General features: G+C 42.3%; 56 protein-coding genes (1 of these 56 running past the window's edge). 27 read left to right on the forward strand and 29 right to left on the reverse strand.

Annotated elements, in window-relative coordinates:
* Positions 1-111: 111 nt before the first annotated feature.
* From D6D85_RS11710 to atwA, 5 genes are all read right to left on the reverse strand, one after another.
* Complete coding sequence (locus tag D6D85_RS11710) at positions 112-516, reverse strand: metal-dependent transcriptional regulator (RefSeq protein ID WP_125672223.1); 405 nt, start codon at positions 514-516, stop codon at positions 112-114.
* Positions 517-653: 137 nt separating this feature from the next.
* Positions 654-1,406 carry an ABC transporter ATP-binding protein gene (locus D6D85_RS11715; RefSeq protein WP_237558844.1) on the reverse strand — a complete coding sequence of 251 codons (753 nt, stop codon included), beginning with the start codon at positions 1,404-1,406 and terminating at the stop codon, positions 654-656.
* A complete protein-coding gene (locus D6D85_RS11720) occupies positions 1,388-2,179 on the reverse strand; it encodes an ABC transporter permease (protein ID WP_125672225.1) in 792 nt (263 codons plus the stop codon). The genes D6D85_RS11715 and D6D85_RS11720 overlap by 19 nt, the downstream gene beginning before the upstream one ends.
* Positions 2,176-3,237: an ABC transporter substrate-binding protein gene (locus D6D85_RS11725; protein WP_161969848.1), complete on the reverse strand. Its 1,062-nt coding sequence runs from the start codon at positions 3,235-3,237 to the stop codon at positions 2,176-2,178. The genes D6D85_RS11720 and D6D85_RS11725 overlap by 4 nt, the downstream gene beginning before the upstream one ends.
* Positions 3,238-3,354: 117 nt before the next feature.
* Entirely contained in the window at positions 3,355-5,037 is a 1,683-nt protein-coding gene (gene atwA / locus D6D85_RS11730; RefSeq protein ID WP_125672227.1) for a methyl coenzyme M reductase system, component A2, read from the reverse strand.
* Positions 5,038-5,111: 74 nt separating this feature from the next.
* On the opposite strand from atwA, the gene mmp3 reads away from it, so the two are divergent.
* Genes mmp3 through D6D85_RS11755 form a run of 5 tightly spaced genes read left to right on the forward strand, consistent with a single transcriptional unit; the run spans position 5,112 to position 10,072 of the window.
* Positions 5,112-6,623, forward strand: coding sequence for a methyl-coenzyme M reductase-associated protein Mmp3 (gene mmp3, locus D6D85_RS11735; protein ID WP_125672228.1), 1,512 nt, complete (start codon positions 5,112-5,114; stop codon positions 6,621-6,623).
* The gene (locus D6D85_RS17145; RefSeq protein WP_161969849.1) at positions 6,613-7,413 is read left to right on the forward strand and encodes a methanogenesis marker 5 protein; all 801 of its coding nucleotides are present in this window, start codon (positions 6,613-6,615) and stop codon (positions 7,411-7,413) included. Before mmp3 ends, D6D85_RS17145 begins: the two co-directional genes overlap by 11 nt.
* Positions 7,407-8,663: a methanogenesis marker 15 protein gene (locus D6D85_RS11745; protein ID WP_125672230.1), complete on the forward strand. Its 1,257-nt coding sequence runs from the start codon at positions 7,407-7,409 to the stop codon at positions 8,661-8,663. Before D6D85_RS17145 ends, D6D85_RS11745 begins: the two co-directional genes overlap by 7 nt.
* A complete protein-coding gene (locus tag D6D85_RS11750) occupies positions 8,635-9,231 on the forward strand; it encodes a methanogenesis marker 17 protein (RefSeq protein WP_125672231.1) in 597 nt (198 codons plus the stop codon). Before D6D85_RS11745 ends, D6D85_RS11750 begins: the two co-directional genes overlap by 29 nt.
* The gene (locus D6D85_RS11755) at positions 9,188-10,072 is read left to right on the forward strand and encodes a methanogenesis marker 7 protein (RefSeq protein WP_125672232.1); all 885 of its coding nucleotides are present in this window, start codon (positions 9,188-9,190) and stop codon (positions 10,070-10,072) included. The genes D6D85_RS11750 and D6D85_RS11755 overlap by 44 nt, the downstream gene beginning before the upstream one ends.
* A gap of 24 nt (positions 10,073-10,096) precedes the next feature.
* Here the strand turns inward: D6D85_RS11755 and D6D85_RS11760 are convergent, their stop codons facing one another.
* The 3 genes from D6D85_RS11760 to D6D85_RS11770 all read right to left on the reverse strand — a co-directional run bounded on the left by D6D85_RS11760 (position 10,097) and on the right by D6D85_RS11770 (position 12,830).
* Complete coding sequence (locus D6D85_RS11760) at positions 10,097-10,888, reverse strand: P-loop NTPase (protein ID WP_125672233.1); 792 nt, start codon at positions 10,886-10,888, stop codon at positions 10,097-10,099.
* Positions 10,889-10,950: 62 nt separating this feature from the next.
* Positions 10,951-11,616 (reverse strand): TfuA-related McrA-glycine thioamidation protein, encoded by a 666-nt coding sequence (locus D6D85_RS11765; protein WP_125672234.1) that lies wholly within the window; start codon positions 11,614-11,616, stop codon positions 10,951-10,953.
* On the reverse strand, positions 11,613-12,830 hold the full coding sequence (locus D6D85_RS11770; protein WP_125672235.1) for a YcaO-related McrA-glycine thioamidation protein: 1,218 nt from the start codon (positions 12,828-12,830) through the stop codon (positions 11,613-11,615). Before D6D85_RS11770 ends, D6D85_RS11765 begins: the two co-directional genes overlap by 4 nt.
* A 269-nt stretch (positions 12,831-13,099) precedes the next feature.
* On the opposite strand from D6D85_RS11770, the gene D6D85_RS11775 reads away from it, so the two are divergent.
* Positions 13,100-14,104 (forward strand): uroporphyrinogen decarboxylase family protein, encoded by a 1,005-nt coding sequence (locus D6D85_RS11775; RefSeq protein WP_125672236.1) that lies wholly within the window; start codon positions 13,100-13,102, stop codon positions 14,102-14,104.
* Positions 14,105-14,109: 5 nt separating this feature from the next.
* Here D6D85_RS11775 and D6D85_RS11780 read toward each other — a convergent pair whose 3' ends face one another.
* Entirely contained in the window at positions 14,110-15,150 is a 1,041-nt protein-coding gene (locus tag D6D85_RS11780; RefSeq protein WP_125672237.1) for a radical SAM protein, read from the reverse strand.
* Positions 15,143-16,087 (reverse strand): methanogenesis marker protein 11, encoded by a 945-nt coding sequence (gene mmp11, locus D6D85_RS11785; protein WP_125672238.1) that lies wholly within the window; start codon positions 16,085-16,087, stop codon positions 15,143-15,145. Before mmp11 ends, D6D85_RS11780 begins: the two co-directional genes overlap by 8 nt.
* A gap of 234 nt (positions 16,088-16,321) precedes the next feature.
* On the opposite strand from mmp11, the gene D6D85_RS11790 reads away from it, so the two are divergent.
* From D6D85_RS11790 to D6D85_RS11800, 3 genes are all read left to right on the forward strand, one after another.
* Positions 16,322-17,407, forward strand: a complete 1,086-nt coding sequence (locus D6D85_RS11790) for a DUF2117 domain-containing protein (protein ID WP_125672239.1) — start codon at positions 16,322-16,324, stop codon at positions 17,405-17,407.
* 369 nt (positions 17,408-17,776) lie between these two features.
* Positions 17,777-18,880 carry a (Fe-S)-binding protein gene (locus D6D85_RS11795; RefSeq protein ID WP_125672240.1) on the forward strand — a complete coding sequence of 368 codons (1,104 nt, stop codon included), beginning with the start codon at positions 17,777-17,779 and terminating at the stop codon, positions 18,878-18,880.
* A gap of 317 nt (positions 18,881-19,197) precedes the next feature.
* Positions 19,198-19,440, forward strand: a complete 243-nt coding sequence (locus D6D85_RS11800) for an ADP-ribosylglycohydrolase family protein (protein WP_125672241.1) — start codon at positions 19,198-19,200, stop codon at positions 19,438-19,440.
* 286 nt (positions 19,441-19,726) lie between these two features.
* Here the strand turns inward: D6D85_RS11800 and D6D85_RS11805 are convergent, their stop codons facing one another.
* A complete protein-coding gene (locus tag D6D85_RS11805; RefSeq protein WP_125672242.1) occupies positions 19,727-21,094 on the reverse strand; it encodes a methyl-coenzyme M reductase glutamine C-methyltransferase in 1,368 nt (455 codons plus the stop codon).
* A gap of 141 nt (positions 21,095-21,235) precedes the next feature.
* On the opposite strand from D6D85_RS11805, the gene D6D85_RS11810 reads away from it, so the two are divergent.
* The 7 genes from D6D85_RS11810 (at position 21,236) to D6D85_RS11840 (ending at position 27,761) form a co-directional block, all read left to right on the forward strand.
* Entirely contained in the window at positions 21,236-22,240 is a 1,005-nt protein-coding gene (locus D6D85_RS11810) for a tRNA(Ile2) 2-agmatinylcytidine synthetase (RefSeq protein WP_125672243.1), read from the forward strand.
* Complete coding sequence (locus D6D85_RS11815; RefSeq protein ID WP_125672244.1) at positions 22,237-22,989, forward strand: phosphotransacetylase; 753 nt, start codon at positions 22,237-22,239, stop codon at positions 22,987-22,989. The genes D6D85_RS11810 and D6D85_RS11815 overlap by 4 nt, the downstream gene beginning before the upstream one ends.
* Positions 22,990-23,044: 55 nt before the next feature.
* Complete coding sequence (locus D6D85_RS11820) at positions 23,045-23,608, forward strand: hypothetical protein (RefSeq protein ID WP_125672245.1); 564 nt, start codon at positions 23,045-23,047, stop codon at positions 23,606-23,608.
* 68 nt (positions 23,609-23,676) lie between these two features.
* Complete coding sequence (locus D6D85_RS11825; protein WP_125672246.1) at positions 23,677-24,393, forward strand: hypothetical protein; 717 nt, start codon at positions 23,677-23,679, stop codon at positions 24,391-24,393.
* 279 nt (positions 24,394-24,672) lie between these two features.
* Positions 24,673-25,749 carry an adenosylcobinamide amidohydrolase gene (locus D6D85_RS11830; RefSeq protein WP_125672247.1) on the forward strand — a complete coding sequence of 359 codons (1,077 nt, stop codon included), beginning with the start codon at positions 24,673-24,675 and terminating at the stop codon, positions 25,747-25,749.
* Between the two features lie 9 nt (positions 25,750-25,758).
* Positions 25,759-26,817: a pyridoxal phosphate-dependent aminotransferase gene (locus tag D6D85_RS11835; RefSeq protein WP_125672248.1), complete on the forward strand. Its 1,059-nt coding sequence runs from the start codon at positions 25,759-25,761 to the stop codon at positions 26,815-26,817.
* Positions 26,817-27,761 carry a cobalamin biosynthesis protein gene (locus tag D6D85_RS11840; RefSeq protein WP_125672249.1) on the forward strand — a complete coding sequence of 315 codons (945 nt, stop codon included), beginning with the start codon at positions 26,817-26,819 and terminating at the stop codon, positions 27,759-27,761. Before D6D85_RS11835 ends, D6D85_RS11840 begins: the two co-directional genes overlap by 1 nt.
* Before the next feature lie 78 nt (positions 27,762-27,839).
* Here D6D85_RS11840 and D6D85_RS11845 read toward each other — a convergent pair whose 3' ends face one another.
* The gene (locus tag D6D85_RS11845; RefSeq protein ID WP_125672250.1) at positions 27,840-28,325 is read right to left on the reverse strand and encodes an alpha-ribazole phosphatase CobZ; all 486 of its coding nucleotides are present in this window, start codon (positions 28,323-28,325) and stop codon (positions 27,840-27,842) included.
* Positions 28,326-28,649: 324 nt separating this feature from the next.
* Here D6D85_RS11845 and D6D85_RS11850 point away from each other — a divergent pair, with 324 nt between their 5' ends.
* The 11 genes from D6D85_RS11850 (at position 28,650) to D6D85_RS11900 (ending at position 40,830) form a co-directional block, all read left to right on the forward strand.
* On the forward strand, positions 28,650-30,107 hold the full coding sequence (locus D6D85_RS11850; protein ID WP_125672251.1) for an ABC transporter substrate-binding protein: 1,458 nt from the start codon (positions 28,650-28,652) through the stop codon (positions 30,105-30,107).
* A gap of 33 nt (positions 30,108-30,140) precedes the next feature.
* Positions 30,141-31,136 carry a FecCD family ABC transporter permease gene (locus D6D85_RS11855; RefSeq protein ID WP_125672252.1) on the forward strand — a complete coding sequence of 332 codons (996 nt, stop codon included), beginning with the start codon at positions 30,141-30,143 and terminating at the stop codon, positions 31,134-31,136.
* Complete coding sequence (locus D6D85_RS11860; protein ID WP_237558845.1) at positions 31,136-32,428, forward strand: ATP-binding cassette domain-containing protein; 1,293 nt, start codon at positions 31,136-31,138, stop codon at positions 32,426-32,428. The genes D6D85_RS11855 and D6D85_RS11860 overlap by 1 nt, the downstream gene beginning before the upstream one ends.
* Entirely contained in the window at positions 32,425-33,516 is a 1,092-nt protein-coding gene (locus D6D85_RS11865; protein WP_125672253.1) for an asparagine synthase C-terminal domain-containing protein, read from the forward strand. The genes D6D85_RS11860 and D6D85_RS11865 overlap by 4 nt, the downstream gene beginning before the upstream one ends.
* Entirely contained in the window at positions 33,513-34,193 is a 681-nt protein-coding gene (locus D6D85_RS11870) for a diphthine--ammonia ligase (RefSeq protein WP_125672254.1), read from the forward strand. The genes D6D85_RS11865 and D6D85_RS11870 overlap by 4 nt, the downstream gene beginning before the upstream one ends.
* A 60-nt stretch (positions 34,194-34,253) precedes the next feature.
* Positions 34,254-35,360, forward strand: a complete 1,107-nt coding sequence (cobT, locus tag D6D85_RS11875) for a nicotinate mononucleotide-dependent phosphoribosyltransferase CobT (RefSeq protein WP_125672255.1) — start codon at positions 34,254-34,256, stop codon at positions 35,358-35,360.
* Complete coding sequence (cobS, locus tag D6D85_RS11880) at positions 35,357-36,109, forward strand: adenosylcobinamide-GDP ribazoletransferase (RefSeq protein ID WP_125672256.1); 753 nt, start codon at positions 35,357-35,359, stop codon at positions 36,107-36,109. The genes cobT and cobS overlap by 4 nt, the downstream gene beginning before the upstream one ends.
* Positions 36,106-36,720: an NTP transferase domain-containing protein gene (locus D6D85_RS11885; protein WP_125672257.1), complete on the forward strand. Its 615-nt coding sequence runs from the start codon at positions 36,106-36,108 to the stop codon at positions 36,718-36,720. The genes cobS and D6D85_RS11885 overlap by 4 nt, the downstream gene beginning before the upstream one ends.
* Before the next feature lie 46 nt (positions 36,721-36,766).
* The gene (cfbE, locus tag D6D85_RS11890; protein ID WP_125672258.1) at positions 36,767-38,176 is read left to right on the forward strand and encodes a coenzyme F430 synthase; all 1,410 of its coding nucleotides are present in this window, start codon (positions 36,767-36,769) and stop codon (positions 38,174-38,176) included.
* 210 nt (positions 38,177-38,386) lie between these two features.
* Complete coding sequence (cfbD, locus tag D6D85_RS11895; protein ID WP_161969852.1) at positions 38,387-39,463, forward strand: Ni-sirohydrochlorin a,c-diamide reductive cyclase catalytic subunit; 1,077 nt, start codon at positions 38,387-38,389, stop codon at positions 39,461-39,463.
* Positions 39,460-40,830: a cobyrinate a,c-diamide synthase gene (locus D6D85_RS11900; RefSeq protein WP_125672260.1), complete on the forward strand. Its 1,371-nt coding sequence runs from the start codon at positions 39,460-39,462 to the stop codon at positions 40,828-40,830. The genes cfbD and D6D85_RS11900 overlap by 4 nt, the downstream gene beginning before the upstream one ends.
* Positions 40,831-40,934: 104 nt before the next feature.
* Here the strand turns inward: D6D85_RS11900 and D6D85_RS11905 are convergent, their stop codons facing one another.
* The 17 genes from D6D85_RS11905 to D6D85_RS11985 form a co-directional block, all read right to left on the reverse strand.
* Positions 40,935-41,876: an AIR synthase related protein gene (locus D6D85_RS11905; RefSeq protein WP_125672261.1), complete on the reverse strand. Its 942-nt coding sequence runs from the start codon at positions 41,874-41,876 to the stop codon at positions 40,935-40,937.
* A gap of 145 nt (positions 41,877-42,021) precedes the next feature.
* Positions 42,022-42,885 carry a radical SAM protein gene (locus D6D85_RS11910; protein WP_125672262.1) on the reverse strand — a complete coding sequence of 288 codons (864 nt, stop codon included), beginning with the start codon at positions 42,883-42,885 and terminating at the stop codon, positions 42,022-42,024.
* Between the two features lie 34 nt (positions 42,886-42,919).
* Complete coding sequence (locus tag D6D85_RS11915) at positions 42,920-43,633, reverse strand: DUF169 domain-containing protein (protein WP_125672263.1); 714 nt, start codon at positions 43,631-43,633, stop codon at positions 42,920-42,922.
* A gap of 127 nt (positions 43,634-43,760) precedes the next feature.
* Positions 43,761-44,891: a (Fe-S)-binding protein gene (locus D6D85_RS11920; protein ID WP_125672264.1), complete on the reverse strand. Its 1,131-nt coding sequence runs from the start codon at positions 44,889-44,891 to the stop codon at positions 43,761-43,763.
* Positions 44,888-46,147 (reverse strand): FAD-binding oxidoreductase, encoded by a 1,260-nt coding sequence (locus D6D85_RS11925; RefSeq protein ID WP_125672265.1) that lies wholly within the window; start codon positions 46,145-46,147, stop codon positions 44,888-44,890. The genes D6D85_RS11920 and D6D85_RS11925 overlap by 4 nt, the downstream gene beginning before the upstream one ends.
* Before the next feature lie 78 nt (positions 46,148-46,225).
* Complete coding sequence (locus D6D85_RS11930) at positions 46,226-46,654, reverse strand: CbiX/SirB N-terminal domain-containing protein (RefSeq protein WP_125672266.1); 429 nt, start codon at positions 46,652-46,654, stop codon at positions 46,226-46,228.
* 53 nt (positions 46,655-46,707) lie between these two features.
* Positions 46,708-48,372 carry a coenzyme-B sulfoethylthiotransferase subunit alpha gene (gene mcrA / locus D6D85_RS11935; protein ID WP_125672267.1) on the reverse strand — a complete coding sequence of 555 codons (1,665 nt, stop codon included), beginning with the start codon at positions 48,370-48,372 and terminating at the stop codon, positions 46,708-46,710.
* A gap of 29 nt (positions 48,373-48,401) precedes the next feature.
* A complete protein-coding gene (gene mcrG / locus D6D85_RS11940; protein ID WP_125672290.1) occupies positions 48,402-49,172 on the reverse strand; it encodes a coenzyme-B sulfoethylthiotransferase subunit gamma in 771 nt (256 codons plus the stop codon).
* A gap of 25 nt (positions 49,173-49,197) precedes the next feature.
* Complete coding sequence (gene mcrC / locus D6D85_RS11945) at positions 49,198-49,830, reverse strand: methyl-coenzyme M reductase I operon protein C (RefSeq protein WP_125672268.1); 633 nt, start codon at positions 49,828-49,830, stop codon at positions 49,198-49,200.
* Positions 49,827-50,219, reverse strand: coding sequence for a methyl-coenzyme M reductase operon protein D (gene mcrD, locus D6D85_RS11950; protein ID WP_125672269.1), 393 nt, complete (start codon positions 50,217-50,219; stop codon positions 49,827-49,829). The genes mcrC and mcrD overlap by 4 nt, the downstream gene beginning before the upstream one ends.
* A gap of 2 nt (positions 50,220-50,221) precedes the next feature.
* Positions 50,222-51,550, reverse strand: coding sequence for a coenzyme-B sulfoethylthiotransferase subunit beta (gene mcrB, locus D6D85_RS11955; RefSeq protein ID WP_125672270.1), 1,329 nt, complete (start codon positions 51,548-51,550; stop codon positions 50,222-50,224).
* Positions 51,551-51,664: 114 nt separating this feature from the next.
* A complete protein-coding gene (locus D6D85_RS11960; RefSeq protein ID WP_161969854.1) occupies positions 51,665-53,299 on the reverse strand; it encodes an ATP-binding cassette domain-containing protein in 1,635 nt (544 codons plus the stop codon).
* Between the two features lie 11 nt (positions 53,300-53,310).
* On the reverse strand, positions 53,311-54,168 hold the full coding sequence (locus tag D6D85_RS11965) for a methanogenesis marker 8 protein (RefSeq protein WP_125672272.1): 858 nt from the start codon (positions 54,166-54,168) through the stop codon (positions 53,311-53,313).
* Between the two features lie 34 nt (positions 54,169-54,202).
* On the reverse strand, positions 54,203-54,763 hold the full coding sequence (locus D6D85_RS11970; protein ID WP_125672273.1) for a flavodoxin family protein: 561 nt from the start codon (positions 54,761-54,763) through the stop codon (positions 54,203-54,205).
* A 795-nt stretch (positions 54,764-55,558) separates the two neighbouring features.
* On the reverse strand, positions 55,559-56,629 hold the full coding sequence (locus tag D6D85_RS11975) for a uroporphyrinogen decarboxylase family protein (protein ID WP_125672274.1): 1,071 nt from the start codon (positions 56,627-56,629) through the stop codon (positions 55,559-55,561).
* Positions 56,629-57,279: a corrinoid protein gene (locus D6D85_RS11980; protein ID WP_125672275.1), complete on the reverse strand. Its 651-nt coding sequence runs from the start codon at positions 57,277-57,279 to the stop codon at positions 56,629-56,631. Before D6D85_RS11980 ends, D6D85_RS11975 begins: the two co-directional genes overlap by 1 nt.
* Positions 57,280-57,548: 269 nt before the next feature.
* Positions 57,549-57,671 carry the end of an MtaA/CmuA family methyltransferase gene (locus D6D85_RS11985; RefSeq protein WP_125672276.1) on the reverse strand. Its footprint extends 882 nt past the window's final position, so only the last 123 of its 1,005 coding nucleotides appear in the window; the start codon falls outside the window, past its right edge; its stop codon occupies positions 57,549-57,551.

The raw sequence follows: 57,671 nt of genomic DNA on the forward strand, positions 1-57,671 counted from the left end.
TTGCTATAGAGGCTAGGGGAGGTATTGTTGCCACTATTTTTACCTTCTCATCTGCTTTCAGACTTAAAGGGGTTAATATCAACAACATGAGAATGAGAAGGATAAACTTCCTCATGATCTCGCCTCAGGTATTATCTTTCCATGAGGGCACATTTTAGGCCTTCCAATTGCATCACATATCCCCTCAACAACCTTTCTGCTCATGAAGAGATCGAATCTAGATGCCTCACAACATGCCTCATCTGCCCTCATTCCCAGCTGAAAGAGAAACGTTTCTACTATTCTATGCTTTCTTACAATCTCTAATGCAAGCGCCTTTCCTTTCTCCGTCAACTTATACTTTCCTCTGTATTTATAATATATTAATCCGTCTCTTTCCATTGACCTGAGAAGCTTTATCACGGCCGGTTTACTAATTCCAAACCTATCAGATATCTTATTCATCGGTATAATCTCGAACCCTTCCTCAAAGGCTATTCTTAGAACTTCATATCTCCTTCTGCTGATGTCTTTCACAAGCTAACCTGAGGATAACTTATATATAATCTTTACTTATACTACAATGCTGATGTATTAACTCAAAAGTGCCCTCCAGAAGTTACCGAAGACTTTATTCTATTCTTATACGAAGATAAATATCCTCCCTTAAGTTTTTAAGAGGCTAATATACTGGCAATTTTTGCACGTAGCCTCACAAACTCCTCCGAAAACCTATCTCTTGGTCTCTCGAGCTCAACTTCAAGTATATCTTTTATTTTTGTAGGTCTTTTAGAAAAAATAACAACCTTATCGGAGAGAAAAACAGCCTCTTCTATATTATGCGTCACATAAACTATTGTCTTTCTTGTCCGCTGCCATATATTCACCAGCTCCGCTTGCATCATATTTCTCGTTTGAAGATCTAAAGAGGCTAGAGGTTCATCCATTAACAATACCTCTGGATTGCAAACTAGAGCCCTGGCAAGAGCTACTTTCTGCTTCATTCCTCCAGAAAGCTCGTGAGGATAAGCGTTCTCAAAGCCATCCAGTCCAACGAGTTTTATGTACTCCCTAGCTTTTTCAATAGCCTCCTCCATTCTCATGCCTCTTACTTCTAGACCAAAAGTTATATTTTTTAGAACCGTTCTCCAAGGAAAGAGTGCGAAATCCTGAAATACCATTGTCGTGCTAATTCCGGGCTTTGTCACCTTCTCTCCTTTAAGGTAGACTTCCCCCTCATACTGGGTATCTAAACCGGCTAGGATTCTGAGGAATGTTGTCTTTCCGCAACCACTTGGTCCTACTATGCTCGTGAATTCTCCCCTTGTAATATCAAGATTGATACCATCAAGTACTTCCAATATTTTTCCATTCTGACCTTTGAAGTATTTTTTAAGATTTCTTACCATTAAGAGCTTCTCCCCCAAGTTATCCCCCTCCTCCATTTGAGCAAAGTTTCTTCTAGTTTTGTCCACATCCTGTCCAGTATGAGACCAACTACTCCTATCATTAGCATATATGATATCACAATATCTGGAGAGTGATACATCCTGCCGAGCTCTATCTTGTACCCCAGCCCGTAGCTTGATACTCCGAATAACTCAGCTGCCACCACACACATCCAAGCTACTCCTGATCCTACTCTAACTCCTGTTAGAAATGAAGGTAAAGTAGCAGGAATCACAACTTTAAGCAATATCTGGGATGTTTTTGTTGCCCCTAAAGTCATAGCTGCTTCTATATATTCTTTTTCCACAGAAGAAGCTCCAGTTGATGTATTCAAAAGAACTGGGAAAAATGCACCAATAAAGATGATGAACGCTGCTGCCTCGTGAGTTAGTTTAAACAAAAGAATCGCTATAGGTATCCATGCTATTGGAGGGATAGGTCTTATAATTTCTACTAGTAAGTAGATGCTTTTTCTAAAACTTTCGATATATCCAGCTAAAATACCTAGAGTAAAACCTGAGAGTGTCGCAATAGAAAATCCCATTAGATAGTGATAGAGACTATAAAGCGCATCCAATGGCATGAAAAAGTTGGCCACTCTGCCTGAAAGCAATATTATAAATGTAATAAAAACTTTGGAAGGAGGTGCTAGGACAAAGGGATTCCTGATGAAGATGTCGTAGTATAGCTCCCATCCTAAAATGAATAAAAGAGGGGATGCTAAGTAGAGAAGCATGTCCCTGAGCTTCATGGTAATCCCAATTCCTTCTTTATCTGAGGCACCAGTTTTAATGCTTCCCCATACAATGCTGAATCCACTATGTCCTTAGGGGCCAATCGCACGGGGTTTCCATTGCTGTCCTTCGTAATTCCCAACTTATAAAGCTCATCGCATAGCAGATCCATGCCATTCAACCAATTTTTATTCCTTGGGTCTGTCTGAAAGTTTGTGGTCCCTGGAAAGTTCTCAGCTACCTCCCTACTTATCCCTAAGTACTTAACTAACAAGCTGACAACCTCCTCCTTGTTTCTCGGGTCACTGATGTACTCCTCGGCAATTATATGAAGAGCTAAAAATTTCACGGCAACTTCTTTGTTCTCTCTTATAAAGTCCCCGCGCATTAGAACTACACAACAGGGATGTCCGGGCACCATATCCTTAGAGCTAATCACTATCTTTCCATAACCATTTACCACTGCATTATATGGAGTAGGATCGGGTGCAAAACCCAAGTCAACGGCCTTAGCCCTTAGGGCTTCAAGTATCTCCGCGGGCCCGCCAGATTTAACATTAACTTTTGATACGTTTACCCCATTATCAGTTAGCCACTTCATCAGCACGGTGTACTGAATCGAGCCGGGGGGATATGTCATTATGGTCTTCCCCTCGAGAGAGGATGGTCCGGTATATTGAAATTCCGGAACAGCGATTATAGAGGAGCCCTCTGTATTTGCTACCGCAACTATTTTGGCATCCATTCCCTTTGCAAGCAAAGGAAGAGGAGGAGTTGCACCTACATATGCTATTACGTGTTGTCCAGCACCGAAAGCTTCCATCTGAGGGGGACCTGATGGAAAAACTGTTAGCGTTATATTCACTCCTAGAATCTTTACATCCCATCCCTTTTCCTTTATTAAGTAAATAGCTGTATGATGCCAGCTAGGCTGACAACTGACTGGTATCTGCTTAATGGCTTTCTTCCCTGCAGAAAAGTATAGATAATAGGACAGGAGGGCTGCCGCGAGAGCTATAATTAACAGCACAACAAAGGTACCCTTTCTTATTTTGATCACCTCCCTCGAACTCAAGAAAGGGAATTTAAAGATTTTTATTCCTTTTTAAAAATATCCATTTTCCATCCTTTCACATATTTAATCAAATAAACTTAGAAACATAGCTTGCTTCTAGCATCTATTTTACTCACTTCATCCTCCAGTGATCTCAGATTTTTCTATACTGATCTCCCTTTCTTTCTCAGAAGCTGCTTTTATCATGTCAAGCGGCACTCCGATGACTTCAGCTCTCAGCTCAACAAGTCTCTTAACTATTTCCTCAGTATCGCCTATATGCAATATTTTACCGTTTAGCATGAGAGCCGCCCTTTCACAGGTCATTAAAGCGAAATCCATGTCATGAGAGACTATTATTATCGTGGTGCCAAACTCTCTCTTAATCTTCACCAGACTTTCAGCGACCTCCCTTTTTGTTATGGGATTCATTGTACCGGACGGCTCATCCAGTATGAGTATCCTGGGTTCCCTTATCATAACCTGAGCTAGTGCAACTCTATGCTTTTCTCCCTCACTTAACTCATCGGCATTTTTCTTTAAAAGTGCTTCTGCCTCTTTTTCACTAAAACCAATGCCTGTAAGGATATCTATTGCCCTTAATTTGGCAAATTCAGCTGGTAGATTCAACCCTATGCTATCCGTAAGATTGTACAGCACACTTCTGTATGGATACAGGGAGAACTCCTGATGGAGAATTCCTATATAGGGCGTAGCCCTTCCTCTTCCCAAGGGTCCAGGCTGTTTCATATCTATCCATTCGTCTCCCACTCTCACAAGTACTTCACCCTCTGTTGGCTCTGTTATCCCCGCTATTATCCTCGAAAGAGTTGTTTTACCTGAACCGCTAGGTCCAAGTATCCCGAATATTTCGCCCTCATTTACTGTGAGCGATACTCCATCTACAGCCTTCACTATACCTCTTGTTATAGAATAGTAATATTTCTTTACATTCTTTAAATTTATTATTTCATTTTTCGATATAACTTCTATGCTTATTTTCTTCCTCTCAGGCAATCCAAATTTCTCTAAAACAATCCTTTGAGGCTCTCCTTCGCTCTCAATTCTGCCCTTTTCAAGCCATATAACTCTATTTGAAAGCTCCTGGATTATTTCTGGAAAGTGTGACGTTAGAATCATTGCTTTCTTTCCCTTGACGAAATTTCTGAGTATCTCCACGATCAATTGTGTGTTATGAGGATCTAACGTTCCAGTGGGCTCGTCTAAGAGTAGCATGATTGGATCTAGAGCAAGCTGTCTAGCAAGAATTATCCTTTGCTTCTCACCTCCGCTCAAATCCCTTGCCGGAGTAAGAGCCCTATGATTCATGTTGACTATCTTTAACAGTTCCATGGCCCTATTGAGGATAATATCACCGTTATACATATCTAGGGAACTCAGTGCCTCTACTACATTCTCAAATGCACTCTTCTCACCGTATAATGCAAAAGTTCTTTGAAGCATTATTCCAATTCTTTTTCTGAGATTATAGAAAAGTTTTCTATCATCTGTTTTCCATATATCGACCTCTCTATATTCTAATCTCTTTCCGCATCGTGGGCATTTTTCTCCATCCTTAGAAGGAATATCCAGCCAGTAACAGCTGTTACATGCCGAAACTGAGTAAATAATATTCCCCTCATCAGGCTCATATCCCCTGAAGCCTCTTATTACATGTATGAGCACTGATTTGCCGCTGCCACTTTTCCCAAGAATTCCTAATGATTCTCCCTCGCTTAAACTGAAACTTATGTCTTTCAGGACGTATTCCCCTCCAAATTTCTTGGAAACACCTTTAAGTTGAAGTATTTTCTCTTTCATCAGAGGTGTGACTATCCCTTAAATTGATAAAGTTTTTCCTAAAAGTTTTAATAACCCTCTATCAGGGTTACACTATGATGAGGATTAAGCTAAATGGAAAGGAAATAACTGTTCCTGAAGAAAGCAGAATCGAGGAAGTGCTGAAAAGCTGTGGAATTTCTTATGATCCACGTTGCCTATTGGCAGTGGTCAGAGGCAGGGGGCCTTCTCAAGTAGCTACAGATAGATACATAATAAAAACTAATAAGGGCAAAATCATGGTAAAGGTGGATGATAATTTTCTGTGGGAGAAGATTAGGAGAAGCATAAACGGATTGAAAGTAGCTTGGAGGACAAGGAACAGCCTATCAGTAGGTCCCTTTAGCCTCGATCTCAACTGCTTAAATAAGTCGTATCAATATGAACAGAATAGAATTATTTTAAGTATAGTAGAAGGAAATGGTTATCTAGTTTTCACCCTTAGCAGAGCACGAATTGAGCATTGCACATTGAATTCAGGCATAGTAGGAAGGGTAATAACAGGCTCGGATGTATTAGGTGCATTGGATGTAGATGATTTCATAAAAGAGGTGGAGCCAGTCCTTGAGCAAGGATACATTTCTGGTAATATAAAAAGAGCAAGCCTAATGGATGAGGTAATTGATGGCGATGAGATATACTCAGAGATAAAAATAGATCTAAATACTGAATTACCTTGGGCATGCGAACACGCTCTAATTACCCTAGAGCAAAATAACTCACTTGATGAGGTTTCTGGGACATTTGTCAGAATATCTGGTGCAATGAGGGCATGGAAAATCGAGGAAAACTCTGGGAAAAGGGTTAGAGGGGCTGTCACAGTGAGGACATCAGGCAAGAGGGAGGGAGATATCTACATATATAAGAGGGAATGTATGCCCAGCAAGAATCACTCCGTGATAGGCTTTGTAAAATATGGTTTGGAGCTTCTAGAAGTTGCTGAAAGAGGAGACAAAATCCATATAGTCCTAAATCCGAGAAGAATAAATCTAATTGGCCTTACACAAGTGCAAGCCGGAAATTTACTCGAGAAATTGAATATAAGGCATGTAAGAGATGGGGATAAATCCGACGATGCGGTTGTAGTCCTCCAATATCCTAAGACGACTTCAGAAATTCTCAAGAAAAAAGAAGTTGCTACATATGGAATTGATCAATCTAAAATTGTTAAAATAAAGTTATTTAATGATAAGGCGCCAAAAACATCACTGTACTTCAGAGCTGCTGCAGAGCTTTTTGGAAAGAGGGTAGGCATTCTCAAAGTATTCTTCAAGACAGACGACTCCGTTATCTTCAAGCCTGATATCTCTTATAAGGACCCATTAGTCCCAGAAAACATACCAAAGGATTCTGTGAGGCCAGGGGAAATTGGCGTAACCAACATGTCAAGAAAATATGCAGGAATTATTGGAATTCGCTTCACCGAAAGCAAGGAGTTTGGTCCTACTGGTGAGCCATTTGAGTCAACTAACATAGTCGGGACTGTCACAGATAACCTCGGAGTACTAATGAATTCAAAGGAGGAGGAGGAAGTATATTTAATGGAGGTTGATGAAAATGAAAGTTAGAATCTTCGTCATCTCACCGGATTCTGGGATAACACCCGAGGAGCTCACAATTACAATAGAAAGCACTAGCTTCAAGGGTGTTGTCAAGGAGACCTGCTTTGGAGCGATGGTGGAGGGAGATGATGCTGAGGTGGAGGAGTTGACTGAATTTATCAGAAGCAAATTTGAATATTCCGTTTTTTCAAAGGAGAGAGGATATCCTATTGGAGATAAGAGGATATGTAGAGCTGAGAGAGGCGGAGGCCCAAGAACAGGTTTATACCAGATACAGTATGAGGCTGAGCTGTTGCCCCTGATATCAGCAGCTTTGAAAGAGCTGAAAATAAAGCCCGGAAACTCAGTGAGATCAAAAAAAGTCATTATTCATCCATTGAACAGCCTTATTCTAGCAGATCTCATAGAGAGAAAGGGGCACATTCCACTAACAGCAATGTCTGTGATCGGCAAATTGGTGAGGGATCCTTCAATAGACTCGCCTACTAGAAATATAACTCCGGAGGACGCTATAAGGGGGCTTAGATACCTATCTGTTGAAATGCCCTCAGGTATAAGGGGGAGATTAGGTGCCTTTAGGGAGCTAATTGAGGAGGCTGAAGCAGCCATAATCTGCAATTATGATATTTCATTCGGTTGTGGAGGGTGCCATCACACGGATTCTCTGATTTACATAGTGAAGTCTAAAGGGATACCGTATTTGAAGATATCCCTTCCGAGGAATGTAGAGGAAGCAAAAGATTTTATAACAAAAATAGAGGAGTTTCTTGGGAAAGTCGGTGACCAGCAATGGTGAAGATAGCGCTTATCTCATGCGGTGCTGAGTACAGTGGAGTATATGGAGAAATACTAAAAGCGGCCAAGATCGTGGGTGCGGATATAGTGATTCCAGAGGCGAATTTCGATGATATCAAGGGAGTTTGTGATGAATTCGGAGTTGAGGTAAAAGGCGGGGACTTAAAGTTGATGATGGCACGAGCTAAAACAGCCGCTGAAAAACTTAGTGATGTGGACGCGGCACTTGTTGCCACATGCTTTAGATGCGCAGAGGGTGCTCTTGTGAGGAATGCCGTGAGGAGATATCTACAAGATGCTAGAGTTCCAGTTGTTGTCTATTCGTTCACAGAGAAAAGCAAAGCTGGCAGTTTTCTCCTGAGATTGGAGGCCCTGAAAAATATAGTGGAGAGGAAGAGTTTGCTTATTAGAACTAGACACAAAGGACTAACAGCTGGAATTGATTCAGGCTCCACAACCACAAAAGCTGTTATAATGCAGGATAATAAGATCATTGGAGCGGCATGGATGCCTACTATTGATATTATCGAGACAGCCAGAAATGTGTTTGAGAAAGCACTTGAAATTGCAGGGATAAAGTCATCAGACCTAGATGCCATTGGAGCTACAGGTTATGGAAGATATCTTATTGGTAAGTTTCTGCACGCTGATCTCATCCAAGATGAGATAACGGTGGGTGCCAAGGGTGCCACCTTCTTAGCAAACAAGCAGGAGGGAGATGCAACGATAATCGACATAGGAGGCATGGATAACAAGGTCATAACAGTTCATAATGGAATTCCAGACAGCTTCACGCTTGGAGGCATATGTGCTGGCTCCTCTGGAAGATTCTTAGAGACAGCTGCCAGAAGATTGGGGGTAGATATAGCTGAATTTGGCGAGATGGCACTAAAAGGAGATTACAATAAGATAAGGATGAACTCCTATTGCATAGTTTTCGGACTGCAGGATCTGACAACTTCCCTTGCTGCAGGAGCCAGAGCAGAGGATGTTGCGGCAGCAGCCTGCAGAAGTGTGGCTGATCAGGTTATAGAGCAGCAGCTACAGGAGATATCCATCCGCCCACCGATAATAGAAGTAGGTGGAACTTCTCTGGTAAAAGGCCTTGTGAGAGCGCTAAGAGAGGCCTTAAACATGGAGGTCATCGTTCCACAATTCTCTCAGTTTGCCGTTGCAACTGGGATGGCTTTTGTGACATCTGGAATACTGGAGGAGACCGCATATGAATATAAGAGTAGAGTGTCCGGATGAGGAAGCTAAGGCCGCTTTTGAGAGAACCATATCCTCGGTGATCTCTGACTCGCCCATAAAGAGTGCAATAAAAGATATATACGTATACACTAACCCAGAGGAACCTGTTTTCATACTAATTATAAATTATTCCAAGCCAACTTGGAAAGTCAAGCTAGTAGATGCTGTCAAAATGAGAAGCACTAAGGATGGGACAATCGTGACATGTGAGAATGATAAATATTTCCCTGGTCTAATGAGAGTGCTGTGGGAGAGATTCGGAAGGGAGAACACTGAACAGCTAAGCCGATATGAGGTCATGGTAAGAGGAGAAATTCATGAAGATGTGCTTAACTCTGTTATCTTCGATCCAGAAAAAGAGCTTGCTAAGGGCCTAATTGATGTGATAATTAGAATTGTTCCAGAGGGATTCAGGATAAGGAAGTACATATGGAAAGAGGAGGCTGTGATAGTCATATCATCTGAGGATCCAATAAAGGATGAATGGGTCAAAATGGCGATGAATATGTGGGAGGTGGGCTCGTTTGTACATCCCACTCCTGTTTACCGGGGGAGTCTACAGGCATGACGAGATAGAGGATTTAGTGGATGACCTAGGCGGGTTCATCATACAGAAAAATTTTGCACAGACAGAGGTAACCATATCCTTCATTGTTCCGGAGGAGGATGTGGAGAAAATAAGGGAGAAAGCTGCTGAGCTCAAGGGTGAGATAAAAGAGGCACCTCTTGTCGGTACAGAGATCGCCGTTGTTGTGCCCACAATATCTATACATCACCTTCCCCATCCATCCTGTGACATTGCGGAGTATCTGAGGAGAAAAGGGGCGAAGACCAACATGATAGGTCTCTCTCGTGGTGTAGGCAAGAGGATTGCCATGCTGACGCTATTCGAAAAGAAGCTTATAAACGAGCATGACATCGCAGTATTTATATTTGGAAATTTAAGGGAATGTATAACAAAAAAGTTCGATCTTTTGAAAGATATTTCCATTCCTGTTGTGGTGACGGGGTATCCTCACTTAACTCCCCCAGAAGGAGTAGAGTATGTTCCCGGCATTGGGAGGATTGTGGGAAAATTCAGCAGGGAGTCGGATATACAGCTTCTTGAGGAGGTAGCACAAAGAGTTCGAAAGCTTGTGGAGATGAGGAGAAGTATGCTTGGAGATTTCGATTTCCCACCCTTCTATATAAAGGCTGAAATAGAAAAACAGATACCTGAGGTAATTGAGGAGACATGCCCAGCACCAATCACGGTTAAGCTAGATGGGCTAAGAGTTAAGCTTCCCTACAACAAGTACTCAGAGAGGCTTAGAAAAATTAAACTCATGGATACCTACTTGGGAGATATAAGCAGAATCTTTCCTTCAGTTATAGCAAACCATACACTGGTCAAGCTAGCCTTGAAGTAGAGCATCTTTATTATAATAAAGTTTTCAAATGTTTATATCCATTAAGTAGTTTAGCAGTTTTTCATCTTCTATGCCCCTTGCAACCACTTTACAGGAGTTTTTTAAGATCTCCTCTGCCAACTTTATAAAATACTCTGCTTCATCTGGTCTATCCGAAAAGTGAAATAGTGTTTTTCCCTTAGCTTCGCATTCTCTTATCTTCATAATATAAGGTAAAACACCGATAACTCTAGAGCCTATCATCTTCGCAAAAGAGCTTACGATCTCGTATTCCTTCTTCAAGTCAAATCTTGAATTAAGGATAATTCCTCCAAGCTTTGCTCCTATATTACCAGCAGCTTTGCAGATGTTGTTAGCAGCATATAGTGAAAGATACTCTCCAGAGGTCACTATGTATACTTCCTCTAGAGCTCTCTTCATAGGCACTGCGAACCCTCCGCAGACGATATCGCCAGGAACATCGTATATCACTATATCTATATTGTTAAAAACTCCTTCCTTTTCTATATGTTCAAATGCCAAGGTCAGGCCTCGTCCAGCACACCCAATGCCAGGCTCAGGCCCTCCTATTTCTAAGCATTTTACATTGGCAAATCCATTAATGATACATTCTTTTATATCTTCTTTTCTCCTAAGAGCATCTAAGACCGTCTTAACATTTCTGTTGCCCACTAACAAAAAAGTGCTGTCTTTTTTGGGGTCGCAACCCACAAGAGCTACCTTAAATCCTTTTAATCCGAGTGCTGCAGCAGTATGACTTGCTATCGTCGATTTACCTATCCCACCCTTGCCGTATACGGCAATATGCCTAGTCATAAGCTACCCCGGTGCGATATGGGAGAGCGCTTAAAAACAGTAACAGTAGTATAACCAATCAATTATAAATTTATTTTTAAGCAGTAAATTCTTTTAACAGTTTTTACCACTTCAATTGCATCAAGCCTCTTCTGATCAATTTTGTTTTTTTGGATTATTGAGTATACTTTGTTTGCTGTAATTTCATCAATAATATTTCTTTTGACTGCTATCTCTAATATTGTATTATAATTCCTTTTAGGAAAGTATAGTTCTTTAGCTATATCAAATAAAGAATCTATAGTCTTTTTATCTATTAATTTATTTTCTAATATCCTTTTAAATGTTAACCTTATGTTTATAAGAGGCTCTGATAAAGGTTCCAGTGTCAGAGGATTAAAAATCAATGCGACCTCATCATCGGATTCTATCTCACCACTTTTGTACATCTCATATATCTTCCCCACGCCGATCATACCAAACTCATCGAGCTCGGCAGCCCTCAGTGCTCCCATACTGCTGCCTCCAACCACTATAACACCTTTTTTCAAAACTTCAAATATCTCCCTTGGGGATATCGCTACATCCTGATGAAAGACGCCATCTATTATTCCTATGATCTTTGCTCCTCTCTCTAAAGCTTTTTCGGCATCTCCTCTCTTTATAGGAGGTAAATAAGTGGCATTCTCAAAGATTAACTTAGCTTCCTCTTTGCTGAGGCTCGGTCCCGTGAAGATAACAGCTTTCATCTTGCCTTCCTCAGATAACTCAGAGCTCTCTCTCCGATTCTATTCGAATCTATGCCATAGATCTCCATCCCGGGAACAATTACCCTTACTGTAGGTATGCCCAGCTCAGGCCTTGTTAAATTAACGACAATAACTCTTTGAAATCCTCTACTTTTCAGAAGCCCAAGGGTTCTCCTTATATCTTCGTCGATGAAATCTGAGGAGAATTTTGGAAGCTTGTCCAGCTCTACTTCATCATCAGCCTCAAACCAATGTCTGTTAATTCTCTTCATTCTCTCATATCCGATCCTTCTCATTACTTCTGCCCTTACTGTATCCTCTCTAGCTCCTTGAATTTGAACAAGCCTACTCTGAGCTACTTCCAGCAATGCCCTAATGGCGGAGATCTCCGGATCCGAATGTGCACCAAAACCCATGGTGAGCAGTGCTGGATCCTTCAATTTGATATCATCTGAGATTGCTGCCACAACAGGAACTCCTATATCAGATGTTATGTCCCTTAGGATTACATGCACAGAGCTACTTTCGAACTTGTCAATAAGGCTTTTGACGATATGACTGCCCTCAGCTGAGATTATCCTCCCCCCTCTCCTGCACACCTCAGCTATACTCCATGCATCTCTCTCTATCACCTCCATAAGACCGTGAAAAATAGCCTCCTCTATTGTGTTCCCAGCAGCTAGGCCATTGGTATTAGTTTTGAATAAATGAAAGTCTCCATCTGGAGTATAGGGATGGAACACCGAGCTTACAGGAACATATATCTCCTCATCGTTGATCAGATCAAATCCTTTGATCCATCTCAAAACCAGATCCTTGGAAGAAAGTGTATCTTTGGGAAGAATAAGTTCATCTGGATCAAGAATGTTGAATTTACTAGATAAAGAGGCATAAGTTCCTTTTATTGTTATCTCCTTATCGCACTCCTTGAATTCGGCAGAGTACCTTTCGTATCCTTCCATTATAGCAGATATTTTCGCCAAGGTCTTGTTTATTCCCTTACCCGAGTAAACAGAAACAGCACCCTGTGCAGCGCTGGGCCTAACAGCCGAGTAGACCGGAATTCCGATCCTGTCAAGACCTGTTATATCTGAAATTCTAGTTATTCCTGCAATTTTTAGCTTCGATTCTATTTGTGAGAGAGTTTCTTCGGGATTCCTTACCCTATGAGTGCCCTCTCTATAGGCCTTTGCGGATCTCTCTAGCCTTAGCATAACCCTCTGAGTGCGCATCGAAAACAGAATTAATAATTATCGTGTCGATGTATTATACATTTTATTTGCCACTATATTAGTTACATTTCAATATGAAATTTAATAGAAATATGTCCTTATCCTTTTATTAGCCAGGAAACCGGCACATCAGGAGAAGCTAGGAGTCCTCTTTGGCCAAAGCAGTTGAATGGCATAAAGCTTTTTAGCTGTTATTATTTTTAAAAGTTAATTTTAAATATTCCCCTCTTCTCCTCACAATAAGGAAATACATGCAGAGAAGGTTTTTGTTCTTCCTTGAACATCACTTATGCGATAAAGTTCCAGTCATCATTACACTAAGCCCTAATCTGGAAGTCATGTCCAGGGAGAAGATTTCATTTCCTGAGGCTCATGTCAGCCCGGATAAAATGGCTAAATTAGCGGCTTCTCTTTCAGAATTAGCTGGAATGGATAATGTTAGTGTTCCTTTTTGTCTAACAGTTGAAGCTGAGAGTCTTGGCTGTCAGGTAGACTTAGGAAGCAATTACAAACTCCCTCTTGTTAAGGTTTCACGCTTTAAGAACATCGATGAGGTGAGGCTAGGTGGAAATTTCACCAAAAATGGGAGGGTTCCAGTAGTTTTAGAGGCGATTGGTCTGCTCAAGGATATAACAAACTTGCCAATAGTTGTCCCGATCTGCGGACCATTTACGCTGAGTTCTCATTTATTTGGCTTTGATACTGTGGCTAAGATGACAGTAAGGGATCCTCAAAAATTAAAAGATGTCCTGGATGAGATCCTTGGCATAAGCCTGGAGTATTCAAAAGAGCTTTTGAAAGCAGGAGCTGATGTCATCTGTGTTAGCGACCCCTATGCAGAACCAGAGGCAATAGGCCCTCTGGCTTTCAAATATATACTCTTAGAAAAACTACAGTACCTAGCTAGGAGAATCACAAGCAAAAAGCTCCTTCACATCTGCGGACCTGTAGACTCGATTTTTCAGGACATGATGCTATCTGGCTTTGATGGAATAATAGTAGCAGATAAAGTTTTGCAGAGAAATATCAACGTCGTAAAGCAGAGATCGCTACGCAAATCTGCCTCACCCAAATTAATCGCAAATATTTCTGTGAGCACTTTGGCTTCGCATAAGCCCCAAGACGTCAAAAGAAGAGTTCTAGAAATTCTTAAATCCGGTGCTGATACTCTAGCGATATGCAATGCCATTCCTTCCACTCCTCTTGCCAACTTAAAAGCTGTCGTGGACGCAAGAGATGAGTACTCCAACAGTTAGACATGTTAAGACAAGGTTTCAAGAATTGCAGAACACCCGGTGCATTTAGGACATCCTGCATCGCATTTCTCGATTTTAACATCATACTCAGATCTGAGATCCCTCAACCTCTCATATATTCTCATGATATATTTTAGATCCGGTCTAGTGACAAGGTCATCCGGAGGCGGTCTAAAGGGTGCGACATACGGTATGACCCCCTCTTCAGCTGTCCGCTTGAATCCATCTACTACGCTTTCTTCTCGTTCTCCTAATCCTATCACAATCCATGATGAAACCTTCCATTCACCGAACAGCTTCACTGCTTCTCTCCAGCATTTCAGGTACTCCTCTATGCTAGGCTTTCCTGGCACCACAGTTCCTCTTATTTTCTCATCGAATGTCTCAATGTGAATTCCAATCGTGTCAACTCCTGATGAGTACAAAACTTCAAGGTATTTCTCATTAACAGCTTCCACTTGAGCATGGATTTTTATATCCACCTCTTCTTTGACCTTCCTTGCCACTTCAGAGATCTTCAAAGCTCCTTTGTCGATTAGATTTGTTGTTCCTGTTGTCAAGGTTAGATGTCTTGTTCTGTCCTCTTCATAAGCAACTTTCACAGCTTCAACTATATCACCTGGATTTTTATCCAGAATAAAAGGCTCAGTGACGTTTTTCTCTATTGCACAGAAGATGCATTTCTTTCCCGAATCAACGTGAACGCACCTTCTGCTAACTGAGGTGACCAAGGCGTTGATCCCGTCAAGTGCAACAATAAAACCAGCTGATACTCCTTTAATGGTGTGCTTATAATACTCCGCTTTTGGAATCTCCACATAACCTATTCTTTCGTCTTCTCTCAGAAGGATGAATTTTCCCTCTCTCTCCACTATCTCGTAGGGCGATTCTTTAACATACCACTGCTTTGTTGGTGCCGAGACGATAGAGCCATTTACTGCAAAGCCGATGCCACCAATAGGCCCTCCTCCTCCTCTTCTACGAGGGGGAATTGATGTCCTCACTCCCAGAGTGATCAGCTCTATTTTTGTCTTGTAGTCAAGCATACACCTTCACCGCTTCTTCTGGGGAGTCTGAGAAAGCCAAAGCAGCTATAGCCCCTATTATGCCTCTCTCACCTGTTATAGGAATTGTTTCAATTCCAAATTTCTCTGCTATCTCATAGGCATCGCTTAAGCTCACCAACCTAGACTTAACTTTAGCTCCATACGCTCTTAATTCATCTGGAATTGTTATTTTCCTGTAAACCGCCATTCCAGTATTCTCGCTCACTGTAAGACGCTCCAATTCCTTCCTAAATCTCTCTACTAGTTCTTTAGGTCTCTCTGTAGCAAATGTCACTGAAATTGAAACGCAGTTCGTTGTCTTATTTGGGTTATTGGTGTAAAGCTGGGTGATCGTGTGCATAAGGTAATGACCCAACTCTTCTTTCTCCATTTTATAAGCTATTTCGTTCATAAGGCTCCAAGTAGCCCCTTTCTCCTTATTATCAGTATCATCCACACCTATCACAACTTTTTCGTATTTTTTCAAGACTAACTTTGCCCTGCCCAGTTTACCCCCGCCTCCTAATTCAACTATCTCTATATTATGGCAGCCCTCGGCCATTCCTCTGCAAACAGTAGCAGCGATTCCTCCACCTGCTAATCCCGCATAAGTTAACTCTATGGTATCTTTAAGAACATGAGCTTCCTCAACACCTGCCCCTGCAATTCCTGGTATCAACTTTAGCTCGGTTTTTCCCTGCTTCAGAATGAATATATTTCTTGCTCCCTCCCTTCTGGCAGCAATTATTAAACCACTAACTCTGGGGTAATGATAAACTTCCCATGCAGCGCCACCTATGCATCTGTTTCTCGCATGAAACTCATGAACCTCAATGAGCTCTCCATCCGTCATGGCGATTATTCTCTCATAAGGGGAAATCCACTCCATACTTCCGTATCTTTCCAGAACATCCTTTCTACTAAGAATCTCAACCATAAATCAAGCTTTTGGTTATTTCTATAAAAACTTTTTTTTAGTACAAATTTTTTCCAATAGTGTCTTGTACAAGCTTTAGATCCTTAACTAATATTCGAGAAATTCTCAAGCGAACCTGATTCCTAGGACTACGTACAATTTTTCTTTTGTTGTAGCGAAATTTTTCTGAGCAACTTTTAAGGCTTTTGCAGTTAGCTTTATATCTTTACACTCAGGGAGGATTTAGGCGAGTTTATGCAAAAGATACTCCTGCTCTTTCACATGCCAGCTATCTTTGATTCTGGGTGGGCTTGCAAGCTTTTACAGGCACTAAGAGAATGTGGCAAGGTTGAAGCCGTTGTTACGGGTGTCATGGGTCCGACTGCAATGCTTGACAGCTACCTAGAAAATGAAGTCAGATTCCTCAAGGAGGACTGGAAGCAGTGGATAAAATCCTCCATTGGAAAATATGATATCATGATAAGTGCAATGCATGCAACTACTCCAGAGAGATCCAAGGCTTATTGCTGGCATTTGTTGAGAATTCTGGGAAAAGATGCACCACTTATAGGTGTTGACACAAATAACAGACTGGTTATTCCTTGGAACAATAAAATAAGAAACTTTGCTGAGGAAGTAGCCAGAAAAATTGGATTCAGCGTGGAAGAACCTGTTGATTATGGGGAAACCCTATGGATTGAGTCTGGAAGAAAGTACAGGCGGGTTCTCGCTGTTAGCGCTGGCGATTACATACTGATAAACGGTTTAGTTGTTGGGAAAGCTTTATCGGGAGATGTTATAATAGTTGAAGAAAATGGAAAAATTATAGATATCAAAGGAGCGCAGGTAAAGAGGCATGGGTTAGACAAGTTGGGAGATATAAAGCTTGAAGAAGCAAAGGTGGATACTATAACTGTGTTGAGGGAATCGCCACCTATACGCAGGACATTTAAGCTAGAAAAGAAGGATAAAATAGCATTCATAGATCACGCTGGGTTAAAAATATATAAATTTATAGAAAACAAAATAAGCGGGGCTGTTTCGGTGGGAGATGACACGACCACAGTGGTGGGAGATATCCTAAGCAGGTATTCCATCCCCATAATCGGGATAATAGATGAGGATCCCGATCAGTTGCTAAGGGAGGTTAGATATGCTGATGGCTCGCTGATACTTCATGTCACTAGCGATGACCAATTCGGAAAGCTTGTATTTAAAGAGATCTTTAAGAACAGAGATCTAATAGATGCGGCATTTGACGAGCTTAAGGACTATTTGGTTAGATATGCTAGGGAAAAAGGCTTTTTAAAAGCTGTAGATAATTATTATATTGAAAAATGATGAGTATTTTTGAGGTGTTTCTTGAGCACTTTTTTTTGAAATCTGTGTCTCAGCGAGGATTTTGAGATTATCCTTTATAATAAAGAACGATAACTTGAAGGCTTACGTCACTGATCCACATCAGTATGGTTTTCGGGGCGTTATGCGCAGAAAATTAACGAATCTTTAAGACCAGTAACTAAGAATTAATGCCTTAGCTCTCGTTAATTTCTTCCAAATTGCATCCGTTCGATAAATACATAGCCACGCAGATGTGCACCTTGTGTGAACGGATTTAGTTCTTGCTCATTTAGGGTCCAAAGAAAGATTTTTTAAAGAGTATTACCTTAAGTTAATTACGAAGAAGATAGAGATTGAAGGGTGAGTTTCATGATGGAGGATTATCATAAATTAGCAGACCTATGCATAGAGTGCGGTGCATGTACTGAGGTCTGCCCATTCTTTATAGCAACGAATGATATAAAGTATGGAGCAATGGCTAAGGTCGAGGCTGCAAGAAGACTCTTCAAGGGAGATCCCCTGACTGACGAGGATCTGAAGACGATATTCCTCTGTACTAGGTGTGATGAGTGCCACAAGGTGTGTCCCCAAAACATCCCAATCTCCGTGGTAATCCAAGGTGCTAGGGCAGAGCTAAGAAGGATGAATAGAGTACCAGAGAAATACAAAACAATAGCAGAGGCGATAATAAAGACAGGCTCACCCATGGCGGCCCCTCCCGAGAAGCGCCTAGCGTACATTCCTGAGGATTTCAAACCTCCAGAACGGGCAAAATACCTTTACGTTCCTGGCTGCTGGTCGGGGATACGCCTGCCAGAGACAGCAAGAGCATCTGTAGAGCTATTAAGGATTTCTGGGCTTGACTTCACTGTTTTAGGAGACAGGGAGCGGTGCTGCGGGCTTTTTCTTATAGACACAGGAATGCTTGAAGATGCCAAAATGCTTGCTGAGAAGAACACTTTATTGTTTGAATCCACAGGTGCTGAATTTGTCGTGACCGAGTGCCCTGCATGTCAAGATGTCTTCAAGAGGGTGTATCCTTCACTTTTCAGGGAGCCGAAGTATGAAGTCATTCACATCTCCGAGTTGCTTCATGACCTAATTAACAATGGAGCATTGAAGGTCGGGAATTCTGGCAAACACATTATTTACAAGGACCCCTGCCCGCTCGTAAGGAGAAGTAAAGTGATTGAAGCCCCAAGAGACCTAATCAAGCGTGTGGCTAAACTAGTGGAATACGACAAAAATAGGGAAGATGCTTTGTGCTGTGGTGCTCCTGCCGGAGTAAAACCGATCTACCCAGAGATCGCCAACAGACTTGCAGAGATCCTGATAAGTGAGGCAGACAGAAAAGAGGCAGATATCGCTGTCGGATGTGTCTTCTGTATGTACCACATGACTGGCGTCATCAAGGAACCCGGTCGTAAGATTGTGACACTCTCTCAGCTTGTACTTGAGAATCTTGCAGATTGAAAATCTTCTTAGTTAGATTAGTCCTAGCTGGCTTGCCACCACGGTACTTTGCTGAAGGGTTTGATAATGCAAATGATGAAAGTAAGAAACTTAGTTTTGATCTAGGTAAATCTGGGCCTACTTTTCAGTGAATGGAGTTTAGCTACCAACTCAAAAGGAAAGATCTCATACTCAGGGTTCCTATACCTTCCAGAAAATCAAATACATTTTCAAGTCAGTATAAATGCTTAGATTTATTTTATTCTTTAATTCTAGTACACCAAGCAGAACTAACTATAATATTCAAATATACAGTTGGAGGTTTGTAAGAGAACTGAATGAATGCCCAAGACCGAAAGGTGAGTAAAGCCCACGAAGCACTGATGGGATTAGTTATAGGTGATGCTTTCGGAATGCCAACCACTTCCTACACTCCAGCAATTATCAAGAAGCTGTTAGGTGAAGTAGGGGACTTTCTAGATGCACCTTCAGGCCACCCTCTTCATTCTGGGTTAAAAGCTGGAATTGTTACCGATGACACCGAAATAGCTATACTAATAGCTAAGATAAAAAATAGTTAAATTATCAAGATCTGACGCCGGAGATCGTCTCTAGCAAATTAGTGAACTGGGTCTAGGGAAGGGCCTGTTGAAAAATGAAAAGTATTTCGGACCAAGCACTCGTAAAGCTCTAGAGCTCTTATTGGAACCATAGGAGGAGCTCTAGGGGAATTGACATTTTCCTCAAGCTTTTATAAGAACAATCGAGAACGTAAATAAATTAAATCTTAGAAAGCTGGCTCTGGAACTGTTAAAAGTAGGTGCTAAAAAGCTACTAGTATAGCCTAGAAATATGCTGAAAGCTCTCTTAAGCTTCATGTCTACCTCGAAGTAGAGAGTATAGCTTTTTCACCTCCATGGTGCACTTCCTTATGTCTTCCCCCTGTTTCTTAGCTTCTTGCAGAAATAGCTTGGCGATATGCACATCCCCTATGATAAGAGGTGACCTGACACGGTAACCCTCTATCATGAGTTGATATGCCCTTGACTCAGCCACAGATAGACCATAAAGTCTTCCGAATTTTGAATCATCATTTACGAATAAAAGATTCTCGCTTATTCGCATGTCTGCGACTTCCTCTGCCAAAGGGGTTCCCGGTATAGGTTCTGCTATGCTGACGAAGTGATCCATTAGTGGGAGATTTTTGACAAGTGTCACAGTCTCCTCAAAGTTCTCTTTAGTCTCTCCAGGATATGCTACTATAAAGGATCCTGCTGGCTTTACTCCTAGCTTCCTTGCCCTGTAAACTGCATCGTAGATTTCTTCTACTTTAATGCCTTTACGCATCTTATTGAGTATCTTTTGGCTACCAGACTCCACCCCAAAGAACACCCATCCTATTGTGTACTTAGCTATAGCTTCTAAAATTCCGTCAGTAGCAGCATCAACTCTTATATCCGGAGCTGAGAGGTTCTTTGGACCTAGAACTCTACTTAAAGACTTGAGAAGCTTGACCACCTCTTTCTCATCCAGCCAAGAGGAACCACAGCCATAAAATGACGTGGTGCCACCGCTTATCGCAACTCTTAAAGCCCCTTTCTTTTTAAAGAGCTTTACTTCATCGACTATTTTGTTGATAGGCCTGCTTCTAACTTCTCTTCCAAATAGCCTTGGAACTTGGCAAAAACTGCAGGATCCCTTACAGCCTCTTGAAACCTCTACGTATACATGAGCTCCTCTAATGCTCTGCTCACCAATGTCATCCGGTATCTTAGGCATGGGCCTCTTCTCCATGTCAATAGGTTCTCTTGGCTTTGTCTTCACAACCTTGCCCTGGGAGTTATATGCTATGCCATCGACAGAGTCCAGGTCTTGTTTCGAGATCAGCGCATTGACTAGCTCTACTATGGTTTCTTCTCCTTCACCCACAACAACAGCGTCTACACAATTCATGTTTGTCAACACCAACTCAGGGATCTGAGTGACGGGCCCGCCTACGATAACTGGTTTGTCACGTGCAGACTTCAGTCTCGAAATCCAGTCCTTGTACTCTAAGACGTGAAGTGTTGAATAGAGGCCTATGGCGTACACATCAGCTTGAGGTAATAAGTTTACGTCAGCCTTAGCTGTAAACTTCATTATAGAGACCCTGAAGCCTGCCTTCTCCAAAGCTCCAGCTATAAGCATAGATCCATAAGAGTAAACTTCGGGTGTTAGCACTAGAACCTTAGTCATTTCCCCTCAATCTTATCTCAAACGCTTTTCGATATAAAAACACTAAGGAACTTATTCTACAAGTGGAGCTTTGAGGATCTGCCAAGTCCATATAACGCATGTGCAGAAAATTTAATAAGAACCTCCTAATGAGGAACTCTTATGGAGGAAAGGGAGATTGCTGTTGCTTTGACACCAACTGAGGTGATATCAAGGTTTGGCAAGCTTTTTTCAAGAGGTCTTCTCACTATCGTAGACGAGAGAAATAAAATAGTGGAAATAGTGGAGGAATGCAGCGCCAGAGGCCCTGTTGAATGGGATTTAGTCAACAGACTTAGGGCTGGAGGAGCTGTTTATGCCGGATGGACGGAGGGAAGCACGCTTTTTCTTCGTGCGCATATTGGAAGATATGAGGTAAAGTTCGGCCCCGCCGATGCTGAGAGAGGCGGTCAGGCCCTAGAAGAAGTTGAAATAAAGGAAAATGAAGTTTATACAACTTGGGTTGGCATAGCAGGAGCTGGTTTAGGAATAGCAGCATGCTTACCTCAAGCTTCTGGTGTCATAAGGGCTGAATATCCGTCAAAAGATGATCTGGAGAAGGTTGGCGGAGCTTTCGTAAATAGAGTGAGGATAGTTACGCCCAAGTACAGGAAGCTTATAGTAGGGATAGATAACACAGATACAAAGGAGAAAGGAGCGACATGGTCATCCTTCCTGAAATCGGGAATAGAACTTAGCTCTAGGAAGGGAGTAAAGCTGATCATACACAGAATTTTCCAGTGCTTCCCCGGCATTGAATGGAAAACAACAAATAATGTTGCATCATGCTTAGTCTTTGCTATTCCCAGCAATATTGAGACTAAAACAGTTCTAAGAGAGCTGGAGGATATCATGAGGAATTACTGCTACTCCGATGGAGCTTGCATGGTCGCATATGAGGGCATTGAGGTTCCAGATGAGCTGAAAAACTTCGGAAAAAGGGTAAAAGGGGAAGTTGTAACTCAGGCTGAGGCTTTGGACCTTGCAGAGAAGTTTCATTTAGAGGTAATGCCAATTACAGGAGATAAAGGAATTGTGGGGGCTCTAGCAGCAGTATCGCTCTATGATATCGGGACTGAATACGCAGCGTTTAAGGATGATCCTGCAATTCTAAAGGTGAAAATATGAGAGGCACATTGTATCTTCATGAAAACATTAGAAATAAGATAATAAGAAGGAGAAGGATTGCCATAGGCCTTTATAGATTTGATCCCACCAGCGAAGAGAGGATACTTAAGGCTGTTGAGCTTGCAGAGGACTTTGCTGATGTTCTAGTGGTGGACAAAGGAGAAAAGACGGAAGAGGAACTTTTAGAAGTGCTTAAGAGAGGAGATGCATATGCTGCTGTTAGAGGAACTGCGAGGGCCTCTAAGTTTCTTGAAATCCTTAGGAGAGAGTATGATGTCTGCAGGATTGCAGTACTAGAGACAGTGGATAGAAAGCTCTTTCTTCTCTCTCCAGTAGGAGTTGACGAGGGCAGAGGTGTGAAAGAGAAGTTGAAACTTATAGAATATTCTAAGCAGTTAGCTGAAAGACTTGGAATGCCTAAGGATGTTGCTGTTCTTGCTGGAGGAAGGTATGGGGACATTGGAAGGGATGAGAATGTAGATAGATCGTTGGCAACAGCGGAGCTTGTGGCAAAAATCTCAGGAGGAGAAAACTATGAGATAAAATTGGAAGATGCTGTTGACAGGGGGATAGTCATAGCACCAGATGGTATCTCTGGAAACTTAATATTTAGATCTCTATGCTATCTAGGAGGTGGAAAGGAGTACGGAGCGGTATTCTTCGGAACTCCCTACAGAATAGTGGATACAAGCAGAAGCCAGAGCTCAGAGGGCTTCGCGAGAGCTATTGCCCTTGCAACAATAATATAAAAGGGGAAGATAAAGATTATAAGTAACCCTCGTGTTCTTTTAAGGGGGATCTCATATGACGAGTTCCCTCGCTTTTGCCGCGCTTGGTTTACTTGGTCTAGATACAGGGCTGGCCATATTGTTCCTTCAGAATTTCGGAATAATAAAACCGAAGGAAGGGGCAGATTTAGCAAAAGGACAGGCAGCTTGGTTTCTATGGGTCGCAGGAGTAGCTGAGCTTTTTGCAAGCTATTACTTTTATGTAGCGGGAGATGCACTAGATGCCATGATATTCGGTGCCTATGGTCTCTTCTGGATGGGTTTATTTGCACTCACATACTGGAGCGGAGATGCTAGGGTTCTCGGTCCGGTGGGAATAGCTTATGCAATCTTTACCTTACCCTTAATACCTGTCACAGCAATGATCAGCTTAACAGTATGCGGAATAATAGTTATGTTGCTCCTCATATTCCTTGCGCTCATTCCTGCGACATGGGGTAAAGCTAATGCCAAGGTTCTCGGGATCCTGCAATTAGTATGTTTCGTCATAACTTCAATCGCTATAATAGGGTTGATATTCGCTTCAATGAGCGGAACTCCCCTAGAGGGAATAGGCAAAGCTCTTCTGTTCATGCATTGACCCTTCCTAACCTTTTCTTTTTTTGAGAAAATTTAATAAGATGGGAAAGCTTACCTGAGAGGGGGACATTGAAGAGCATTACCCAGTGTTTTAACATGATCTTGATACTTGGTGGAGGAAGATACGGGACTATTGCCCTCAGAAAGTTGAGCGGAAGATCTGAGAGAGTCATAGTGGTGGACGCGGATCCCATGTGCGAAGCAAGCAAGTATGTTGAGAGGGTAACCCTGAACTACGAAATCCCACAGAAAAGCAGTCTTCTTGTGCTGGGGGATGGAATTTCCTTCCTCATTTATGTATTGGAGAGGAAAGTTATACCAGATTTTGTGATCTTCACAGTTCCCAGAAATGTTGTGGCTTCGTTTCTCGCATCTCAAATAAATACCTTGGGCAGGAGAGTTGAGTTTGATGTACCTTCAATGCTAGCAGCTGCTGAGCGAATCCCAGATAGATATCTGGTTGCAAAGGACATGAGGTATGCTGTTATTGTGGCAAGCTACGCTAAAAATCACATATGCATGAATGGATGTATGCAACCAGACGTGTGTCCGATATCTGGGGAAAAACATGAAAGAACAATGGTAGAGATACTTAGAGATGCAGTTAAAGGAGATTACGTCAGGATATTTGAGAGCAAATTGCTTGACAAAGGCGTTGGAGGAGTTAGCGGTGCAGAACTTTTCGAATTTTACAGAAATATCAAAAATATAGAACACGGTACTCATCTTGCTGTTGGCACTGCATGTAAATGCCATGGTATAGTCAATTTTATGAAGGTTATCTGATTTAAAATAAGCAGAGTAGTTTCTGATTATATTAGCATATAGTTTATAAATATAATCAGATATCTAAAAGATCTTATTATATTTCCCTTAGTTTAAACCTATAGCTTACTTTACTATTTCTACCTTAGCAAACAAAAGTAGATCGCAAACAGATATCCCCAGAAAAGCTTTCTAAAATACATTTACACCCACCAACAGCAATTTTATGGGTATATTGAACACTATAATAATCAAGTCAAGCTCGGAAAACTTTATAGAAAAAGTGCTCCTAGATGTGCCATGCCTTCACTCCTAGAGGAAATCTCTTACATGAAGGAGAATAAGGCTTTGATTGTAAAATTGGCTGTTGATCACTTCTTTCTCTCAACAATGCCCTACCAGCCTACCTCAGCAAGGACTATTATATTCAAACAAGTTCCTAAGGATTTCCAGGAGATCAATCTCCGGGAGTTTTATGGTAGAATCAGGAGCGAACTTGATGCTGCCAACTCCATAGTCTTTTTAACAGCCGCAAATGTTGAAAATTATATTTATAGTAAAATTGATGAACCCGAGATTCACATCCTTATAACTATGGGATTGAGACCCCCCACTTGTCCGGGAGTTAAGGAGCTCTTCAGACCTCTGAGTTCAACCATAAATATTGCTGTTATTGTTGATAGGGGTCTTACAAAAAGTGCGATTATAGATCTTATAAGAGTTGTGGCCGAGGCTAAGACCCTAGCTGCTGTTGAGCTTCTCCTGAGGTGTGATTACAGATCCTCTGGCACTGTAACCGATGCAATAGCTGTTGGAAGGCCGCTTAGTCTAGATGAAAGCGTCCTCTTTGCAGGAATGTCAACCGATATCGGCAATAAAGTGGCTTACTCTATTTACAGCTCCATTGTGAAGGAGGGTTTAAGAAGGTTGAGTTTGGATGATTTTATAATCAATACACTGGGGATTCAGCTAGAGGAATTATTAAAGATAATTGCCAAAAGTTATAATGCCATCTTTAATTTAAATATAGATGAGAAAATCCTCATAGAAAATGCAACTAGAATAATAAATTATCTATTTAAAGATAGAAATATAATAAACTTTTTAATAACTGCTAGAGAGCTGGATCTGCGCACGGCAATAGGTTCCATACCTACCTACGGTAACGTCCGCACAAGCCCCGCTGAGGAGTATCTATCCATCGGGCTTGCAGCGTATTCCGTTGGTCTTAAGAGCATTCCAATAATCTCTCAGCTGAGAAAAATTGAGGAACTTGGCATCATTAGGATAAACTCCCCCCAATTTGAGAAGGAAGCTGCGCTTGGCATTATAGGATCCGCTTTATTGCTACTGCATGAAGCCCTTTCAGGCAAATGAGGTGGGATTATGGAATCAAGATACCATGGTGGAAGAGCTCCTGACAACTGTCTGGATTTCAGCAGTCCGATGAACCCATTAGGTCCTCCAGAGGCGCTGGTAAATGCAATAAATGACGTGATAAAGGACAGAATCTATACAAGATATCCGGATTATGAGTATAAAAAACTAAGAGAATGTATAGCGGATTTCTATGATTTAAGAGCTGAGATGCTTATACCACTCAATGGAGCTGCGGAGGCACTGCAACTGATCCTGCCGATATTAAGACCAAAGGCTTTGGTGGCAATAGAGCCAACTTTTGGGGATCACAAGCTTCAAGCCGAGGCACTTGGATTGCCCTTGATCAGCATAAGCTATAAAAGACTCTCTTCAAGCTTTGCATTAGATATAATCTCCTATAGCTCTAAAATTCGTGAATTTGAAGACAAAATTCTGCTCTACATGTCGAACCCCAATAACCCCACCGGTTGTCTAGCTAATAAAAAGCAGATTGAGGAGCTACTTGAATGCCTGCCATCTAATTCTTATGTAATCCTAGATGAGGCTTTTATGGACTTTACTGGAAATTCTGAGAGCTTCCTTTGGAATTGTCCGGATAATGTGATTGTTCTCAGGAGCTTAACAAAGATACTGGCGATACCAGGCATGCGCATTGGATTCATTTATACAAATAATGTTGAGATTTTGGATCTTATAAACAAATTCAGACAAGCTTGGAACGTCAACGCTGTGATAGCTGAGTCCCTCTCAAAGCTGGACAAAAAAGCTCTGAGAGATTATATAGACCATTCTATTGAGATAGTGAACACCGAGAGAAATTTTTTGGTCAAAGAGCTCAGAAAATGCGACCTCAAGGTTTATGAGTCTCAAGCGCCATTTCTTCTGATTGAACATTCCGTAAAGCATCCCGAGATTATGAAAAAACTGATTAGTTTGGGAATCTATGTTAGAGATGCCTCCACCTTCCCCTATCTGACAGAACATCACAGCAGAGTATCTGTTAGACTCAGAAGTGAGAATGCAAGACTTGTAGAGGCATTCAAGAAGCTTCTTAAGGGATCTTAATGGAGAAGATCTTGCTTTTTGATTCCCGATTGTTAAGCATCTCTCTGCTGCTCACCATAATATTGGATTGGATATATCCAGAGCATAAAGGGATTATGCTGAAAATACACCCTGTTCATACCTCCTATTACCTGTCGTTGAATTTAGCTAAACCTTACTCCAGCAGATGGAGAGGGGTAGCTGTCTGGCTCTTTGTAGTAACAGTTCATATTGTCCCTGCCCTATTTCTAATGACAATTTCCTACAAATTATCTCCAATATTATATATTATCATATCTGTTGTTATACTCAAGTTTTCCATATCTCTAAGGTTGCTTCTTGATATATGTCATCAAGTGCTGGAGAATGTGAAACATGGCGATTTAGATGGTGCAAGGAAATATGCCCAGCTGATCGTGAGAAGGGATGTCTACAAGCTGGATGAGGGCAGGATTATCTCAGCTACTCTTGAGAGCCTAGCTGAAAGCTCAGTGGATGGATTTATCTCCCCTCTGACATACTACTCTTTCTTGGGACCTATTGGTTCCCTTTTACAAAGAATAGCCAACACATTGGATGGTTCTATTGGGTTTAAGACACCAGAATTTTCGAAAGTAGGCTGGTTCTCAGCTAAAGCAGATAGCTTGCTGAACTACATTCCTGCACGTATAGCAGCCCTCTTAATGGTCATATTAGCACCGACAGTTGGTGGCAGCATAAAGGAATCCTTCAGAGTGTGGAGAAAGTGGCACAATGCCACTGAAAGCATAAATGCTGGGCACCCTATGGCTGCAATCGCGGGGGTTTTACGCATCAGACTGGAAAAGGTAGGACATTACATCATCAATATGGAATCCAGACTGCCGACATCTGAGGATTTAGCCAAAGGGATAAGATTCATGATCACAGTTAATTTTACATATATTATGCTAATTATACTGCCTATATTGTTAATTTGTCTTTGAGCAAAAGAAGGATCCTACTACTTGTATTCAGCTTAAGCTGTTTAAGAGTTCACCTTCAGATGAAAAGCGGGTCGCTTATTATTTACTCCTTGGTAAATTTTGTGCCTCCCTTAGGGCACGCGTATACATCTTAGAGGATACACCGGCTATTAAAGCTCCTATGGCATCGTTGGAGAACGGTCCGAGTTTCTTTAGGATCCCAGGTTTGTTTTGGTCGAATCTAACATATTCGAATACAGCTCTAGTTCCTCCTATATAATTAGCAATAGCTATGCCAAGAGCCTCATCAGCCACAGGTCCAGGTCGACCCAGAAGCATCTCCTTTGAGAGACCAGGAACAATTCCAGCTTTAGCATCTTCCTCCAAGCGGAGGCAGGCAAATATAAGACATGAAACATTTACATCAGACATTGTATCGAGAAACTCATCCTTTAAGATTTCCACAGCCTTATCCTTAGTTTCAACACCTGGATGAGGAACGAAAAGCTCTAAAGCTGTATTTATTAGATCTTCTAAGGTGATACCCTTTTCCTCTAAGTATTTTAGCAGGGGGGGTTCTCTCATCCTCTGGCCACCAGCAAAGCTGTAGTACCTTTAAAAAGGCATATTTAGAAAAATTAAATGCAGATCACCTGTTTATAAGAGATCAGACCCATAGTGATTGCGCACATATGTAATAGCGACTCCAATACCAATTGATGGTCCCACCCAATGAGAGCTATTTAGACATTTTTATATGTTAAGTAAAAAAAGAGGTAGTTTTGAGATTGATATTGCAGTTAAAAGAGACTTAAGAGGGACAGTGCTCTACAGGAGGCGCAACCTTTATATTTATCTCACCCTTTAGTACTTGATGTCTGGATAATCCAGACATAAAGGGTGAAAAAAATGATCAGGAGGTTGGAGAAGATCACAAACAAGAAGGGCTATTTGTGGCTTGTAATGCTCTTGCTACTGCTTTTGCCAGTAGTTAGCCCTGTAAATTCTCAGACCACAATCAAAGATGATTTAGGGAGAACAGTAGTAATAACTAAGTCGGAGAGGATAGTATCAATAGGGCCATCCTGCACCGAGATTCTTTATGCGCTTGGTCTGGGGGATAGAATAGTTGGAGTCGATGTATACTCGGATTATCCGCCTGAGGCCCGATCCAAGCAGAAGATCAGCAATTGGTGGTCTCCTAATCCAGAGGAGGTCTTAGCTTTGTCTCCAGATATTGTTTTCTACTCTGTTGGCTCCAGTATAACTGTTGAGAACCTTGAAAAAGCCGGATTAACTGTTGTAGCATTACGTCCATTATCCATAGAAGATATTTTCAAAGATATTAAGCTCATTGGTGAGATAACAGGGAAATCGAAGGAAGCAGAGGATCTTGTCTCCTCCCTTCGAGCAAGAATAAATGCTGTAGAGGATAAGTTATCCTCTATCACGAAAAAACCAAAGGTTTACATGGAGTTCTGGTATCCTCCTCCTTGGACTTTCGGCTCAGGTTCGTGGTGCAACCAAATTATCAAGATGGCTGGAGGCGTAAATGTTTTTGGTGATGTGGCCTCACCAGGTGCTAAAACAACAGATGAAGAAGTAATAGCGAGGAATCCAGATGTTATAATCCTTCTTTATGGTATAATGTACAAAGCCTCAGCAGACGATGTAAAAAAGAGGCCTGGATGGAACATGATATCGGCAGTAGCAAATAATGCAATATATCAGCTAGACGAAAATCTATTTGTGAGGCCCGGCCCTCGCTTAGTGGACGGGCTTGAAATCCTAGCTAAAGTATTACATCCTGAGGCATTTGGAGTGAATAGTACATTCGCATTTTCACTGGATACATCAGCATTAAGGCAGGGAGTTCAGTCCTTTAACATATCAGATGGTATACAGACCGAGATAACAGTCATGAAAGCGTTGAGTAACAGCTCTTTGATCGTCACACTTCCTGTATCTGGACCAAGTCCACCGGAAGGTGTTAAGCAGATCAGGTACCTATCTATAAGCTCAAGCGCTCCTGAAGGTTTAACCATGATCCTTAGAGTTTACTATCCTCGAGAGGAAATTCAAAGGCTGGCTATTGCTGAGGATTCATTAAAGATCTACAAGTGGGATCAAAAAGAGAATAGATGGGTTGCGCTCACTAGCGCTGTTAACAAGGACGGAAGATATGTTGAAGCCTTAGTGACCGGCGCAGGAAGCTTGATGCTAGCAGGAAAGCCACTGCCGCCGATATGGGAACAACCTATCCCACTATGGCTTTTTATCTCCTCTTTGTTGGTCTGTATAGCAGCGTCTGCAGCTATAGGGGCATATTTTGGTTTAAGGAGTGGTAGGAAACATGCCACAGGCTAATGAGCCAGATGGATACACTAAGCGGCTTGCTAAATGGACCTTCTTCCTCACAGTCCTATCTTTTTTTTGATTTTTTCGCTCATATTGGCGATATCAATAGGCTCAATTCAGATAAGCTTATCTGATGTCTTCTTCACTATTGTGAAGAAGCTTCTGGGTTCTCAGGCAGGAGGAAATCCAGAATCCATAAAAGAAACCGTAATCATCGAGCTTAGGCTTCCACGTGCACTTTTAGCAGCCTTAGCTGGCCTTGCTTTGTCCGTGGCTGGTACTGTCTTTCAGTGCATCTTTAGGAACCCGTTGGCTGATCCGTATGTGCTTGGAGTTGCATCGGGCGCAGGATTTGGTGCATCTCTAGTCATATTTCTAGGAATAGATCTTCTGCTCGGTTCTATCTACGTGATACCGCTTTTTTCATCAATAATGGCAATACTAACTGTGTTTTTGGTCCACCTTATAGCAGGAGGAGGAACCGAACTTAGACTATTGCTCGCAGGAATGGCTGTAAGCAGCTTTTTCTCATCATTAATGAGCATTTTATTAGATTTAGCCGGACCGAGAGCACATGGCGTATTTTACTGGATTTTCGGAGGATTTCCCCTAATGGGCTGGGAGTATGTAAATGTGGCACTGCTAGCCGTGCCCTTATCGCTGTTGATATTCATCTTTGCCAGGGATTTGAACATATTGTTGTTGGGTTATGAGCAAGCTAAGCAATTGGGGGTTGAAGTTGAGAGATTGAGAAAGCACATGATGGTAGTTAGCTCTGTTCTGACAGCGGTGATAATATCCATATGCGGTATCATAGGTTTTGTGGGGCTTGTAGTTCCCCACATGATGAGGATTATAGTCGGATCAGATCACCGCATATTGCTACCTTCCTCCGCTTTGGCAGGAGCATCTATCCTAGTGCTCTGCGATACTGTTGCCAGGAATGTCCTCAGGCCCATAGTCATCCCAACAGGAGTGGTAACTGCCCTGCTTGGTGCTCCATTCTTTGTATACCTTCTTCACAAGGGTGTTCGTTAATGGCAATCCTGAAGGTCTGCAATATTGAATGCTACTATGAGTCTACCAAAGTACTGGATGGAATCAGCTTCTCGATAAACCCAGGAGATTTTGTAGGGGTGCTGGGACCAAATGGATCCGGAAAGACCACTTTGCTGAGAGCCCTGAGCAGAGTGCTGAAACCTAGGATAGGTGCTGTATTTCTGGAGGATTCAAACATCTACTTGATGAAAAACCGGGAGGTCGCTAAGAATATTGCTGTAGTTCCTCAAGATGCAGCGCCTGCAGGATTCAACTTGACGGTTTTGGACTTTGTGCTGATGGGACGACATCCACACATGAGCAGGTTTAAGATGGAGAGTGAAAAGGATTTCGCTATTGCCAAAAGAGCAATGGAGATGACAAATACCCTGTATTTAGCGGGAAAAAATATAAATGAACTAAGCGGTGGTGAAAGACAGCGAGTGCTTATCGCAAGGGCACTAACTCAAGAGCCAAAGGTGCTGTTGCTCGACGAGCCAACCAGTCATTTGGACGTCAATAACCAGCTGGAGATAATGGAGCTGTTAAAGAGACTTTGTTTAGAGAGAAAGATGGCAGTTCTTGCAGTTCTTCATGATTTTAATATAGCTTCGCACTACTGCGACTCACTTATACTGTTAAATGGGGGAAGGATAGTGTCGATGGGAGCTGTGGATGATGTTTTAACAAGCGAAAATATAAAAAAGGTATTTCAAGTGGATGCAATAGTGAAGAGAAATCCCATAACGGGCTCTCTATATGTAATACCTGCTTTAATCAGAAGGAAGGAAACCGATCAGGACTTTTCCATTCACATAATTTGCGGTGCCGGCACCGGAACTGGCCTCATGAAGATCCTTGCAGAGATGGGCTTTAATCTCACAGTAGGCGTACTTAATGCGCCGGACACGGATTATGAAACAGCACAGCTGCTGAACATACCTTCTGTGATAGAAGCCCCATTCTCCCCGATATCTGAGGAGAACTACAGAGCAAATCTGGAGATCATACTTAGATCGGATGCTGTCGTCATCTCATCTGTACCATTTGGCTATGCCAATCTAAAAAACTTAGAAGCCGCAAGGGAGGCAATAAAAAGAGGGATACCTGTGATAGTCCTAGATGATATACCGATAGAGCAGAGGGATTTCACAAAAGGTGAGGCGACCGAGATTATACGTGAATTGAGGGATAAGGGGGCCGTTTTCGTTAGAAATGAGCAGGATTTACTAAATGCAATTTTTTACATTAAAAAGAATAAGGATTCTGTAAAGCAGGAGGTGATCAGGTGAAAGATAAATTAAAAAGTAATATGTTATGTTCGGAGTCTTTTGAGGGTAAAACCCTATCGTTGGGAGGTGGTGAAAATGGAATATGGAAAAAATATAGTATATTTCAGGAACAATGCTCCATGAGTTTGGATAAGATTCTCTCGGTCTTGAGATATCTTTTAGATCTTTCGGTGAGAAGAAATCTTGCTGAGGGCATTCTGCTTTCTGGAGGTCTCGATACAAGTATAATAGCCTCTATAGCATCCAAATACACGTCTCTGAAGGCGTTTACAGTAGCCTTTAAGGAGGCTCCCGCGCCTGATATAGGGTATGCATCGATTGTCGCAAGGAATCTGGGACTTAAGCACTTTGTGTATTACTTCGGTGAGAGAGAGCTTTATGAATCCATTCATCAAACTATAGATATATTAAAAACGTTTGATCCTATGGAAGTTAGAAATAGTGCAGCTATATATATTGCATTGAGAAGAGCAAGGGAGGAAGGAGTGAGCACAGTGCTCACAGGCGATGGTGCAGATGAGATATTTGCTGGATATAGCTTCTTCTTCAATCTGGATAAAATTAGGCTTAAGCTAGAACTTGAGAGAATTCAGGAGGCAATGTTCTTTTCCTCTATTCCACTGGCGAGAAATCTCTCCATGGAAGCAAGGCTACCGTATCTTGATCCAGATTTGAGATCTTTTGCTGCAGAGATTCCTCCAGAATATAAAGTGAGGGAGGAGAGAGGTGCTATTTGGGGAAAGTGGATCCTACGAAAAGCCTACGAGGAAACTCTGCCTGAGGAGATTGTATGGAGGATAAAGACTCCGATAGAATTTGGCACAGGAACTACAATCCTTCCAGAGCTTTTTAATAGAAAAATCTCGGATGAGGAATTCGAGAAAAAGAAAAAAGAATATCTTGAAAGAGATAGAGTGACAATACAAAATAAAGAGCAGCTATTTTATTATGAAATTTATAGAAATATAATAGGTGTTCCCAGACCTCCGAAGGAAGGAAGAGCTTGCCCATACTGCAATTCGGCCATAGGCGAGAGGGCGACGTACTGCAGAACATGTGGAGCGTCAATTCAGGAGGGGATCAAATGATTCCAGCAGTGGCCTCGTGGAGCGGCGGTAAAGATAGCTGTCTGGCTTACTATAAGGCTATTCAGAGCGGATTTAATGTAAAATACTTGGTGAACTTTGTTGGCAAAGATGGAAGAACCTCTGGACATGGGTTGAGAAGGGAAGTCTTGGCCTTACAAGCTGAGGCTTTGGGAGTCCCTATAATTCAGGAAGTAACCACATGGGAGACTTATGAGGAGAGATTTAAGGATGTAATGAGCAGGTTAAAACAAAAGGGAATAAATGCAGCAGTATTTGGGGATATCTGGATTCCTGAGCATTTGGAATGGGTTGCAAAAGTGTGCAATGAGATTGGCATCGCATACGTGGAGCCCTTGTGGAATCATGATACGCTCGAGCTTCTAAAAGAGTTTATCAGCTTGGGCTTCAGGGCCATAGTGGTGAGCGTCAGAGCGGATCTCCTCAGCGATGATTGGCTGGGACGGGAGATTGATTACAAATTTATAGAGGATATGATTGCTATTAACAAAACGCGTAATATTGATTTATGCGGTGAACGTGGAGAATATCACACACTTGTAATAGATGGACCTATTTTCAGGAAAAGATTGAGAATAGTAGAAAGGAATAAAATCTTTGGAAAAGATGTAAATAAGTGGCTTTTTGACATCCAGAGATGCGAGCTGGAGGATAAGTAAATTGAGGTGATAGGATGAGCATTTTTTTGGTAAAGCCCTATCTGTTGGGGGGTGGTGAAAATGGAATATGAGAAAAAGTATGACATCATACTTTTCCATGAGAAAGAGAAGGGTAAGAATTTTCTGTCGGAAGTAGAGGGCAAAAATCCCTTGTTTATCTGCACTATAGGCAATACTCAAGTTGCTAAAATACCGGGAATATCAGCGGCAGGCAAGTTTCCGGAGATAACAGATTATACTCCCCCTGCAGACGTTGAGCTCCTGTTGTTAGGCTCATGCAAGTGCATTCAAGGAGTTCCCGTGACCCCTGAAGGTATACCAACTCCAGCATTGATAACAATGTCGGCGTTGAGGCTCGCTAACATACCCGCCATAGTTGTAAACGGTGGAACAAGGATTAAACCCCATGTGCCCTTTATAGATGTTGGAGGAGAACCAGGAGAGGATATTAGAACTGGAAAGGCTGTAAAAAATGTGGAAGAGGTTCTAGAAAGGGCTAAAATTGCCGGAGAAAATTTCTCAAGGATAGCTGATTATCTAGTGATAGGGGAGAGTATTCCGGGCGGAACGACAACAGCTCTGAGCGTTATGCTCGCCATGGGCATAGATGCGAGGGGAAAAGTGAGCAGTAGCATGCCAGATAACCCTCATGACCTTAAAACAAGGATTGCGGAGGAAAGTCTTAGAATCTCCGGAATAAAAGCTGGCTCGCTGACAAATGATCCGATAAAAGCAGTTTCGTTGGTTGGAGATCCCATGATGCCAGCTTTTGCAGGACTAGTTCTTGGGGCTGCTTCGAGAGTTCCGGTGTTAATTGCGGGTGGAACCCAGATGGGCGCCATTTTAGCGATAATAAAAGCTTTAAACCCAGGAGTTCTAAAAAATATAGCCATTGGGACGACGAGATGGATAATATCGGATGCTAAGTCTGATTTAAGGGGCATTGTCTCTCAGATAGCTGATATTCCAATATTAGCAGCTGATCTAGATTTCAGTTCATCTAGATTTGAGGGATTGAGAACATATGAGAGGGGATTCGTGAAAGAGGGTGTTGGAGCAGGAGGCGCTGCAATAGCTGCCATGATGAAGTCCAAGGGATCTATCTCAAGGGAAACTTTGCTCGGAGAAATAGAGAGGAATTATGAGAGACTTGTACAGCTGAGGTGAGCTATCTGATCAGGGAATTGAGAAATATCATTTCATTTCTTACAATAATACCTGCTGGGATGACATCAGACTGCCTAGAGGATGTTGCAAAATACATGTATCTATTTCCGCTGGTTGGAGCCTTTATAGGGTTCCTGAGCGGCATCTTCGCCTACATCCTCCTTAAAGTGATTGGCCCTTTTATCACAGGAGCTCTGACCCTAGGCTTTATTTTATTTATCACAGGTTTTCATCACACAGATGGGTTGCTTGACTTCGGAGATGGTTTAATGTGCCATGGATCGCCAGAGGAGAGGATAAGGGTGATGCATGATCCTCACCTAGGTGCTGGAGGCTTTACACTAGGATTGATAATATATTTAATAACCTTATTCTCATTAATAGAACTTGATTTAAATATAATAATTCAAAGCTTGATTATATCTGAAACCTCAGCTAAGCTCGCGATGGTGTTTATAGCTTGGGCCGGGAGATCCGCACATAAAGGGATGGGCGCGATCGTTGTGGACGTGATGCATGGCAAATACCGCTTTGCCCGCCTATCAGCCTCCTTACTAATTTCTTTTATCATAATACTGCCGCTTACTTGGCTTGCCGGTCTCATAATCGTAGCAATTGTGTTAGCAACCTCATATATGATAGTGCTAATTTCGAATAGAAATTTTGGAGGAGTAACTGGTGATGTAATAGGAGCTGGAAATGAGATCTCCAGACTTATGTCTCTTTTGGCTATTCTGGTGATAAAATGAATGTAACTGCCCTCGTGATGGCAGGAGGTAGGGGATCTAGGCTAAATTTAAGTGAAGAAAAACCATTGCTTAAGCTAAGCGGGAGGCCTCTAATAGAGTATGTTTTAGATGCCCTCAATAATGCTCACATAGATGATATAGTCGTTGCTGTAAGCGACTACACCAGAAAAACAGCAGAGTATATCAAGAAGAAGGGCTTAAGAGTGATACACACGCCCGGAAGTGGATTTTGCCTTGATGCAAAGTATGCAATAGAGAAACTTAGTCTTGAAACAACCCTGACAGTAAGCGCTGATCTCCCCTTTATCACAGGTAAATTCATAGATGAAGTTCTAGCGTACTATGAGCAATCTGGAAAGCCAGCCTTGACCGTTGTTGCACCCTTAGAGGTCTATAGAAAATACAACTCAAGCGAGGGGTATCCCATTACTCTTAGAGGACAAGTGGTGGTCCCAATCGGCGTGAATGTGGTTAATGGGGCAAGAATAAAGGAGGAATTTTTGGATCAGGATTTTTTTATTATATATGATGAAAAAACTGTTATCAATATAAATAAAGTTGAGGATTTATGGATAGCAGAAAGGCTGCTGATAAGAACATCAATACGATGATTCTTGTTACGAAAATGTTTTTATTCTTAAGGCCAAGTTTCTAGGCATGCCTAGGCCCTTATCTAACTGTCAAGCGCTCGTTGTTGACATGACACATGGAGGAGAGGAAATCTGCAGAGAACTTCTGAGGAGAAATGCCACAGTATATGCCTTAGATAACCACAAAACACTGAGAAAAGAGAGAATAAAAAAGCTTGAGGGTATGGGTGTGAAAGTATTCACCAACGAGGAAGAGCTACTTAGTAACATGGAGGGCTTTGATGTGATAATAGTTCAACATGCAAGTCCAAGAATGAGAATTTTCTCAAAAGCTATGGAACTGGGCATACCCGTCATAACGCATGCCAGAGCGGTGGGGATAATCCTATCCGAGGAAAAGGAGAAGAATGGTATGAAAACTGTGGAGATCACGGGCACAAATGGAAAGACCACAGTAGCAAATATGCTCACGAAGATCTTAACAGATGAGGATTATAAAGTCTTAGTTCATGATAGTGTTTCAACTAGAGTTGTTGAAAGCTCGGAGGAAAAAGTGTTGTTTGAGGGGATGAGCATAACTCCTGCCAATATCCTGAGGGCTTACAGAGCTGCCGTCGAGAGCGAGTTGCATATTGACTTTGCAATTTTTGAAGTATCTCTGGGAGGAACCGGTGCTTGCGATGTAGGAATTGTAACCGGTATATATGAAAATTATGCTGTCTCTTTCTTGGGAAGTGCGTTTAATAGCAAGCTTCAGATGGCAATTAATATGAGGGATGGGGTACTTGTTCTGAACGGAGACAATGATCCAACAAGGAGGTTCGTTCATGTATTTTATGGGAGATCAAATATCTATGGAATAAGAAATGGCAGAGAAGTTCTCGTGAAAAATTTAAAGAACAGAAGAGTCATCGGGGAGATAAGATCCCTTCATACATTGAGTGGTAAAGAGCTTTCTGGAGACTTCTCGTTCGAGCTTGATAGAGCTCTTTTTGGAAGATTCCAGATAGTAAATGCACTTGGAGCTCTTACTGCTGCTCTATCCCTCGGCGCTGATGTGGAAAATTCCTGCAGATCCTTAGGGAAATTTAGAGGAGTTAAGGGAAGAGCCATCGCTAAATTCATGGAGAAAGGAATCCTCGTTGATTGTTGTAATAGAGGAGTCAACATTCCTGCTATAATCCAAGCAATAGAGGAGGCTGAGATCATGAAGGCAGCTGGCGAAGTGGATTCCTTGGTAGTAGTGATATCAGGATCCGAGAGAGCTGCATGCGAGATAATAGATGTAAAAAAATTATCTAAAGAATTGGAAGCTAAAGAAATAGATAAAATAGTACTCTCAGGTCCCTTGGGAAAAAGACTTATGGAAGCAGGTCTCAAGGGAGAATTCGTAGATAAAGTAGGGGAGGACTGGATAAGCAATTATATAGCTAAGCACGGGAATCCAATCATCCTCTTCTTCAATAACGAGGCTTGATTTAATTTAGTGCTCATACGTTGAGTTAGACTATGTAGTTCTTAGTAGACATGGATGGTTTTTGGGACTCATCAGCATCTTCGCCTCCTTAAAGTGTATAAGGTCTCTCTACTACATAATCAATGACATATAAGTATTTAAATTTTTTATTGAAGAACAATTAACTGTGCTCAACGAATTTTTTAATAATCCTTCATGACAACCCTTCAGATGAGACTGGAGAGCATTTCTTTTCCGATTCATCCAAGACCTAGTCCTATTGCTGCCGCACTATATACCCTGAGAGATCTAAATTGCAAATACATAGTGCTTCATGGTCCTCCTAGCTGCAACTTCAGGGCGATGAGGCTGCTGGAGAAGGATGGTGTTAAGGTGTTTACTACGTCAATGAGTGACATGGACGTAATATTGGGGGGAAAGGAGAAGTTAATTTCTGTTTTGAGGTTAATCTACAGCGAATTTAAGCCGGATCTAATCGGTGTTGTCGGAACATGCTGCACCACTATAACAGGGGAGGATGTTGAGGCTGAGGTCATAGAGGCCGGAATTAACTCGAAAATAATAGCTGTTAATATCTCTGGCTGCTGGGATAACACGGAAGGTGCAATTAAAGTGGTAGAGGCTGCATTCAGGATGGGAGTTATAGATGAAAAAGAGTTCAGAAGGCAGATAAGCGTTCTCAGGGCAGCAACAGAAGTGGAGAAGAGCAGAGGAGTTGCAATGCCTGGGTATATTACACCCTCTAAAGGCGATGATATCAATTATGTTGCTAAGGAAGTGCTGGAGAGGCTCAAATATGGTGTGCTGGTGATACTTAATGCAAAAAAGGAGACGGCATATCTATACTCAGACATAGTTTTAGCTCTTAAGGAAGCCTCAGATAAAGTGGGGGGCAGAATGTTTCTTACCGCAAATCTCATGAGTGACAGAGGACTGCCCAAAGTGAGAGAGGATGCAACAAGAATATTGCTGGAGTTAAAACGCAATGGCTTAAAGGTGGATCTACTAAGCGGAGGTTTGGATGAGTATGCACTAGCTTATAGAATTCTTGAGCTTCCAGGGATACCAGATTTTGATTCAGCTGTAGTAATAGGGGTTCCCCAAGCTCTAGATCCGAGGAGATTTGACTACTCTGTTGGGGTATCCTCAGGTGAGAGGACAATGACCCGACTTAGAACGCTAGGTTACACAAGAGTCATAAACGAGGAAGCAGCTCACATAAACGTGTTAGGAAAGAGAAGAATCGTGAGATCGCAGTTTGGAACTGCAATAAGGAGATTGCTATGAGAATCCCTAGGATTGTGATCTCGGCGTCAAACAGTGGATGCGGGAAGACAATGATAGCATGTGGGATCGCAAGAGCTTTGAGGAGAGAAGGCTTAAAAGTCCAGACGTTTAAGGTAGGGCCCGACTTTTTGGATCCAAAATATCTCACTCTTGCAAGCGGGAGGAAATGCGTGAATTTAGATTCCTGGATAATGAATGAATCAACACTACTTAAAGATTTCGAAAAATACTCGAGCGATGCCGACATTGCAATAATAGAGGGAGTCAGAAGCCTTTATGATTCTGCAGATCCCCTCAGACTCAAAGGAAGCACTTTTTCAGTGGCAAAGCTTTTGAGAGCTCCTATTATACTTGTTGTTGATATAAGAGGTGTTAACTTAGGTGCTGCAGCTATAGTTAAGGGATTTACCTCTTTATTTAACCCAGAGATAAAGGGAGTGATTCTCAATTTCTCGAGGGGAAAATCTCATGAGTTGAAGACCAAGAAAGCGATAGAAAGACTTCTCGATATAAAGGTAATTGGAACGATACCGGAGGAGGGATCTCTTTCCGTGAAAATGAGACATTTAGGGCTCACAACTGTCGAGGAGATGGAGAAGGAGGCAGAAAATCTTATTGAGAGATGGAGAGAGATCATAGAAAGCAGAGTAAACATAAATAGCATTATCGAGATAGCGGAATCAACAGGTGAACTGCCTCAGATAGAAGCTAGAAGGGAAAAGGAACTTTACACATATGACGTAAGCATAGCAGTAGCTTATGATAAATCTTTTAATTTTTATTATACTCAAAATCTTGATATATTGAGAGATCTTGGAGCTAAAATAATATTTTTTAATACAATTGCAGAAAGTCAGCTTCCGCAGGTTGATGGTTTTCTCATAGGAGGAGGATATCCAGAGCTTTATGCCAGTATGTTTAGTGAAAGCATCAGCGATAATCTGAAGAGGAAAATCGAGGAAGGATATCCTACATATGCTGAGTGTGGTGGTCTGATGTACCTCTGCAGAAGCATCCTTGGAAGAGATGGAAGAAAGTATAAGGGTGTGGGTGTGATTCCAGCGGAAGCCATATTCGACCTGAACAAAAGATTTCTGGGATATGTTAGGGGCAGAGTGATTGGAGAGAATGTTCTAATGGAGAAGGGGAGAACTTTTAGGGGTCATGAGTTTCATTATTCATTTTTAGATATCGAGGGGGATGTAAGATATGCTTATGAGTTGTCAAGGGGATATGGGATCGATGGAAAGCATGATGGAATAGTGGTTCATAATACGCTTGCATCATACACACATTTATTGTTCTCTGGTAATAAAAAAGCTCTAAAGAGATTTCTTGATAATTGCATCAAGTTTAGGAGTAAATAGCAATATTTCTATTTTTCCTGCTGCTAGAGTTTCTTATCGGCTTATTTTTATAGTATGTGCAAAATATAACACATCACTAAGGCTCTTTAGGTAGAGTCCTTTACTTAGACTAGGCCCAATATGCTTTCATTTCTAAAATCATAGAATACTTTTTCATCCAAGTTAAGCCTCAATGTGAAAACTCTTGAGCTGTTGACCTCACCGACAACTGCTGCCTCAAGTCCATGTCTTCTGAAGACATCAATTACCTCCTCAGGATAGCTTGTAGAAACGCAAAAGCCACAGCCTGGATAGGTCTTCAGCCATTGGATGACTTCCACATTTTTAGGCATAGGTATCTTGCCGATATCAACATACCCTCCCTTCCCGCTTACCTCAAGCATCATTCCTATAGTCCCGACAATGCCAGCATTGCTCAAGTCTTTTCCAGCATTAACAAGATTTTTCTCTGCTAAGTAGACCATGGACTCCAACTGCTTTATCAGGATTTCTGGATCCTTTTTAGTCGAATCAAAGTTGTATGGGAGCTTTTCATGAGGTTTTCCATCTGTATCCACAGCTATCACTATGCTATCGCCCTCTTTGGCAGTATTGGATCTGATAAGAGAGCCCTTTCTAGCTAAACCTATCATGGCTACATCGATGGAGTTATAGTATGAATCAGGATGCACATGACCCTTTAAAAATACAACTCTGTACGTTTTTGCACCGTCGATAATCCCTTTTTTCATTATCTCCAGCGATTCCTTATCCTTTGCAGAGATCACATCTACAGCAAACTTCGGCCTTGCGCCCATAGCATATATATCATGTACATTGACTAGAACAGAGATGAACCCTCCCCAGTAGAGGTCCGCATCGAGGACTTTATGCCAGATCCCGTCTATTGTAAAAGCTATGTCGAACTCCCCGAGATTGAAGAATCCAGCGTCCTCTCCAAAGAACTCGCCTACAAGGTCTCTAAAGCTACCAGCGGATTTCTTTCTAGTTAACCCAGGGTATTCACGGAGCTCATGAATTATCACATCAAGTGATGGGCTTCTCATAATCTAGTGATTTCTGAATGGAATTTAATGTTTATCCAAGTGGAATTTCTGGTATGATATTCAGATTTTTAGTATAAAAAACATTTTTATGTTAATATTTTAACTAGTTGTCCACCAATTTCGGTAAATTTTTAGAACACAAAAATTAACCATGAAGCCTCTCAGTGTATCCGGCCATGTATGGCGACTTCTCCTTGCCAGGAATTCCAACAGCATCTGCACTGCACAGTCTACAAAGCCGAAATATCCTGATATACTTGGATGCCTTTTCTCTGGCCTCATTTAGTTCCTCGCAGGTAGGCCTTCTTATGTTACTAAAGCGGTAAAGCGGGATCAAAGGAATTATATTCATTATAAATGCCCCTCTCTCCGCACATTCCCTAGCAATGCTTTCTATTTCTTTATCGTTTACTTCTGGAATAAGAACTGTGTTTATCTTTACCGCCATTCCTGCTTTCCAAGCTTTTTCTATGCCATTTAACTGATTTTCTATTAGAATTTTAGCACCCTCTAATCCTCTGTATATCTTTCCGTCGTACGATACCCATTCGTATATCTTTTCTCCGATCTCTGGGGATATAGCATTTACTGTAACTGTCACAGCCTTCACACCAATCCTCCTCAGTTCATCAATATATCTTGGCAGTAAAAGCCCGTTAGTAGCGATGCACAGAATAAGCTCGGGATATTTCTCATGAATCATCCTCAAGGTTCTAAATGACTCCTCGTTCGCTAGGACTTCTCCGGGTCCTGCGATTGCAGCAACCTTAAGCGGGAGTCTTTTTCTAGCATCCTCCACTATATTTAATGCGTCCTCCGCTCTCACTATTTTCCTTGCAACTCCTGGTCTGAACTCAGACTTATCAATTTTTCTGCTACAGTAATTGCACTGTATGTTACAAAGTGATGCCACCGGCAGATGAGCTCTGGCATACCTAAAATGGGCTAGATGGCTATAGCATGGATGAACTGATATCAAATACTCAATTTCAGAGCTCTCATTCTTCACCTTTTTTCCTCCTTTGCGATAATTGATCAAGTAGTCAATGAAGCGAGGCTTTTAAAAAGATTTCCTTCAGCTTTTTGTAGGCGGCTTTCTCCCTGCATCTTGGAATTGCATTTTCAGAGAAGAATTTAATGAGATCCGCTACCCCTGCAAAGTATGCAAAAGGAATGCCTATTAATGCCTCATTTGGGCCGATATCGGTTGCAATCCTGCAGCCGTAGCAACCAAAACTTGTATTGATCTTATGCACCTTATAAGGAATTGCGGTGCAATCCAAGCATGCAGCTTGTGTCACTGCTGTGCTTGTCTCAATTCTCTCCCCTCCAGCTATATTTACACAGGCAAGGAGTAGCCACATTATGCTCTCGACTTCATCCTCCACTATTACAACATCTGGTTCAACAATCGACTCCTCCAGGGGGAAGAGGTATACATCTTCGATCTCCCCTGGAGAGAATGAAACAGGCTTCTTATACATTCTTGCGCCAATCTCCTTCTCTTTAGCTATTCCTATTCTCAGTGAGTATTCTCCACTTTTATAGGCTTCTGGTAATGGAGAGAAACCAAAAGTTGCTGCTGCAACAGGGCAACCTATTTCCTCTTTACCCAACAGGATGTGCTCACCATATCTTGCTCTCATCAACGCTTGGCAGTATCGATGACCTTTAGCCCTTACCGCTGCAACTTCAGCCTTACGAGTGAATATCTTCACACCAACAGGGAACGTTCTCAATCCTAATATTCTTCTCATTTCACGGGCTTTTTCCCTTACTTCCTTAAGATCTATATATCATCACCTTACTTATCACGATGCGAGGACCAATTTAATAGCTTTCTCCTCTCTTTTTATGGAAAGAGCCGCTCTGGAGTTATAGAACTCACTCGACAAGCTCATCTAATACCTCAACTAGATCAACTACTTTAATCTCTATTCCCTCAGCTTTGGCTGCATCCTTCATATGATACTTGCAGAACGGACAGCAGGATATCAGATACTCTGCTCCAGTTTCCCTAGCCTCATTTATTCTTATCTTTCCCATGGATAGCGCAAGATCCTTGAACTGCGATTTCACTCCACCGCCAGATCCGCAACAGAAGGAATCTCCTCTATTTCTTTCCATCTCCACTAAATTGGCGCCCATCGCCCTAATTACCTCCCTAGGCTCTTCATAAACTTTGGCATGCCTTCCCAAGTGACATGGATCATGATACGTTACCGTAGCATCAAGCTTTCTGGGGCTGATCTTTCCCTCCTTTATGAGCTTGTTGAGGACTTGGGAGGAGTGTAAAACCTCAAAGTTCCATTCATATCCCAGTTCCTTTGCTATCTTGGGATAATCTAAAAGCAAAGTTCTGTAGCAACCGGCACAGGATGTTATTATTCTCTTCACTCCCCTCTTTCTCCATTCCTCGATATTCTTCTTGAAGAACTCATATGCTATGTCCCTTTGCCCGGTCCTGAGAAAGGGAGAACCACAGCAGTACTCATATCTTCCTAAATATGCAACCTCAAGACCTGCTTTATTAAAGAGATTTACAGTGCTTTTAGCTATTTCTGGTGCTCTAAAGCTGGCAGTGCACCCCGCAAAATATATAGTATCTCCACTATCCCTATACTTGAACCCTCTTATCCATTCCTCTCTTTTCTCCCTTGGCTCTCCATATGGATTATCGAATTTCTCTGCTAGATCTCTTATTCTCTTGTGATGAACTAGTGGAGCTTTACCATCCTTAACAAGATCATTTCTAACTTTTTCCCACAGATCAACTAAGTTGAGGGAGGTTTGGCAAACCTCTTCACAAGCACCGCATGTTGTGCATCTGAAGAAATCCTCGACAAGCTCTTGATCGAGCTTTATTACTCCATTCTTTATCCCTCTTAGTGCATAAAGTTTGCCCCTTGGAGAAACGCTTTCCCACTTAATCACGGTAAATGCTGGACAAACCCTGCAGTAAAAACACTGGGCACATTTCAGAATTGCATCCTCAACCTCCTTTTCTATTTTCATGCTATCAACCCCGCAAGCCTTATGAAGAACGGGATTATCCCCTCAGGAAACACCTTGCCCGGATTAAGAAGACTATTTGGATCCACTTTTTTCTTAAAAGCAAGGATCTCCGAATAATCCTTTCCCAAAAGAGTTTTGCTCTCATGGCTCAAAAAGAGACCCGTGGAGTAGGAGACTCCTCCCATTCGTTTTGCGATTTTAACTGCTTTAAGGCTATACCTCCAGGTGAGAGGGTAGGCTATCTTCTTTCTTTCATCCGATAGAATGAAGGTGAGAACAGCCCCTCTGCGATCCTTAATATAGCAGACCTCGCTCCCATTCGGACTTTTTATTTTATTTTTGAGTAATGTAATATATTCTTCAATTTTATTTGAGGGTAAAATGTTCTCAGCCTCCACCAAGCTTGGACCTAGCTTTTTAATTCTCAGAGGATAGAATCTGCCGTTCCATATCTCCTCTCCTATGCTCTCATCCCCCTCAAGTCTCTGGGTTGTGGCTATCATCAGGGTATCCTTCTCGGGCATGTTCGTCCCGAAGGCCATATTCTTCAATTTTATGTATCCACTATCCAAAAAGAAGGCTGTGTAATGATCGCCTGAGTAAACAAGTTTCTCCGCTTCATTAGGAGAGACAAAAAACGCATAATATCTCATATCCTCCTGTTTTTTAACCTTTATCCATGCCCTCACAATAAGGCCTGTGGTTCCCTCCATTCCCACATACTTCTTGAGCTCCTCTCCTTCCACCTCTCTTACCCCATTGAAGTCCACTATCCTCAACTTCACGACATTATCCCTTATTCCTCCGTACTTTAGGCTTCCGTATCCATAGCCATCTTGCGCAATCCACCCAGCAACAGTGGAGGAGAGAGCACTAGATGGATAGACTCTCAATGATAGCCCTTTCTTGTTGAGTTTTTTCTCTATATCCCACCAAACCGCACCAGGTTCACACTCAATTAGCATCTTGTCTTCATCGACCTCAAAGGCATCCATTCTGGTGAAATCGATTATAATTCCCCCTTTAGTTGGCAGAACGCCGCCGTAGCCTGAGGTACCAGCGCCTCTGGGAATCACTGGAGTCTTCCTTTCCTTAGCAATCTTCAGAATCTCAAGTACTTCTTGCTCATTTCTAGGTTGGTAGACAGCATCAGGCATCTTGAGAAACAAACCTATGAGCGGAGCATTTGAGACATCATGAGAATATAGATATCTCTGGATAGGGGATTCACTAAATGGGATCTCAGCACTGCTCAAATACACCACCTCACTTATTGCGGCATGAGGACAAATTTAATAAATTTTCCCCTTTACCCTTACTGGAAAGAGTTGAGCTCACTCTTCCTTCCTATTTTTGGCATTTTCTGCCTTGTTTACTGCTTCTCTTCCTCTTTCAATTAAGATGTCCGCAATTCTCTCATCAAAGCCTATTGTACTGGCATATATAACCTTTAATTTAATACCGTCTACATCTACGATTTCCTCTTTTTCCCTTCCCTGAACACCCAGCTCCTTCGGGATATCATGTACTGTGTGGGCTCCCTCCGACAGAAATACAGGTATTGCTACGACCTTTCTGTGTCCTTTTCTAGCTATTTCTCTCAGGGCCTCCCTTATGCTGGGCTTATTAACATTCATAAAAGAATAGTAGACATCTGCAAACATATTCCTCTTTTTTAGAGCCTCAGTCATCTTTCTTGCGTTCTCCTTCTGGAAGTCTAACGTGCTCCCATGATATATCAAAAGAGCAACTACATCCTCCATGGTAAAACCTCCTCACTTTTTAAATATAAAAAGAAAAAAAGAGGGATGGAATTTTACGGAGGTATTATAGGATCTCTCTCGCCTGCCGGCATGAACTCCCTAAGAGCACCTTTAGCAAAGCACTTTCTCGGCTCTACAAAGTCGAATTTGAGATGAGGATCAGCAAAAGCAACTTTTACCAATGGATTGACGCACCAAGCATGCCTGCATGCCATGTGTGCAGCAGCCACTATTCCAGCATATTCACCTAGGTGGCCGACGTTCATCGCATAGTTCGGGTAATTGGGTCCTCTCAGCTCCAATGGCAGGCCTTCATCACTCCTGTAGGAGAAGGAGTTTGCTGCTCCCATCTGATCCTGTGCATCATACCCGAAGAATCCCAGCCTTCCCCAGTGCTCCTTGTGGAGTATCTGGGAGAAGTACCATCCATTAACTCCAGCATTGGCGTCCCCTGTAGCTATAGCGACTCCTATACCTGAAGCTGCAGCAGCTACTGCCGCTCTCTGCGAACCTCCAAAGTGCGTCTCCATTAACGCAGGATACCTTTCATACTGCTCCAGACTATAAAGAGTGACCTCCGCAGCAATGTCTTCTATCACATCCAGCGATGGCTTGACTTTAGCAAATCCTCCATATTTTGACTTTACGTAATCTGCTGCATAGTAACTATAGTCATCGAGAATATTGTCAGTGTAAACTGGAGTTGCATATTGTGTAAACCCGACACCACCAGACATGTATATCCCGAACCAGAGCTGGTCATATATGACAGAGCCAGCAGCTAGTGTCTCCAGAGCCACTTTCACAGGGTCATCTGGATAAACTCTGCTTGTCTGAACGATATCAGCCATATAGCCAAATGGCAATCCTCCCGGCTCATTTGGACCTCTGGCTCTTCTCCAAGGCATCAAGGTGGCCATTTCTATTACTTCAGCATGTTTTGCAGCAAATGCAAACTCTCCTATTGCTGCCTCTCCGGCCATGAGCTTGTATGCATCTATCATGCTCATGCTTATCTGCATAGCAGACCATCTTGCTATAGTTCCACCATCGGCTACTCTTCCCACTATTGTGGGTACCCTCATAACCTGCCATAAGGACTTGCCTATTGCCTTCTTAAGAGCCTCAGCCTGCTCGGGTGGGAACTGCTTGTTTATGTCTATCAGGAACCTTTTGTCTATTCTGTCTGCGAGCTCGTCATCTCCAGTAAATACCTTGACATAGGAGTCCTCAACAAGCGCAGGGTGAATCTCAACCATATGCTCTTGGACAACAGCACCTCCTGGTAATGCATGATTCAGTATCTCAAGGTAATGGTTTATGGACTCGGGAGTCACCTCCTTGCCCAGCCTTTTCTCTAGGATCATGTGAGGTGCATCAAGGCCGACTATAACGGTCCTTCTTATGTCGTCCCACAGCTGTTGCATTGCTGCATTGTTTATAAAGTGAAGATCATCTCCCTCCACATATACCCCAGTTCCAGAAACTTCATAAGGCATCAGAACTCTTTGGCCAAGAGGTACCCCTAGATGAAGCTCAGGATTGTATCCCGGTATTCCTCTCTCTTTAGCCATCTTCTGAGCATATTCATAGAATTCCGTTTTTCTCTTTGATTGTCTCCATGCCCCGAATACATAGAACTGGGTGGATCTTTCTGCAGGATCCTCCTTAAATTTCTTTCTCAGGGCATCTATAAACAACTTCTTCTTCTCACTCATAACACCACCTCCTTCTTCTTGTACATCTTTTATACCCCCTCCGCTTTGGAGGGATTAAACCCAGCAAGAGTTCTTAAACTATGGATTCTCTTTACGAAATCCAAAAGTTCCTTGTCATTTCTAGTTGATATTCCATCGTGTCTGTAGGTTGTAGTGATCTTCTTTAGCTCCTCCTCTGGAAGAGGCTTACCCATCCTAACTGGTGTTTCAAGCGGAGTTCCCAGCTGATCCTTAACATATACTACTTCTCCAGTTTTCTCATCGTAGACGTATCTTCTGAGCATGTCGAACATTAAACCATGCTCATCAAGCCTTAAGGCATGTCCATGAACAGTAGCACCCCTTATACCTGTGCGAGATGGGTCAAAGAACTCTGTTTCTATGAAATCCTTAGCTATGATCTCCAGATCCCTCTCTCTTGCTTCAATAGGGTTCCTTCCAGATAATGTCCCAGTGTCAACACCGCGGTATCTCCAGAGGAGCGTCCAACTCCTTATATAAGGCATAAGAGGAGCGAAGTAAACAGAGTCTGTGAATTGGATGAATCTAATTCTGTCGCCTGCTTTTGCCCCTGGAGTTGGTTCCACCAACTCCCTTATTGGGCATTCTGGTTCGCCTAGCTCCTCAAGCGGAGGATGGACCGATTTATAAGCTTCGCCAGGCTTTCTATGACCTAGAATCTTTATGAGATCCTCATCTGATATAGACCTCAGCTTTCTTGGTTTATAGGATGGATCCATATATCTCCTTCTATTTTCAGCTATAACAGTTTCTCCAGGATATGCAGGTTTGTAGGGCATACCTTCCACTCTCACACTCATACTTTCACCCCATAACCTTTTGTATATTCAAAAAAAACTTCACTTTTTTGCATATTTCATCCACCTTCTCAGGAGGGCAGCTCTCCCCCCTCACTACATCAGTAACTACTTCGATGACCTCCCCCAGGGTTTCAGGTCTCTCCGGCTTAACCGATGCAGTTCTTATGCCAGCTTTTGCAAAGTCCTCAAGAGTCACAGGACATTGACATACAATTATTGCTTTTATTGGTATGTATTTTAATATAGCTTTTGCCTTCGCTACAACATGATGCTTAACATTTCCTAGGTGAATTATGCAGAGTTTATGTCTTGAGATCACATCGATCTCCTCTACTTTTATCCCAAAATGCGATCCATACCCGCCTTTTATTGTAGATGCGTCAGGAGGAGGACTAGATCCTGCATCCAGTATTAAAACAGAGGGGTTGATGCCTTCTCTTCTCAGACCTGCGGTAATTTCGCACACAGGTTTTGTAACATGCCTAGGACCAGGAGACATTCCGACAACGATAACATCAGATTTTGATCCCCCGCTGTATCCATCTGATATCGTCCCTCTTTGAGCTAGACCTCCGCCAAGACCTATGCCCATAGTTTCTCTGCAATCAACAAACTGCGTTTCTCTGCCTATTTTCATTTAAGATCCTCCTCTCTCTCAGGAGCAACAAGCAAGTACTGCATTATTGAGTCATGAATTGTAGGACGGTCTTTCAGGAACTTCCCAACTCTTATGGAGTATCCAAAGGGTAAAAGCTCGTCACATATCTCCCTAACCTTCTCTACTAAGGAATTCGGATTATTAGTTCTCATTATTATTCTGCCAACAGCAACTCTAAGCTCAACCTCCTTGCCATGCAGACTTATTATCTCCCTTCTCTCCCTGCCCAATGAAGGACCATGCACTACAATCTCTTGCACATCCTCCAGCTCCTCTATTGCATTGAGAAGTTTCTCAGCAGTTTTTGCACTTAACAATCTGTTGGGAAATATCTCAACATCACTTATACTGGGGGAGGCCTGCATCATCCTTACACAGCTCCCTTTATGCTTGCTGCTGCCTTAGCTACATGTACTATGGGCTCCCTGAGCACTGGTATTGTGCTGAATGTGCGACCTAGCACCCCAGCTATTGCCTCTGGAGTGTAGTGCACAGTTCCTGCGTCGAGAGCTATTGCAGCAGCTATGCAAGGTGCAACAAATCCCTTGCTATGTCTAGTCACGATGTGATTTCCGTGAAATACAACAGGACTTCCACCCCCATAGATTGAGTGACTAAAGAATGAGAACTCAACTCCAGTTCCTTGGACTCTTCCAAAATCGACAGCTGGTAAGCCTACCTGCCTCTCCAGAAGATCATTGTAGTATACACTGACTGCGGAAACACTTTGCATTGCTCTCTGAGCTCCACAATTCACCATTGTAGCTGCAAGATATCCCGCTGCTGCATATGCATTCCATAGGGCCATATCCTTAGCTTTATATGTCCTATAACCCGATTTAGAGGTTCCATTCGGCTCAATTACTCCATCTTCTATGGCTCTCTTCACAAGACTTGCAACAACTGTCCCAACAGAACCGTTCTTGCCATTCTCCTTGACAAGTTCATATACTAAGTTGTTTGCGTTTAACGCTTGGAACGCTAAGCCTAATAGATGCAGCCTCTCAAAGGATCCTACAGCATCGCCCATCTCTACCATAGCGGACTGTTCAAGGATACCTGCAAGAGCGGCAGCATTTATCGCATTCCTTCTGGTGATCACAGTAATATAAGACACAGGGATGTTCCTCATCACATAACCAAGACCCTCATTTTCCTGAGGCACTGAGAGGAGGGATTTAATATATGCTCCCATCAGGTTCATTGTCTGTGGATATCTTCCCCAAACGGCGGCCTTGACCATTGGTGCTTGAAACATGTCCAAGTTGAACAGGTTGATTATAGTCTCAGTCAGCGCAGCCGCAGTAGCAGTTATGGGCGCAGTGTACTCGATCGAGTTGAGCACCCTTATGGTGGGAACCTTTACTAGCAAGCTCTTTCCATTCTCAAGTACCTGTACCTCAGTATCGTCATCCTTCTTTACCTGAACTATCTTCTTGATTCCATCGGCAATAGCATGGGCATTGCCAACTAAGTCCAATTTCAGGGATTTTCCAGGAATGACGCATTTAGAGCCTCCTACTGCTCCTCTCTCCAAGGCCCTTTGCATTCCCTCTAAGTCTACTGCAACGGATCTAGCAATTGTCATCTTGATTTCGATGATGGCAGGGTTCAATAGGGGATGAACTGCCCTCAGGGGCACATCGGATTCAACTAATCGGCCCCTGTCGTCATATAGATCGATTTTGTCCTCCTTCATAGTATCACCCTAGGGCCCATTACTCTCCTATCTTCCAAAATAAAAACTTTACGTCCTAATTAAATGAATGATTCCTAAATTAGTTAAAAAGGTAGCCTTTTTGCTAAGTATTTATTAAGATTCTTCATACAACTTACCTTCCTTAATAACTAAGATTCTGTCTGCCATCTCCCTCACTAAATCATGTTGATGACTTATTATTATAATTGTGGTACCATTTATAGAGTTAAATTTCTTGAGAAAGTTAGAAACTTTCCTGAGCGTTACAGGATCTATATCGCCAAATGGCTCGTCTAAAATCAGGATATCAGGCTTTGTCATGACAGCCAGTGCTATGCCCAGCCTTACTGCTTCTCCACCTGAAAGCTCGTGGCTGTACCTATCCAAGATCTCCAATGAGAGATCTAATCCTTCTAATATTTCATGAATTTCATCTGTTATGCTTTCCTCAGCTTCCGGAAAGAGCTCCTTTATTATATTATAGGAAAGTCCCAATCTCATAAGCCTGATTTCAGCCTCCTCTTTTGGCAGATCTGTCATTCTATAAATTGCATCAAACAGTTTCTCGCTTATACCGAGCTCTGTTGCCCTTTTTTCGGCCTCTCTGACAACTTCCTCCCTCTTTATTCTAATTCTATAGGATATTAGGTCCCTCACCTTTGCCCAGTATGGAAGAGCGAACTCCTGATGAAGGATCCCTATTTTCCTTCTAGCATTCACGCTCTCATTTCCAAAAGTGCTCCAATCAACCCACTTTTCATCTGTTCTTACCAGAACCTTTCCCTTATCGGGCAGTTCTAATCCAGCTATAATTCTGGAGATTACAGTTTTTCCACTGCCACTTCTTCCCAGTATGCCCACTATCTGTCCTCTCTTTATGGAGAATACTACATCTTCCAGCTCAAGCGTTTTGCCCCCTGGAATAACATAATAGCTTTTATAAACTCTGTCAGCTCTCACATTGTCTTTTCCTATTTTGCTTCTCTTGGAAAAAGAAGGCTCCATTTCAGAAAGAAACTTTCTGAGAACATCCTCAGTTTCCCCGCTCGCTATGACTTTCCCTTTATCGAGCAGAACTACTCTTTTTGCAAGCTCCTTATGGATCTCCGGCATGTGAGAGGAGAATACTAAGGTAACTCCCATTTCCTCATTCGCCCTTCTCAGGATTTCAATGCATTTTCTCCTGGTTTCAGGGCATGTCATCGTTCCAAATTCATCAACAAGCAGAATTGATGGATTCTTCGCCAATTGCCTAGCTAATACCAATCTCTGCTTCTCTCCACCGCTCAGGACTTCTGCCCAGCATTCAGCTTTGTGCTTTAGATCCACCAGTTCAAGTAGCTTCATTGCCTTCTCATAGAGCTCCTCATAAAGTGAGGTGTCCTCCTCAGGCAACACTTCATCTCCCCATATCGTGTAGTAAAGAGCTCTTATCACGTTTTGTACAACCTTCTCCGACCATAATCCAAAGGATCTCTGCAGATGAATAGCTGTTCTCTTTCTAACCTCTCTGAACTTATCCCTCTCTGAATTCGGCGTCAACTCTATCCCATCTATGATAACCTTTCCTTCGTCGAAGTGCTCTACACCCCTGAGTATCCTGAGCAGAGTTGTCTTGCCACTTCCGCTTTTTCCAAGCAAACCCACCCTTTCCCCCTTTTTTATCTCAAGTTCGGAGATATCAAGAGCTTTTATGGAGGATCCCGATTTAAGAGGAAAATACTTGACCAAATTTTCTATCTTTATCATTCTCTCACCCCTTAAATCAAGGGGTATGGTTGATCTGATTCTGTGCATGGGATCTTTTCACGGACTATAAGAAGGTTATCGAGATCCATTGCCCTTTCGAGAAGGGCCTCCTTTCCAAAATCTGATACAGCAATCACTGGAATCTTTCTTCCTGCCTGAGCCTTAGCAATGCCCGATAGCCTCTCCCTTAGGATCCTAGATGCACAGAGAGTTATTAGATCAAAGCAGAGGATTTCTTCTAAGTTCCACTGAACTCCGGTTGTATGAACAGCTATTTTCAGGATTTTTATCCCCTTATCCCCCTCTTCTAGGAGCTTGCATGCCCTGGCATCATCTGAAGAGGTGAGAGTAACGCCAATCCTTTTATATCCCTTTTCCATGGCCAATTTCACACCTTTTACTTGATCTATTTCAGCATTCATCCTGTCAACTATAATTCCACCTGCTTGCTCAATTCTCCTCATGACCTCAGGAATAGGAGATGTTTTGATAATGCCTGAGATCCTTCCACCCAACCCCTGCACTAATCTGGGGTTGGAGGTAATAACAGAGCCAGCACAGTCCGCTGCTATCACGGCAGCATCTAGGAAGTTCCTCCTCAGACAGCTGAATAGAATCTCCGAGATGCCAAATGCAGCAAGAGGTCTTTCATCTTCAACTATCCTCTCTACACTAAATAATCCAAAGCTCCTCATCCTATGTTCTATATTTTTCAGGACCTCCTCCTTTGTTATCTCCTTTATCCCGCATAGCTCGTGAAAAAGAGGGCAGTACTTTATCAGAGGCTCACCTATTTCTATAACTTTACCATTTCTTACTTTGACACGAGTTTTTCCCAGCATCTCCATTATGTGCTCTCCGCTATCCATTCACAAAGTCCCCCTATAAAAAAGAAGAAAGGGTTTACTTACCAGTTAGGTATTCAGCTATCTTCTCAGCAAGCCTTACACATGTTTTTAATCCTATTTCGTCCTTTTTGGCGGCATCAAGCTCCTTTAGCGAAGAGACAACAGTACCTCCAAATCTAAGAGGAACAACTCTCATCTCGTGAGCCATCATCCAAAGGACTATTTGCTCACAGGTGAACTCCTGTCCTCCATTCCTAGACTGCCCCACAGCTATTGCTCCACCCACCTTTCCCTTAAGCTTCCCTCTTATCATTATGCTTCTGTCAAAGAGAGCCTTCAACTGGGCGGTAACTCCAGCGTAATAAACTGGGGATGCTACAACAATGCCATCAGCACCTATCATTTTCTCAAAGATGCCCATGGCATCATCTTTTATTGGGCAGCTTTTCTTATCCAAGCAATCTCCGCAATGATTGCAGTACTTAACATCCTTTTCAGCAAGCAGTATTGCTTCGGTCTCAAAGCCTTTCTCCTTCAGTGCATTTAAACAGGTATGGAGAGAAAACTCTGTATTGCCCCCTTTTCGAGGGGATCCGCAAATACCTAGGATCTTCATCAAGCCCCCCAAAAAAGGAGTTTCTTATATAAATGTTTCTAGTAAACTTTTTAGTGAACTTTAACTATTGTCAGGCTTTCTATTACTTTTAAAGGGAATTGCAATAGTCATTGATATTGCTACTCTGAATAAGTACCTGCCTATTAAAATCTAGTTTTAGGGGTAATTTATCATTATAAAACCTTTCTAGACTAAGAATATCCCACAAATTAGCCAAGAAAACAGTAGTGAAGGAGGATGCAAAGGAGTGAAAGAAGGGAAGGCAGCCGAAAAATTAACTAGCTCAGTATTTTTCTCTACCAACCCAATATCCCAATACATTACCAAAAAGGTAGGAATTTCATCAGTAGTATCTACCGCATTCTTCTACAACCTCCGTGAGCACCAGCAAGTTAGATGCGCGCGCCTGTATCATCAGACCCCAAGACTCACCACATCAGTATTAACTTCTTTGCCTTCTCAACAAATTTAAGAGAGGAGCACCTTTTCCGGAAACACACAGTAATCCGGATAAGATGGCGGGAGGGGAGAGTACCAGTAGTCCTAAAGGCAATAGAGCTCTTGAAGGAGGAAGGCTTAGATGCGCCACTTATAGTTTCGATTGTTGGACCTTTCATGCCGTGCGCACTGCAACAGCAACCTTTTTTGTTAAGCTCTGCACTTATTTTCTGCAAGAGTGATATTATATGTTGAGGTTTTACCACTTCCCAGAAAACCATATATTGTGATAATTTTCAATTTCTAGATACTCCCTACCGTTAATTTAAAAAAGAAAAAGTGATGAATGAGCGAGCTTCAGATGTATGATCCATACTCCCGCGATGCCTTAATCATCGCATATACGTTGATAGGGATTGCATTTGGAGGCATTTCACATCCAACGCCAAGGATATAACCCGAGGGATTCTTCATCCCACGCTCTATGTTATCCTTACAGAGTAGGAGTATCTCCTCGAAACTCTTGAACTGGAACGATGGAGGATCTACGTTCCCCATTATCACATCATGATCTCCAAACAGAGATATCTGATTCTCTAGTGGGGTCTCAGGACCGAAAACCCAGATGTATTTTCCTTTCCACCCACATTCCTCCCTGAGTTTCCTGTACCATGGGAGATTCTTGTTCTGATCAGCGCATGGGTGCTCTAGAATTATCTGGACTCCCATTTCTAAGACCTTTCTGTGGACTCTTAGCATGTATGGATATACGAACTCCCCGAACTGATTTGGGCTGATGAGTTTGTTGGACTCTACGGGACCACCACCAAAGGCCATACATTTGTCAGCACCGAAAGTTGATACGAAGTATTCTGCACAGGCTACAAAAAACTCTTCGATTTTTTTGTTGAGCTTGTGAACCAACTCTGGCTTCCTTTTCATCCAGACAAGCAGTCTTTCGGGACCCGCTATATTTGCTGCAGTAGTCAGAACTTCGCCGCATTGGAAAACTGCAGGAAGCCCTATGGCATAGCACTGGCGCGCAATCTCCATCATAATAGGGATCGAGCCAGCAGTCTTTGGATCCGGGACCTCGAGCTTGTCAACGTCCTCCTCGCTCTTTACAGGCTCTTCTATGACATAGGGGGCAGACTGTCCAGGCTCATATGGGAAGCCTACTTTCCCGCCGAATTCCCAAGCACCAAAAGATGCATAGCCGTACATAGGAGACGAGTCATAACCATACATTTCGGCGCATAATAGCTGCGCCCTGAAGCTCTTCTTCGGGTCAGTGTATAGGTCGCCTATGGGTACACCGACTATCTTAGCGGCAAAACCTAGGATGAACGGGATTACTGGAACTCGGTCTGGCTTCTGGCCCATAAGGACTGCAGCTAGACGCTCACCCGGCTTCATTCGATCTATCATCACGCACCACCCCTCTTAATCAAGAGCTCTTTTGCAACTCTTACAGCTGCAGCTGCATCCTTTGCATAGCCGTCTGCGCCGTAAGCTCTTGCCAATTCCTCGCTTAGAGGGCCTCCACCTACCATTGTTATCGTCTTAGGCGCCTTTTTCTTGAGTTCGCTTATTATCTCAGGCATGGCTATCATAGATGTTGTCATCAACGCAGACATGCCACAAATGTCCGCCTGCTCTCTCATAACAGCCTCCACAAACTGCTCATTTGGAACATCTCTACCCAAGTCTATAACTTGGAACCCTGCAGCCTCCATCATTATCTTTACTAAGTTCTTCCCAATGTCGTGTATATCCCCTCTAACGACCCCAAGAACAATTTTTTTGGGCGTTTCAACTCGCTCAGCCTTAAGATATGGTTTAAGAACACCTATAGCGGCATACATAGCCTCTGCCGAGCAAAGTATCTCGGGAACAAACATCTCCCCCTTCTCATATTTTTCACTCACGATATTCATACCGGCAGCACAGCCCTCCATAATTGCTTCATATGCATCGATACCCTCGGCAATTGCCTTCTTTGCAAACGATACTACTTTATCGACATCTCCCTCAACAGTTGCATCTCTAAGTCCTTCCAAAATCTCTTTTTTTCCCATTTTTCTTCACCCTATCTTTCGGCGCACAGATGTGCGCCGTAATAAAAAGCAAGCTTTTCTAATAAACTTTTTTCGACAAAAAATAAGAAAAAAATAGGATGGATTATCCATCCTTTTCTTAAAAAAAAGTGTAATCGCCCTAATTAAGCGGAAAGCAAAGAAGCAGACGTCGATAAGCAAAACAATAAATGCCAATCTGCTTGGAAAAATTTTTAACATTTTGCACGCACCTCTACTTATCAATTAAAAATAATATAAGAGAAAGTAATTCATTTAGCACATTTTTTAGCAATATCTACAAGCACCTTTATGTTAGCTAGAGGAGTGCGCGGCGCTATCCCACATCCCGGTGCTAATACATCAATTCCAGCCTCTATTGCAGCCCTTGCCTC

This window comes from Candidatus Methanodesulfokora washburnensis (assembly GCF_003947435.1).
GTDB lineage: Archaea > Korarchaeota > Korarchaeia > Korarchaeales > Korarchaeaceae > Methanodesulfokora > Methanodesulfokora washburnensis.

Coding starts and splice junctions, on each gene's coding strand:
- D6D85_RS11720 (WP_125672225.1), bottom strand. CDS start 2,179: ATGAAGCTCAGGGACATGCTTCTCTACTTAGCATCCCCTCTTTTATTC.
- atwA (WP_125672227.1), bottom strand. CDS start 5,037: ATGAAAGAGAAAATACTTCAACTTAAAGGTGTTTCCAAGAAATTTGGA.
- mmp3 (WP_125672228.1), top strand. CDS start 5,112: ATGATGAGGATTAAGCTAAATGGAAAGGAAATAACTGTTCCTGAAGAA.
- D6D85_RS17145 (WP_161969849.1), top strand. CDS start 6,613: ATGAAAGTTAGAATCTTCGTCATCTCACCGGATTCTGGGATAACACCC.
- D6D85_RS11745 (WP_125672230.1), top strand. CDS start 7,407: ATGGTGAAGATAGCGCTTATCTCATGCGGTGCTGAGTACAGTGGAGTA.
- D6D85_RS11750 (WP_125672231.1), top strand. CDS start 8,635: ATGAATATAAGAGTAGAGTGTCCGGATGAGGAAGCTAAGGCCGCTTTT.
- D6D85_RS11760 (WP_125672233.1), bottom strand. CDS start 10,888: ATGACTAGGCATATTGCCGTATACGGCAAGGGTGGGATAGGTAAATCG.
- D6D85_RS11765 (WP_125672234.1), bottom strand. CDS start 11,616: ATGAAAGCTGTTATCTTCACGGGACCGAGCCTCAGCAAAGAGGAAGCT.
- D6D85_RS11770 (WP_125672235.1), bottom strand. CDS start 12,830: ATGCTAAGGCTAGAGAGATCCGCAAAGGCCTATAGAGAGGGCACTCAT.
- D6D85_RS11775 (WP_125672236.1), top strand. CDS start 13,100: ATGCAGAGAAGGTTTTTGTTCTTCCTTGAACATCACTTATGCGATAAA.
- D6D85_RS11780 (WP_125672237.1), bottom strand. CDS start 15,150: ATGCTTGACTACAAGACAAAAATAGAGCTGATCACTCTGGGAGTGAGG.
- mmp11 (WP_125672238.1), bottom strand. CDS start 16,087: ATGGTTGAGATTCTTAGTAGAAAGGATGTTCTGGAAAGATACGGAAGT.
- D6D85_RS11790 (WP_125672239.1), top strand. CDS start 16,322: ATGCAAAAGATACTCCTGCTCTTTCACATGCCAGCTATCTTTGATTCT.
- D6D85_RS11795 (WP_125672240.1), top strand. CDS start 17,777: ATGATGGAGGATTATCATAAATTAGCAGACCTATGCATAGAGTGCGGT.
- D6D85_RS11800 (WP_125672241.1), top strand. CDS start 19,198: ATGAATGCCCAAGACCGAAAGGTGAGTAAAGCCCACGAAGCACTGATG.
- D6D85_RS11805 (WP_125672242.1), bottom strand. CDS start 21,094: ATGACTAAGGTTCTAGTGCTAACACCCGAAGTTTACTCTTATGGATCT.
- D6D85_RS11810 (WP_125672243.1), top strand. CDS start 21,236: ATGGAGGAAAGGGAGATTGCTGTTGCTTTGACACCAACTGAGGTGATA.
- D6D85_RS11815 (WP_125672244.1), top strand. CDS start 22,237: ATGAGAGGCACATTGTATCTTCATGAAAACATTAGAAATAAGATAATA.
- D6D85_RS11820 (WP_125672245.1), top strand. CDS start 23,045: ATGACGAGTTCCCTCGCTTTTGCCGCGCTTGGTTTACTTGGTCTAGAT.
- D6D85_RS11830 (WP_125672247.1), top strand. CDS start 24,673: ATGCCTTCACTCCTAGAGGAAATCTCTTACATGAAGGAGAATAAGGCT.
- D6D85_RS11835 (WP_125672248.1), top strand. CDS start 25,759: ATGGAATCAAGATACCATGGTGGAAGAGCTCCTGACAACTGTCTGGAT.
- D6D85_RS11840 (WP_125672249.1), top strand. CDS start 26,817: ATGGAGAAGATCTTGCTTTTTGATTCCCGATTGTTAAGCATCTCTCTG.
- D6D85_RS11845 (WP_125672250.1), bottom strand. CDS start 28,325: ATGAGAGAACCCCCCCTGCTAAAATACTTAGAGGAAAAGGGTATCACC.
- D6D85_RS11850 (WP_125672251.1), top strand. CDS start 28,650: ATGATCAGGAGGTTGGAGAAGATCACAAACAAGAAGGGCTATTTGTGG.
- D6D85_RS11855 (WP_125672252.1), top strand. CDS start 30,141: ATGGACCTTCTTCCTCACAGTCCTATCTTTTTTTTGATTTTTTCGCTC.
- D6D85_RS11860 (WP_237558845.1), top strand. CDS start 31,136: ATGGCAATCCTGAAGGTCTGCAATATTGAATGCTACTATGAGTCTACC.
- D6D85_RS11870 (WP_125672254.1), top strand. CDS start 33,513: ATGATTCCAGCAGTGGCCTCGTGGAGCGGCGGTAAAGATAGCTGTCTG.
- cobT (WP_125672255.1), top strand. CDS start 34,254: ATGGAATATGAGAAAAAGTATGACATCATACTTTTCCATGAGAAAGAG.
- D6D85_RS11885 (WP_125672257.1), top strand. CDS start 36,106: ATGAATGTAACTGCCCTCGTGATGGCAGGAGGTAGGGGATCTAGGCTA.
- cfbE (WP_125672258.1), top strand. CDS start 36,767: ATGCCTAGGCCCTTATCTAACTGTCAAGCGCTCGTTGTTGACATGACA.
- cfbD (WP_161969852.1), top strand. CDS start 38,387: ATGAGACTGGAGAGCATTTCTTTTCCGATTCATCCAAGACCTAGTCCT.
- D6D85_RS11900 (WP_125672260.1), top strand. CDS start 39,460: ATGAGAATCCCTAGGATTGTGATCTCGGCGTCAAACAGTGGATGCGGG.
- D6D85_RS11905 (WP_125672261.1), bottom strand. CDS start 41,876: ATGAGAAGCCCATCACTTGATGTGATAATTCATGAGCTCCGTGAATAC.
- D6D85_RS11915 (WP_125672263.1), bottom strand. CDS start 43,633: ATGAGAAGAATATTAGGATTGAGAACGTTCCCTGTTGGTGTGAAGATA.
- D6D85_RS11920 (WP_125672264.1), bottom strand. CDS start 44,891: ATGAAAATAGAAAAGGAGGTTGAGGATGCAATTCTGAAATGTGCCCAG.
- D6D85_RS11930 (WP_125672266.1), bottom strand. CDS start 46,654: ATGGAGGATGTAGTTGCTCTTTTGATATATCATGGGAGCACGTTAGAC.
- mcrA (WP_125672267.1), bottom strand. CDS start 48,372: ATGAGTGAGAAGAAGAAGTTGTTTATAGATGCCCTGAGAAAGAAATTT.
- mcrG (WP_125672290.1), bottom strand. CDS start 49,172: ATGCCCTACAAACCTGCATATCCTGGAGAAACTGTTATAGCTGAAAAT.
- mcrC (WP_125672268.1), bottom strand. CDS start 49,830: ATGAAAATAGGCAGAGAAACGCAGTTTGTTGATTGCAGAGAAACTATG.
- mcrD (WP_125672269.1), bottom strand. CDS start 50,219: ATGATGCAGGCCTCCCCCAGTATAAGTGATGTTGAGATATTTCCCAAC.
- mcrB (WP_125672270.1), bottom strand. CDS start 51,550: ATGAAGGAGGACAAAATCGATCTATATGACGACAGGGGCCGATTAGTT.
- D6D85_RS11960 (WP_161969854.1), bottom strand. CDS start 53,299: ATGATAAAGATAGAAAATTTGGTCAAGTATTTTCCTCTTAAATCGGGA.
- D6D85_RS11965 (WP_125672272.1), bottom strand. CDS start 54,168: ATGGATAGCGGAGAGCACATAATGGAGATGCTGGGAAAAACTCGTGTC.
- D6D85_RS11970 (WP_125672273.1), bottom strand. CDS start 54,763: ATGAAGATCCTAGGTATTTGCGGATCCCCTCGAAAAGGGGGCAATACA.
- D6D85_RS11975 (WP_125672274.1), bottom strand. CDS start 56,629: ATGATAGATCGAATGAAGCCGGGTGAGCGTCTAGCTGCAGTCCTTATG.
- D6D85_RS11980 (WP_125672275.1), bottom strand. CDS start 57,279: ATGGGAAAAAAAGAGATTTTGGAAGGACTTAGAGATGCAACTGTTGAG.